Genomic DNA, 55,300 nt, shown 5'->3' on the forward strand with positions numbered 1-55,300 from the left:
GTGGTAGAACGTCAGCTTCCCAAGCTGAATGTCGTCGGTTCGATCCCGATCGCCCGCTCCAAACACGCCCTTGCAGCTCAGCTTGTCACGACGGCCTGCCGTTGCTCGCTCCCCGCTGGCCGCGTTCCAGAGGCGGCAGGTCCGGTCGGTAGCGCGCGATCGACACCCGCTCTCGTTGCTGCCTTCCGGACCGGAATTTGACGCGGGATTTCATCGCGTCCGGCGCCCGATGCATAACCTTGGCGACAATCAGCTCGCGCGAGCCGTTTCCGCCAGCGCATCCGCGATGAGATCGAGCAGCATAAGCCCGTCCTCGGGGTCGCCGGCCAAGCCGAGCGCGCCGAGGCGTTCCTGCTGGGTCACCGTGCCCTCGGTTACGGCCGGGTCGATGCCGAGTTCCCGCAGCGTGGCCGCGACCTCGCGCATCTCGGCGGCGCGCCGGGTGCCGTGCTGCAGCATCCGGCTGACATTGTAGGGAACGAGCTTCGGCCAATCGAGCCCGGGATAGCTGCCCTTGAGCGAGTCGAGGATCACCGCATCGACGCCGGCGGCGCGCGCCGCCATGAAGCATTCATAGCTCAGCGCCTCCAGGCCCTTCACCATCACGCTGCGGACCATCTTGATGATCGTCGCCGAGCCGATCTCGGGACCGGCCTGCTTGAGCGCCATGCCGAAGGGCGCGAACATTTCGATGAAGGCCGCGGCCTGGTCGCCGGCGGCCAGGCAGGGGGTGGCGTGGCCGCGCGGATGGACCGGCGCCATGATCGCGAGATCGAGATAGCGCCCGTTCGAGCCGAGCGCGGCCGCGGCCTCGTGCTTGCGGCCGGGCGAGACCGAGTTGACGTCGACGAAGATCTGTCCGGGCGCCAGATGGGGCGCCGCGGCGCGTGCCGCATCGAGGCTGGAGGCGGCCGTGACCGCGCAGAACACGACATCGGCCCCCGACAGCGCCGAAGGCAGGTCGGCGGCGAGCCTGACGCCCAGCTTCCGGGCGGGCCCGGCGACCCGCACCGGATCGGGCGCGATGTCGAAGGCCGAAATCTCTGTGATGCCGGCTTTGAGAAAGCCGCCGGCGAAGGCCTGCCCGGCCTCGCCGAAGCCGATGAAGCACAGCCTCGGCGGATTGCTCCGCCCGCCTGTCTGCATGTCCATAAGCGTCTCCTTGCTGGGCTTCCATCGCCTGGACTCGTTTAGAGAATCTGGCAGGCCTGTCGCAGTCGGAGCGGGCACAGCCCTGTGGGAGCACCAGTCCCAAGGCGTTGATCCGGGCCGGCATCGCGATCGGCTCGTGACAGATCATCTCGTGCATCGATTCTCGATCTCATGAGGGAGCCCATCTTGCCGACAACCTTCCGGAGCACCCGAGCATAGGCCGACCGACGAGGGAAGCGCGAGGGTCCTGTCGTCCGCAAAGGACGCGTCGGCCAAGGTCACGGTTGCGGAAGCCAGTCCTTGCGTCTGATGTGAGGCGGTAACTTCCTGCCTCGTCGTGTCGCCGAAGGCGATACCGGCGGGTTAGTCGCGGCCGCTGTGGGGAAGCATCATGAGAATCGACGTCCTCGGCTTGCAGGCCTTCGTGAGCATCGCCGAACGCGGCAGCTTCCACGCCGCCGCCTCGCATCTCAACCTCTCGCAGACCGCGCTGAGCCACCGCATCCGCAAGCTCGAGGAGGCGCTGGCGACGCCGCTCCTGCTGCGGACGACGCGCAAGGTTTCGCTGACGCCGGCCGGCGTCGCGCTCTTGCCGCGCGCCAAGCGGACCTTCGACGATCTCGGCAGCGCGCTGGAGGAGTTACGCATCGGCGCGAGCGACGCCAATGAGCGTGTCGTGGTCGGCTGCCTGCCTACCATCGCGATCCGCTGCATGCCGGCGGTGATCTCCGAATTCGTCCGCCGCCATCCCGGCGTCCAGGTGAAGATCCATGACAACTCCGCCTCCGAAATCGCCGACAAGGTGCAGTCCGGCGAGGCCGAGTTCGGGGTCACCATCGTCTCCGCCAACCGCTGGGATCTCGAACTCCAGCCCGTGGTGAAGGAGAGCTTCGTGCTCGTCTGCCCGCGCGAATGGCCGCTGGCGGCAGCGACATCGCTGACCTGGTCGCAGTTGCAGGACCTGCCGCTCGTGCGCATCAGCGCCGAGACCGGCAACCGCATCCTGATCGACGATGCGCTCGGCTCGCGGCGCGAGATGCTGAACTGGCGTTACGAGGTCCAGCGCGTCATCACCGCCGTCAGCTTTGTGCGCGCGGGAATCGCCTGCACCATCGTGCCGCAGCTCGCGCTCGATCTCATCTCGGCCAACGATCTCGTGGCGATTCCGCTGCGCTCGCCGACGGTTTCACGCACCATCGGCATCATCACCCGCAAGGGGTTGCCGCTGCGGCCGGCGGCCCGCGAAATGCTCGATCTCGTGATCCGCTCGCTCAAGGGGCAGGATCTCGAAGCCTGATCCAATCCTGCACGATTCTCATCAATCGCTGCAATATGCTCATTTGATTACACAATCATTCATCGCCATCGTCCCCACCAATGGCGACGCGTTCCTCGCCACGGGGTGCGGGAGGCGTTTCGCTTGCTCGGCGAGTCGCAGAAGGGACGTTACGATGATGAGCAGACGCAAGTCGGCGGGAGGCTGACGACCGATGCAGACCGCCATTCGTTGCATGCTGATCCGGGGCGGCACCTCCAAGGGAGCCTACTTCCTCAGGGACGACCTGCCGGCCGATCCGGCCGCGCGCGACGCCTTCCTGCTCGCGGTGATGGGTTCGCCCGACAAGCGCCAGATCGACGGGCTGGGCGGCGCGCATCCGCTGACCAGCAAGGTCGCTATCGTCTCCCGCTCGACCGAGCCGGGTTGCGATATCGACTTCCTGTTCGCACAGGTCGGCATCGAGACGGGAACGGTCGATACGACGCCGAACTGCGGCAATATCCTCGCCGGTATCGGCCCCTTCGCTCTGGCGCGCGGCCTCGTCGCGGCGTCCGGCCCCTGCACGATCGTGCGGGTGCGGACGCTCAACACCGGCACGGTCGCCGATCTCGTCATGGAGACCGGGGACGGGCAGGCCGCCGTCGATGGCGAGGCCCGCATCGACGGCGTGCCGGGAACCTCCGCGCCGATCGCGATCAGCTTCGTGGGCACCGAGGGCTCGGTCTGCGGCGCGCTGCTGCCGACCGGCAACGCTGTGGACATGGTCGATGGCATCGCCTGCACGCTGATCGACAACGGCATGCCGGTCATCGTGCTGCGCGCCGCCGATGTCGGCCGCACCGGCTACGAGCCGCGCGAGGTGCTCGACAAGGACACCGAACTCAAGGCCCGGATCGAGCGCATCCGCCTTGCGGCCGGGCCGTTGATGAATCTTGGCGACGTTACGGCCAAGGTCGTGCCCAAGATCGCGCTTGTCGCGCCGCCCATGGCTGGTGGCGCGCTCGCGACGCGCAGCTTCATCCCGCATGAATGCCATGCCTCGATCGGCGTCTTCGCCGCCGTCACGGTCGCGACCGCGGCCGCGCTGCCCGGTTCGCCGGCGGCCTCCGTCGTCGCCATGCCTGAAGGCCGCGAACGCACGATCTCGGTCGAGCATCCGACCGGCGAGTTCACCGTCGCCCTGACGATGGGCGGCACGGCCGAGCGCCCGGTCGTCGAGCGCGCCGGACTGCTGCGCACCGCCCGCATCCTGATGGACGGGCAGGCCTTCGTGCCGGCCCGCGTGCTCGCCGCTGGCCAGCTTCGCGCCGCGCAATGAGTTTCAGCGAGAGAGGATCTTGAGCCCATGCCGAGCCTGCCGAAGACAGCTCTGGTGATCACGGCCCATCCGGGCGATTTCGTCTGGCGGGCCGGCGGCGCCATAGCGCTCCATGCCAGGCGCGGCTTCCGCGTGAAGATCCTGTGCCTGTCCTATGGCGAGCGCGGGGAGAGCCAGTTCGCCTGGAAGAAGGCGGGCGTTCGCATGGAGGACGTCAAGGCCCAGCGGCGGGATGAGGCGGAGCGCGCCGCAGCGGTGCTCGGCGCCGAGATCGAATTCATGAATGCCGGCGACTATCCGCTGCGCACGACCGAGGCCATGCTCGATCGCGCCATCGACATCTTCCACGAGCTGAGCCCCAGCTTCGTGCTGACCCATGCGCTCGAAGATCCCTACAATGTCGACCATCCCGAGGCGACGCGCTTCGCCCAGGAGGCGCGCATCATCGCCCAGGCCGCCGGCCACAAGCCCGATCCGGAACGCGCCTATGCCGCGCCGCCGCTGTTCCTGTTCGAGCCGCACCAGCCCGAGCAGTGCAACTTCAAGCCGAACGTGATCCTCAACATCGACGAGGTCTGGGATCAGAAGCGCCGGGCTTTCGAGGTCCTCGCCGCCCAGAAGCATCTCTGGGAGTACTACACCCGCGTCGGGTTGAACCGTGGCATGCAGGGTGGCCGCAACTCCGGCAAGGCCATGACCTATGGCGAAGCCTATCAGCGGCTCTTCCCGGAAGCGCTGGAGGTGCTGGCATGAACCCCGTCGTCATCCGCACACGCAAGCGCGCAGCGCAATCCGACATCGCGACCCTGGCCGAGGTCGGCGTCTCGACGAGTCACGAGGCAATGGGCCGCACCGGACTGTTGAAGCCCTATATGCGGCCGATCTATGCGGGCGCGCAGATCGCAGGCAGCGCCGTCACCGTGCTCGCCCAGCCCGGCGACAACTGGATGATCCATGTTGCGATCGAGCAGGTGAAGCCCGGCGACATCCTCGTCGTCGCCTGCACCACGGACAACACCGACGGCATGTTCGGCGATCTCCTCGCCACCTCGCTCAAGGCGCGCGGCGGCATCGGCCTCGTCATCGACGCCGGCGTGCGCGACGTGCGCGTGCTCACGCAGGTGGGCTTTCCGGTCTGGTCGCGCGCGATCTCGGCCAAGGGCACGGTCAAGGCGACTCTGGGGAGCGTGAACGTGCCGGTCGTCTGCGCCGGGGCGCTCGTCCATCCCGGCGACGTGATCGTCGCCGATGACGACGGTGTCGTGGTCGTGCCCCGCCTCGAAGCCGCAGCCGTGGCCGCCGCCGCGCTCAAGCGCGAGGCGAACGAGGAGGACAAGCGCAGGCGTCTCGCCTCTGGCGAACTTGGGCTGGATATGTACGCTATGCGCGAAGGCCTCGCCAAAGCGGGCCTCGTCTATCGCGACGACGAAGACGAATAACCAAAGCAAAGCCCCGCCAAGGGGATCGGATCAAGGTTCTCGGGAGGAACAACGACATGACGCATCGCAGGACGGTTCTGGGTGGAATTCTCGGCCTCACGCTGGCGGCCACGGCCGGCGGCGCGGCGCTGGCGCAAGAGGCGGTGAAGGTCGGGCTGATCCTGCCGATGACGGGGCCCTTCGCCTCGACCGGCCGGCAGATCGACGCGGCCGTGAAACTGTTCCTGGCGCAGGAGGGCGCGGTCCATGGCGGACGCAAGCTCGAAGTCATCCTCAAGGACGATGCCGGCAACGCCGATGCGACCCGCCGCCTCGCCCAGGAGCTCGTCGTCAACGACAAGGTCGCGGTGCTCGCCGGCTTCGGCCTGACGCCTCTGGCGATGGCGACGGCGCCGATCGCGACGCAGGCGAAGGTGCCGCAGGTGGTGATGGCGGCGGCGACCGCCACGATCACCGAGGCCTCGCCCTTTATCGCGCGCACCTCCTTCACCCTGCCGCAGGCCTCCGAGCCGATGGCCGACTGGGCCTGGGCGAACGGCGTCAAGAAGGTCTTTACGGTCGTCACCGACTACGGGCCGGGCATCGACGCCGAGACCTCCTTCGCCAACAAGTTCAAGGCGGCCGGCGGCACGGTCGAGAGCGTGCGCGTGCCGCTGCGCAATCCCGATTTCGCGCCCTTCCTCCAGCGCGTCTCCGAAGCCAAGCCGGATGCTCTCTTCGTCTTCGTGCCCTCGGGCGTCGGGGCGCAGTTCATGAAGCAGTTCGTCGAGCGCGGCCTCGACAAGGCCGGCGTCAAGCTGATCGGCCCCGGCGACGTGGTTGATGACGACATCCTCGACGGCATCGGCGACGTCGCGCTCGGCGCCATCACCACGCATCACTACTCCGCCCGTCACGACAGCCCGCAGAACAAGACCTTCGTTGAAGCCTTCCAGAAGGCCAATCCGGGCATGCGGCCGAACTTCATGGCGGTCGGCGGCTATGACGGCATGCGCCTCATCGCCAAGGCGCTCGAGGCGACCAAGGGCGATGCCAGCGGCGAGAAGCTGATCGCGGCGATGAAGGGCGCTTCCTGGGAAAGCCCGCGCGGGCCGGTCAGCATCGATCCCGACACGCGCGACATCGTCCAGAACATCTATGTCCGCAAGACCGAGAAGGTCGGTTCGGCTCTCTACAACATCGAGTTCGCGACGATTCCGAACGTCAAGGATCCGGTGAAGGCCCGCAAGTGAGGCGGCGGCCAGAAAGCGGCCACCGACCGGAACGAAGCACATGCTGACCATCCTGTTCGACGGCATCGCCTATGGGATGGTGCTCTTCGTCCTCGGCTGCGGGCTCTCGGTGACGATGGGGTTGATGAACTTCGTCAACCTCGCCCACGGCGCCTTTGCGATGCTCGGCGGCTATGTCGCCGTGGCGGCGATGCAGCGGCTCGGCCTGCCCTTCCTGGCAAGCCTGCCGCTGGCCTTCCTTTCGGCAGCGCTGGTCGGGATCGTGCTGGAGCGGCTGATCTACCGGCCGATGTACGCCAAGAGCCATCTCGATCAGGTGATGTTCTCGATCGGGCTGGTCTTCATGGCGGTGGCCGGCACCGACTGGCTGATGGGCTCGACCCAGCAGTTCATCCGCCTGCCGGCCTGGCTGCAGGGCCGCTTCGAACTCGCCGGCATCGGCATCGGGCGCTACCGGCTCTTCGTCATTGCGATCTGCGGGCTGCTCGCGGTCTGCCTGCAATGGGGCTTCACCCGCACCCGCTTCGGCAGCCGGCTCCGGGCGGCGGTCGACGACGCGCGGGTGGCGCGCGGCCTCGGCATCCCGGTCAACCGGCTCTTCGCGCTCACCTTCGCGCTGGGCTCGGGACTGGCCGGGCTCGGCGGCGCGCTCGGCATCGAACTCATGGGCCTCGACCCGACCTTCCCGCTGAAATTCATGATCTACTTCCTCATCGTCGTGACGGTCGGCGGCACCTCCAGCATCACCGGCCCCTTCTTCGCCGCCATGCTGCTCGGCGTCGCCGACGTGGTCGGCAAGTACCTCGTGCCTGAGATCGGCGCTTTCATCATCTACGCGCTGATGGTCGTCCTCCTGATCACCCGCCCGAACGGGCTCTTCGCGAGGGCGCGGGCATGAGGGCCGAGAGCTTCGAAAGTCAGGTGCGGCAGGCGCTTTTCGCGTCGCGTCGCACCCACCCGGCCGAGATCGTCTTCTGGCTCGCGGCATTCGCGGCGTTCCTGCTGTTTCCGCGCCATATGCTTCTGCTCAACGAGATCGCGATCCTCGCGCTCTTTGCCCTCTCGCTCGACCTGATCCTCGGCTATGCCGGCATCGTCTCGCTGGGACACGCCGCCTTCCTCGGCATGGGCGCCTATGCCGCCGGGCTGCTCGCCAAGCACGTCACCGCCGATCCGTTCGCGGGGCTCGGCATGGGCATGGCGGCGGCCGGGTTGCTCGGCCTCGTCACCAGCCCGCTCGTACTGCGCGGCAGCGATCTCACCCGGCTCATGGTCACGCTCGGCGTCGCGCTGATCCTCTATGAGCTGGCCAACTCCTTCGGCTCGCTGACCGGCGGCGCGGACGGGCTGCAAGGCATCATGATGGCGCCGGTTCTCGGCCTGTTCGACTTCGATATCTTCGGCCGCACGGCTTATCTCTATTCGCTCAGCGTGCTGTTCCTGCTGTTCCTGATCGCAAGGCGGGTGACGAACTCGCCCTTCGGATTGTCGCTGCGGGCCATCCGCGACAACTCGCTGCGCGCTTCGGCTTCCGGCGTTCCGAACGGCCGGCGTCTGGCAGCCGCCTACACGCTCGCCGCTGCCTATGCGGGCGCGGCCGGCGCGCTGCTCGCCCAGACCACGCAGTTCGTCTCGCTCGACGTGCTCGACTTTCACCGCTCTGCCGATCTGATGCTGGTGCTGATCATCGGTGGCGCCGGCTATCTCTATGGCGGGCTGATCGGCGCCATCGCCTTCAAGCTGCTGCAGGACGCGATCGCGACGCTCACGCCGCAATACTGGATGTTCTGGATCGGGCTCTTCCTCGTCCTCTTCGTCCTCGGCGGGCGCGAGCTGATTCATGGCGGCGTCAAGGCTGTGGCCGGGCGCTTCGCCCGCTTCGGCAAGGGGGCGGCGCGATGAGCGTGGCGCTCCAGACCTTCGAACTGTCCAAGCGCTTCGGCGGCATCGTCGCGACGGACCATGTCGACTTCACGCTTGAGCGCGGCGCCCGCCACGCCCTGATCGGGCCGAACGGCGCCGGCAAGACGACCTTCGTCAACCAGCTGACCGGCGTGCTCAAGCCCAGTTCGGGCCGCATAGAGCTGATGGGCGAGGACATCACCGGGATGGCTCGCGAGGCGCGGGTCAAGCGCGGGCTGGCTCGCACCTTCCAGATCAACCAGCTCTTTGCGACGATGACGCCGCTGGAGATGATCGCGCTCGTCACCTCCGAACGGCTCGGCCGAGGCGCCCACCCCTTCGCTGCGCTTGATCGCGACGCGGAACTGGTCGCGCAGACGGCCGAGATCCTCGCGCGTTTCCGGCTCGACGACATCATGGACCGGACGATCGCGACCCTGCCCTATGGCAAGCAGCGCCAGATCGAGATCGCAGCCGCCTTCGCGGCGAAGCCATCCGTGCTGCTGCTCGACGAGCCAGCGGCCGGCGTGCCGGAGGCCGAACGCCGCGAACTGATGGACATGGTCGCTTCGCTGCCGGAGGATGTCTCCGTGCTGCTGATCGAGCACGACATGGACCTCGTCTTCCGCTTCGCGACGCGGATCACCGTGCTGGTCAACGGCCGCGTGCTGGCCGAGGGCGCGCCGGAGGAGATGGCGCGCGACCCGGCGGTCCGCTCGGCCTATCTCGGTGAGGCCGCCCATGTCTGAAGCAAGCAAGACCGATCTGCTGACGATCGAGAAGCTGAGCGCCGGCTATGGCGAGGCGCAGGTGTTGTTCGATATCGACCTGTCCCTGGCGGAGGGGCGCTCGCTCGCTTTGCTCGGCCGCAACGGCGTCGGTAAGACGACGCTGGTCAACAGCATCATCGGCGTCACACGTCGCCGCGGCGGGCGCATCGTGCTGGGGGGGCGCGATCTCACCGTGGTCTCGCCGGAGCAGCGGGCTCATGCCGGCATCGGCTGGGTGCCGCAGGAGCGCAATATCTTCAAGTCGCTCACGGTGCTTGAGAATTTGACGGCGGTGGCGCGGCCCGGCCCCTGGGACGCCGCCCGCGTCTTCGGCATGTTTCCGCGCCTGGCCGAGCGCAAGGGCAACCTCGGCAACCAGCTTTCGGGCGGCGAGCAACAGATGCTGGCGATCGGCCGGGCGCTGATGCTCAATCCGAAACTCCTGCTGCTCGACGAGCCGACCGAGGGGCTGGCCCCGATCATCGTCGAGGAACTGCTGAAGGCGCTAAAGGCGCTGTTCCGCGACGAGGGGCTTTCGGCCATCGTCATCGAGCAGCATGCCCGCAAGATCCTCGAACTGACGGATGACGCCATCGTGCTCGAACGCGGCCGCGTGGTGCTGGCCGAGCGCAGTGAGACGCTGCTGGCCAAACCGCAACGGCTCGAACATCACCTCGGCCTCGCCGCCGCAGCCTGAAAACCAGAAAACGGGAGGACATCGCATGACCACGAGACAGAAACCGCCGTTCCGCGGCGATATGGTTGGCAGCCTGCTGCGCAGCGCGCCGGTCAAGGACGCCCGCGCCAAGGTCGCGGCCGGCGAGATGAGCCAAGCTGAGCTGGCGAAGATCGAGGACGAGGAGATCACGAAACTCGTCAAGAAGCAGGAGGAGATCGGCCTGCAGGCGGTGACCGACGGCGAGTATCGCCGCGCCTTCTGGCATTTCGACTTCCTCGACGGTCTGGACGGCGTCACGACCTACGAGACCGATGCAGGGATCCAGTTCAAGGGCGTCGCCACCAAGGGGCATGGCATCCGCGTCACCGGCAAGCTCGACTTCCCGGCCGATCATCCGCATCTCCAGCATTTCAAGTTCCTCGCCTCGGTGACGAGCCGCGTGCCGAAGATGACGATCCCGAGCCCCTCCATGCTGCATTATCGCGGCGGGCGGAAAGCCATCGACGCCAGCGCCTATTATCGCATCGAGGACTATTACGAGGATCTCGGGAAGGCCTATGCGAAGGCGATCAAGGCCTTCTACGACGCCGGCTGCCGCTATCTGCAGCTCGACGACACCAGCCTGTCCTATTTCTGCGATCCCGATCAGCGGAACATGCTGACGGAGCGCGGCGACGATCCCGATAAGCTGATCTTCATCTATCGCGACGTGCTGAACGCCGCGCTCAAGGCGAAGCCGGCCGATATGGCGATCACCACCCACACCTGCCGCGGCAACTTCAAGTCGACCTTCATCGCGTCCGGAGGCTACGAGCCGGTCGCGGACATGGTCTTCAACCAGATCGACGTCGACGGCTATTTCATGGAGTGGGACGACGACCGCTCCGGCGGCTTCGAGCCGCTGCGCTTCCTGCCCAAGGGCGACAAGCAGGTCGTGCTCGGGCTCGTCACCTCGAAGTTCGGCGCCATCGAGAGCAAGGACAACCTCAAGCGCCGGATCGAGGAAGCCGCGAAATTCGCTCCGCTCGAACAGCTCTGCCTCTCGCCGCAATGCGGCTTCGCCTCGACCGAGGAGGGCAACGTCCTGGCCGAGGAGGAGCAATGGGCGAAGCTTTCGCGCATCGTCGAGGTCGCCAAAGAGGTCTGGGGATGAGCAGCGAACCCTGCTTCGACATCGGCCATCTCGCCCATGTCGAGTTGCTGACAGACAAGCCGCAGGAGAGCCTCGACTTCTTCGTGAACGTCTATGGGCTGACCGAGAGCGGGCGCGAAGGCAACAGCGTCTATCTGCGCGCCTGGGACGACTATGAGTTCCACACGCTCAAGCTCACCAGCGCCGGGACGACCGGCATCGGTCATGTCGCCTATCGCGCCACCAGCGAGGCGGCGCTTCTGCGCCGCGTCGCCGCGATCGAGGCGCTGGGCGCCGGCATCGGCTGGGTCGAGGGCGATCTCGGCCATGGCCGGGCCTATCGCTTCCGCGACCCGGACGACCACGTCTTCGAGATCTATTTCGACACCAACAAATATGTCGCCCCGCCGCATGAGAGGCCGGCGCTGAAGAACCAGCCGCAGCGCAACCATTCCCGCGGCTGCGCCGTGCGCCGGCTCGACCATCTCAACCTGCTGGCGCGCGATGTCGGCGTGATCCGCGAGTTCATCCCGAAGGCGCTGGGCAGCCGCGTGACCGAGCAGATCGTGCTCGATTCAGGCGAGGTCGGCGGCTGCTGGTTCACCGTCAACAACAAGAGCTACGACATCGCCTATACGCGCGACTACACCGGCAGCAGCGGGCGCTTCCACCATGTCACCTATGCGGTCGACCAGCGCGAACATGTGCTGGAGGCGGCCGACATCTTCCTCGAAAACGGCGTCCACATCGAAACCGGCCCGCACAAGCACGCGGTGCAGCAGACCTTCTTCCTCTATGTCTACGAGCCCGCCGGAAACCGCGTCGAAATCGCCAATGCGGGCGCGCGCCTGATCCTCGATCCCGACTGGCAGACGGTGACCTGGACGGAGACCGAGCGGAAGAAGGGGCAGGCCTGGGGCCTCAAGACGATCGAGAGCTTCCACACGCATGGCACGCCGCCGATCGCGGCGAAGCCGGCCTGAGGGATCGCGCGGACAAAAAGCCTCCGGGGCGGACCCCGGAGGCTGCTTTGCGCGTCGCCGCCTGCCTTAGACCAGCGGCACCTTGTACGGGTCGGCCCTCTCGTCGAAGCGCGTCCAGCCTTCCCGGCGATACTCGGCCGTGCGCGTATCGCGATCGATCGGCGAGGCGCCGTCCATGATCGCCTCGGCAGTGGCGGCGTGGGCATCGGGCACCTTCACCGAGACGACGGTGCCGCCGCGGCGGACGGTTTCGGCATGGTAGTGCGCTTCGTCCTCGTCGACTCCGGCGCTGGTGAACGAACCCACGAGACCGCCCGCGGCGGCGCCGGCGACGGCGCCCGCGGCCGTCGAGGCGAGCCAGCCGGCCGCAACGACCGGACCGATGCCCGGGATCGCCAGCATGCCGAGGCCGGCGAGCAGGCCGGCCGCACCGCCGACGCCGGCGCCGATACCGGCGCCTTCGGCGGCATTGCTGTCCTTGGCGCGCTCGTCGCGGCCGACGACGCTGATGTCGGACGAGGAGATGCCGGCGGCCTCCAGATTCTCGACGACGGCCGCCGCGGTTTCGTAATTGTCATAGGAACGGGTGATGGTACGGGTCATTTCGGACCTCCGGAATGCGAGTGGACGGACAAAATGGACTCAGTTGCGGGTGATGTTGCCGCGATAGTCGACCGAGACGTTGACCTTGGCGCCGGCGTTCATGGCCGAACCCTTCCACACCCCGTTCTCGTCCTTCTTCAGGCCCGTGACGTTGGAATACCCGTTGGCTTCGAGCCGGCTCTTGGCCTGGCCTTCGGTGAAGCTGTTGGCGCCGGGCAGGGGCGCATTCTTGTCGGCCTCGGCCTTGGGCGCCGGCATGGGCGAGGTCGTCGCGGTCTGCGCCAAGGCGCCGAACGACGTCGCCGAGGCGATCATCGTTGCGAGAAGCAGCTTCTTCATGGTCGTTCTCCAAAGACTGGCGGCGATGGCCGCTGTTGCCCAAGGAAACGGCACCCGGCTCGGATCGGTTCCGGAAATAAAAGTTCAGGAGACCGTGGAACTTCCGAGAGCGATCTCGATTTCGCCTGCGTCACGAACGCCGCTTCCGAGGACCCCGCCGCGTCGTTATGCTGAGGTCATGACACAGGCTCAGCACAGCCAGCCCGAGAACAGCCCTGAGGCCGTTGCGTCGGCGCCGTCGCGCCTCGGCATCGCGCTTCTGGCGGGCGGGGGGCTGACGCTCGTGCTGGCGGGGCTGCTGCTCTGGTGGCGCGAGGGCGATCGTCTCTTCACCGACGGCCTCATCGCCGCCATCGTCGCCTGCTTCTGAAGCCGCCAGCCGTTCCGGGACGTTCCGGACCGTAACCAGGATACTTCCGTGAACCGCCGTCTCGTCCTGCCCCTCGTCGTCTTCCTCGCCGGCGCGCTGGCGCTCGCCGCCGCCGCGATCCTGACCTTCTCGCCCAGCCGTCAGGGTCAGTCGGGCACGGCGAGCGTTGGCGGGCCGTTCACGCTGACGACGCAAGAGGGCAAGACGCTGACGGACAAGGATCTGCGCGGCGCGCCGTTCCTGGTGTTCTTCGGCTTCACCCATTGCCCCGACATCTGCCCGACCAAGCTCTTCGAGATTTCGGAGGTGCTGCGGGCCGCGGGCGGCAAGGGCGAGAAGCTGCGGGCGCTCTTCGTCACCGTCGATCCCGAGCGCGACACGCCCGAGGTGATGAAGAGCTATCTCGGCTCCTTCGACCCGCGCATCCTCGGCCTGAGCGGCGACCGGCCGGCGATCGACGCCATGATCAAGGCCTATCGCGCCTATGCCCGCAAGGTGCCGACCAAGGACGACTACACCATGGACCATACCGCCCTGGTCTACCTGATGGCCAAGGACGGCAGCTTCGTCGGCGCTTTCAATATCGAGCAGCCTCCGGCTCAGGCGGCGCAGGAATGGCTACGCCATCTGTAAGGGGCGCGACGGCGACCGGCGCGCGCCGGCGCGCCACGCCATGCGCCGTCTTGTTCCAGGCGAAGCGGCGCGCCCTGTATTCGTGCAGCGCCATCCAGGCGGCGATGCAGACGAGACCGTAATAGAACGGCAGAAGCGGCAGTAGCAGCAGCAATCGCGGCGCGCCTCGCCTGAGTGCCCCGATCGCCGGCGGCAGGAAGAGCGCGATCGTTCCGAATATCCAGACGGTCAGCGCCAGCGTCGAGGTCAGGCCGCCGAAAGCGTCGCTCGGTGAAAAGAGCGAGCCCTCGCGAAACGCCAGGAAGGCCGCAATGGCGAAGGCCGGATAGGCCAGCGCGGTCACGACCGTGCCGAGGCAAAGCGACATGAACGCGAACGTGGCTGGCAGCCCGGCCTCCCGCAAAAGCCGGATGGGTGCCCGCGAATGCGTCACGAGCGTCTGCATATAGCCCTTGATCCAGCGCGAGCGCTGCTTCAGCCAGGCAAGAAGCGTCAGCGGCGCCTCCTCGCGCGTGTCGGAAGGCAGGTCGCCCATGCGGTACCCCGCCCGGACGAGCCGTAACCCGAGATCGGCGTCTTCCGTAACATTCCAGGCATCCCAGCCGCCGATCGCCCGCAGCGCCCGCGTCCGGAAATGGTTGGAGGTGCCGCCCAGCATGATCGGCAAGCCGGAGCGCAGGAGGCCAGGGTTCAGCACCCCGAAAAGGCCGGCATATTCGAGTGCGAACAGCGCCGGCAGCAGCCCTTCATCTGCGTGGTCGATCACGAGCCTTGCCTGCAGGCAGGCGAGGTCCTCCGGCGCACGCAGGAAACGAGCCGCGGCCATGCGCAATTGCTGCGGATCTGGAATGTCCTCGGCGTCGAAAATCGTGAACAGCGCGCCCCGCGCCTCCAGCAAGGCGAGATTGAGGGCACGCGGCTTGGTGCGGGGCGGGCCGGCCGGTACGACGGTGACGCTGAGATGGGACGGCAGGGTGATGCGGGCGAGCGCCGCCTGCATGCCGGTGTCGTCGGCTTCGATCAGCAGGCGGATGTCGAGCTTGGCTGCGGGATAATCGCGACATTAGGTAGCAAACGCACCCGCTGAGAATCCCAGCAATCTCAGTGGATGGGTGAGAACATACACAGAAAATTGGATCTCAGAGAATTTGGCGCTTCACAGAGAAGGCGCGGTGACGTAGGTAAGGTGCCATGAGCACAGACCTCACATTGATTCGCCGCCGACGCGCTGAGATCGAAGGCGAGATAACTCGCCTGCAAACTCGCATTCAAGAGCTGCAAGGCGACTTCCGCGATCTAGTCATCGCCGAGCGAGTCATCGCAAAACTGACCGGCGACGCCGGCGGGACGCCTAGCGCGAGCGTCGAACAACCTTCGGCGCGCGCTAGCGGCGGCAAGCCGGACGGCACGCCAAAAGTCACCGATATGATCGTTTCTGTCCTCGAAGACGCTCGTAAGGAAGGGTTTCGTGGATTGGAGCCGAAGGACATGGCGACCCGGATAGCGCAGCGTTGGTGGCCGGATGTGCGGCCGGACGATGTGAACGGGATTGCTTGGAGAATGTGGAAGCGAGACCATCTCGTTAAAGACGAGGCGGTCTACATGCTTCCCAAAAAGGAGGAAGCCGCTGACGCCAACCTTGCAGGGGGAACGTCAACGGCTTCCGATAACAGCGACCTTCTCGGTTGAGGGGCCGCGCATGAGAAAGGTGCAGCAGATGCCGCCGCCTTAGAGTTCGCGGGTCGTTCGGGGAACCGAGCGGCCCGCGCCTACGGGGGTAGATGGTCGGGCTGACGGCTTCCCACCTACAGGCCCAGGGGTTCGTGTCCCCTTACCTCCACCAACGCCCCTGCGTCTCTAACGAGGCGCGGGGGCACCGTTTATATAGCAAACCACGTCGAATCCGTCCAGTTACCCTTCAAGGGTAACGCGAGGCTCATAAGCGATTCCATTGATAGGGAAATTGATCCCGGCGGCTTCTAGGGCGCGCCTCATCGCGTTCAAATTGTTGGCGATGGGAACGCGGCGCCCCTTTTCGTAATCGCGCACGGTCGAGAGCGAGACGCTTGCGGCGCTCGCTAACTGATCCTGCGTCCAATCCAACCACCCGCGCGCGGCGCGGCTCTGTTCTGGCGACATACATGATGACTAGTGATAAAAGGTTTTTCAGTCAACGCCAACGATATCCGTTGACATCGCTGATTTCCATGGATACCACTGATGTCAACGATAATCGTTGGCGTGGGCATGGCACAGCATTTCCTCCTTTCAGCAGCGGCCCGCACCCTATCCTTGGTGACGGTTGCCCGCATGTCGGACGAGGAAGCCCATAGCGCCTTCCGTCAGATCCGTTGGTGCGACACCGGCGGTGAGCCCGTATGCCCGCGCTGCAACTGCGGTGCGGTCTACACGTTCAAGACCCGCAAGCTCTACAAGTGCAAGGCTTGCACGCATCAGTTCTCGGTCACGTCGGGGACGATCTTCGCCAGCCGCAAGCTGGCCATCCGCGACTACCTCCTGGCCATCGCGATCTTCGTCAACGGAGCAAAGGGCCATTCGGCCTTGCAACTCTCCCGCGACATCAACGTCCAGTACAAGACGGCCTTCGTTCTGACGCACAAGCTGCGCGAGGCGATGGCCGCTGAGATGGCCGACATGACCGTCTCTGGTCAGGTCGAGATCGACGGCGCCTATTTCGGCGGCCACGTTCGCCCGGCCAACTTCAAAGAGAACCGCGTCGATCGCCGGCTCACCAAGAACCAGAACGGCAAGCGCCGCGTCGTGGTCATCATGCGCGAGCGCGACGGCCGCACGCTGCCGTTCGTGTTCAAGTCAGAGGGCGCCTCGCTGCCGACCATCGGCCAGCGTGTGCATGCGTCTGCAATAATTCATGCCGACGAAGCCCTGCATTGGGACGAGCTGCACACGTTGTACCTGACGAAGCGCATCAACCACAGTGAGGCCTACTCGGACGGCCAGTCCTGCACCAACATGGCGGAAAGCTTCTTCTCTCGCCTGCGTCGCGCTGAGATCGGCACGCACCATCACATCGCCGGCCCGTACCTCAACGCCTATTCCTCGGAAATGGCGTGGCGCGAGGATCATCGCCGTGTGAGCAATGGCGAGCAATATCTGATGGTGACAAGCGCAGCGCTATCGCATCCGGTAAGCCGCATTTGGAAAGGCTATTGGCAGCGCAGCGTTGCATCGTTAAAAGCGTGAACGTTCACGAATGATGCAGCGAATTTGTCGGCGCATGAAAATTTCATGCGGAACAAAAATGCGGCATTGCGCTTTATCAGAAAATTGACAAATATCATTCACGCATGTATGCGGCGCGCCGCGTCATAAGCGTAATGTAATTTTGTTTTTCAGGAGCCCGACATGCGAGAGAATGCAAGAGGCGTCGTTGACGATAGCCGTGCTGCGCTTCCGCGTGACACATCGCGGTTTTTACGTTTGCACCCTAATGGGCGCGCTGTCATTCGTCCCAACCCAACCACGTCGCTTGCTTTTGCAACGTCGGCCGAATTGGTGCACGTAGCGGTTGCTCAACGCTAAGAACATTTATATTTAGTTTCGGAAAAGGCGGTAGAAATTCTACCGCCTTTTTTTATGTTTGGCCGCCGAGTCCCAACCCACAATGATCGATTTTAACGAAAACAAGCTTGACGAATGGCTGGAGCGCTTCGAGTCGTTTAATTACGATTTCAAGGGTTTTTGCTTTGGAAACTTTCGGGTTTTTGGGGTCCATGCCGACTTCATTCCCAACGCTTTGCGGCAAATTTATCAGCAATGGAAGTCGGACTGTGAGAGATGGCTTTCAGAAGAGGCATCCGAAAGTACAGTCAAATTATCGCATGTTAAAATTTTATCATTGCTCCTTCATAATTTAGTTTCATCCCCTTTCCTGGGAAATATGTATGACCACGAATATACGGATGAATCGAAATATAATTTTTCAGGTTCTAACGACCAGCTGATCGCGGCCAGGAAAGATCTGGTTGACGGGCGCGAGGCGCTCCTTTCCTTAGATTTTACCTTGAATTGTATAGATTGGTTCGAGTTCAATAGGATCGACAGAGCGGAAACGTATGTTCAGCCTGTAACTGATGACATGAGGCACGACTTGCTAAACTACATCATCTCGGGCGAGAGCGAGCGAAAAGCTCTGTATCTTATTCTCAAGGCAATTTATTTGCGTCATGGCAGAGGCTCCGCGAATTAACTCAGGTCCACAGCCGCACGCCATCACGCTTGCCCGGAGAGGCAACCAGCCCGCGCTTCAACCTCATGCTCAACGCCTGCACGACGCGATGAGCGACGGTACTGCGTAGCACCTTGTCGCTCTCATCCATCCCCTTCGCCCGCATCACACGCAGCGCCAGTTCTCGTGTGTCCAGAGGCGATTCAATCGCCAGCGCCTCATGGCAGAGCTTTCCGATCTCTCGGGGCCTGAATAATCGCCCTATGTCCATATAGACCGGGAATTGAAGCGGCTCGTCTCCGATCTCGAAGAGCCGGATCGTCGCGGCGATATGCGCCAGGTCGCGGCGTGCCGTCTCCAGCTTGTCTTCATAGGCCTTGATCGCGGCGTTGATGGCGTCGCGACGGCGGCGAAGGGTGAGGAGAACATTGGGGTCATGCATCAGAAAACACTACCCCAACGACTCCCGTTGAGATAAGTTGATTTAGGTGAGATTGCTACCTAATGCCGGATAATCGAGCGCCGTCAAGGCTGCCAGCATCTGCTGCAGCACGGCCTCTTCGCGGTAGAGCGGCACCGCGACGGTATAGACCGGCAGCCGGCTGTCATCGACGCGCCAGCGATGACGTTGCCAGAGGTCGGGCGCCGGGCGCTCGATCGCGGCAGCCAGCCGCAGCAGGATGAGGCCGAGGAAAACCGGCCCGAGCAGCAGCGCGACGGCAAAGAAGGTCTGCAGCGGCGCGAAGATTCCGCCGGCTGCGGCGCTCGCCACGCAGATCGCCGTCGCGATGCGCTGCCCGCGACTGGCGCCGGTACGCGCACTGTCGCGGGCCATTCCGGCCTCGTCTAGGTTGGCGGCGCGGCGGGCGAGCGTGGCGGCGTTGGCTTGCCGCAAGGCCTCTCCGAAGCGGGTTGGCGTGACCACGGCGACGTCGCCGCGCTCCCGCGGCCCCGCTTCGAGCATCCGGCGCAGCGCCGGTCCCTCGGGCGCCAGCACGAAACGGAAGCGTCGCGACGCCTCGCCGATGACGGGCGCGATACCTCCGCGCAGGATCGCGCCATGCTCGCCGCCGGGCGTCAGCGCGAAGTCGCCCGAATGGAAGGGCAGGCCGAGCTCGGCGGCGACGGCGCGGTAGAAGCCGTCCTCGTCGATCAGCCCGAGCGCGAGGACCTCCCGCGCGGGCTCGGTGCCGTTGCGGCTGGCGTACCGCGCAGCGAGAGCGAGATCGGACGGCGTCACGCCATGGCGCGAGAGAAAAGCGATCTCGGCCGGAACGCCGGTGACGGCATCCGCGCACTCGTCAGAACGCCTCTCGTGACCGCTGCCCCCCAATGGCCCGGTTCCGCCCCCACGCAACACGGCCCCGGCTCAGTCGAGCCGGGACAACCCATGGTTGCCGCTTTCGGGCCACGAGTCGAGAGGGTCGAGGTCAGACTTTCGCGGGAAATTCTGGCGTGGCGATCACATTCCGCCGAGGATTTCGGCGACCTGCGGAATGTCCTTGTCGCCGCGACCTGACAGATTGACCACCATCAGATGATCCTGCGGCTTCTGGGGCGCGAGATCGGCAACGCGGGCGAGCGCATGGGCGGATTCCAGAGCCGGAATGATGCCTTCGAGCCTGGAGATCAGCTGGAAGGCTTCCAGGGCCTCGTCGTCCGTCGCCGAGAGATAGGTGGCGCGGCCGGTCTCGTGCAGCCAGGAATGCTCCGGCCCGATGCCGGGATAGTCGAGCCCGGCCGAGATCGAATGCGCATCCTTGATCTGGCCGTCCTCGTCCATCAGCAGATAGGTGCGGTTGCCGTGCAGGACGCCCGGCTTGCCGCCGGTCAGCGAGGCCGCATGCAGGCCGGACGGAATGCCGTGGCCGGCCGCCTCGACGCCGTAGATCTCGACGGACGGGTCGTCGAGGAAGGGATGGAACAGGCCCATCGCATTCGAACCGCCGCCGATGCAGGCGACGAGCGAATCCGGCAGGCGCCCTTCCAGCTCCTGCATCTGCTCGCGGGTCTCGTTGCCGATGACCGACTGAAAATCGCGCACCATCGCCGGATAGGGGTGCGGGCCGGCGACCGTGCCGATGCAGTAGAAGGTCGTCGCGACATTGGTGACCCAGTCGCGCAGGGCCTCGTTCATCGCGTCCTTCAGCGTCTTGGTGCCGGACTCGACGGGAATCACCGTCGCGCCGAGCATCTTCATGCGGAAGACGTTGGGTGCCTGCCGGGCGACGTCCACGGCACCCATATAGACGATGCATTCCAGCCCGTAGCGGGCGCAGAGCGTCGCGGTCGCGACGCCGTGCTGGCCGGCGCCGGTCTCGGCGATGATGCGCTTCTTGCCCATGCGCCGCGCCAGCAGGATCTGGCCGAGCACATTGTTCACCTTGTGCGACCCGGTGTGGTTCAGCTCCTCGCGCTTCAGATAGATCTTGGCGCCGCCGAAATGCTCGGTCAGCCGCTCCGCGAAATAGAGCGGCGAGGGGCGGCCGACATAGTGCTTCAGCCCATAGGCCGTCTCGGCATGGTAGGCCGGGTCGGCCTTCGCCGCCTCATAGGCCTGTTCCAACTCGAGGATCAGCGGCATCAGCGTCTCGGCGACGAAGCGTCCGCCGAACATGCCGAAACGGCCGTTCTCGTCGGGGCCGTTGCGATAGCTGTTGGGGTTCTGCGGCGCGTTCATGTCCCGACTGCCTCTGCTTTCATTGCGGCTGCGGCGGCCCGCGCCGCTGCGACAAAATCCCTGATCCGGCCAATGTCCTTGACGCCGGGAGCACTCTCGACCCCGGAGGACACGTCGACGCCCCATGGCCGCGCGACCATGACCGCCCGGCCGACATTCGCCGGATCGAGCCCGCCCGATAGCATGAAGCCCAAAGCGGGGTCGAGCGCGGTCAGCAGGGTCCAGTCGAAGACCTTGCCGTGGCCGCCCGGATAGGCCGCGTCCCTCGGTGGCTTGGCATCGAGCAGGATACGATCGGCGATGCCCCTGTGGATCTCCACCGCGGCGAGATCCTCCGCGCCACCGATGCCCAGCGCCTTCATCACGCGCAGCCCGGTCGCCGCCTTGATGGCCAGGATCTGCTCCGGGGTCTCGCGGCCATGAAGCTGCAGCCAGTCGGGCTTGAGCGCCTCGGCAATCTCATGCGCCTCGCTTACGTCGCGATCGACGATCAACGCCACGATCTCGGCACGCCCGCGCGCCATCGCAGCGAGCCCGGCCGCTTGGCTGGCTGTGACGAAACGAGGGCTCTTCGGATGGAAGACGAGGCCGATCATATCGGCGCCCGCATCGAGCGCGGCGCGCAGCGTCTCCGGCGTCGACAGGCCGCAGATCTTGATCGCGAGGGAAGAGTTCGATCCTGACATGGTCTCGCCTTAGCACGCAGCAGGGCGTTTTGGCACGAAGCTGATCGGCGCCGCACTTGCGACATGATGGCGGACGAAGCAATGCTGATCGCGTCGAGGCGACGGGCCAGAGCGACGGCAGAACGGGCGGACCAGATTGTTCGGCAGGGGGCGACGCGGGTTTACGGTGCTGGCGGCTCTGCTGGCGATGTCCGGCATCACCGCGGGCGTCTTCTATGCCTTGAGCCAACCCAGGACGCTGCGTCTTGCCGTCGGACCGCTCGGTTCCGAGGATGCCCGCATGGCCGCGGGTTTCGTGCAGGGCCTGAACCGCGAGAAGTCGCAGATCCGGCTGCGGCTCATTCTCACCGAGGGTTCGGAGGAAAGCGCCCGGAAGGTCGACGGCGGCGACGCCGAACTCGCGATCGTCCGTCCCGACATCGCGCTGCCGGCCAATGCCGACACGGCCTTGATCACGCGCCGCTCCTTCCCCTTCCTGATCACCGACAAGGAGAGCGCGATCGGCCGCATTGCCGATCTGCGCGGCCGCAAGGTCGGCGTCGTACGCAATCCCGCCGGCAATATCGCGCTGCTGAAGCTGGTGCTGGCGCAGTACGAGGTCAATCCCGATGACGTGACGATCGTTGGCCTGACGCCGGACGAGATCGTCCCGGCTGCGAAGGAGCGGCGGATCGACGCCTTCTTCTCGATCACCGCCGTCGGTGCCCGCGCCAGCGGCGACGGCTCCGGCCGCCTGCGTTCGGCCTGGGGCGAGGATCCCGTGCTGATCCCGATCCGCGAGGCCGATGCCCTTTCGGCACGGGTCCGGGCCATCGAGACCGGCGAGATCGTCAGGGGCGCGCTCGGGGGCGATCCACCCCGCCCCGCCGAGAACCTGCCGACGATCGCGATCACCTCCCGGCTCGTGGCTTCGCAGGATCTTGACGAGGACGTCGTCGCCAACCTGGTGAGCTCCCTGCTCGGGTTGCGCGTGACGCTCGCGGCGGAACTGCCGCAGATTCAGGGGCTGGAGGCGCCGGCGACCGACAAGGATGCGCCGTTGCCCGTTCATGCGGGCGCCGCCGCCTTCATCGACGGCGAGCAGAAGACCTTCTTCGAGCGCTATGGCGACTGGTTCTATCTGGGCGTGATGGCGGTTTCGCTGCTGGGCACGGGCGCCGCCGGCCTGCTCGGCCGCGAGAGCGCCGCGCGGCGCAAGCGGGCGATGATGGGGCTCGACCGCCTGCTCGCGCTCCTGCCCAGGATCCGCAGCACGTCGGATATCGAGACGCTTGATCTCTACCGGGCCGAGGCCGACGCGATCCTGCTGGAGGTGCTCGGCGATTTCGGCCAGGGCGATCTCGATTCTTCCGCCATCGCCGCCTACCGCCTGGTCTTCGATCAGGTCAGCCGCGCCGTCGTCGAAGCGAAGATCAGGGCCACGACGGCGCAGATCTGACGGCATCGGCCGGACTTCGGCGGGGTAGCGCGCCAGCTGCCCTTTTCCGGTGCCCGTCCTGGCCGGTCGGCCGCACCGCGGCCGGAGCAGCCCGTTCACCCTGCGGCAGGCAAAATCGACCGTCATGGTTGCCGAAACGGTCGCCAGGGTTTATGTGCGGCGCAGCGAAATCCAGATTCTCGAAACTAGGGCTGCGCCGACGGGGCTTCGATCCTCGCCGGCTTGTGGCCATGAAAAAGGCCCTGCCCGCATGTCCATGCGCAATATCGCCATCATCGCCCACGTCGACCACGGCAAGACCACGCTCGTCGACAAGCTGCTGCAGCAGTCGGGCACCTATCGCGACAACCAGCGCGTCATCGAGCGCGTGATGGACTCCAACGACCTCGAGAAGGAGCGCGGCATCACCATCCTGGCCAAGGCGACCTCGGTCGTCTGGAAGGACACCCGCATCAACATCGTCGACACCCCCGGCCACGCCGATTTCGGCGGCGAGGTCGAGCGCATCCTCAACATGGTGGACTCGGCCATCGTGCTGGTCGACGCGGCTGAAGGCCCGATGCCGCAGACCAAGTTCGTGGTCTCCAAGGCGCTGAAGCTCGGCCTCAAGCCGATCGTGGCGATCAACAAGGTCGACAAGCCCGACGCCCGCGTCCAGGAGGTGATCAACGAGGTCTTCGACCTCTTCGCCGCCCTCGACGCGACCGACGAGCAGCTCGATTTCCCGATCCTCTACGGTTCGGGCAAGCAGGGTTGGATGGCGCATGACCCGGCCGGTCCGCAGGATCAGGGCCTGGCGCCGATGTACGACCTCATCCTCTCCCACGTGCCGGAGCCGAAGGTCGAGGAAGGCCCGTTCCGCATGATCGGGACGCTGCTCGAGGCCAACCCCTATCTCGGCCGCATCATCACCGGTCGCGTCACCTCGGGCTCGGCCAAGCCGAATCAGACCATCAAGGTGCTTTCGGGCGACGGCTCGACGGTCGAGACCGGCCGTATCACCAAGATCCTCGCCTTCCGCGGCCTCGAGCGCCAGCCGATCGAGGAAGCCGTCGCCGGCGATATCGTCTCGATCGCGGGCCTCGTGAAGGGGTCCGTCGCCGACACCTTCTGCGACCCCGTCGTCACCGATCCGATCGAGGCTCAGCCGATCGATCCGCCGACGGTGTCGATGACCTTCATGGTCAATGATTCGCCGCTCGCCGGCACCGAGGGCGACAAGGTCACGACCCGCGTCATCCGCGACCGCCTGTTCAAGGAGGCCGAGGGCAATGTCGCGCTGAAGATCGAGGAAGCCTCCGACAAGGACAGCTACATCGTCTCCGGCCGCGGCGAATTGCAGCTCGCCATCCTGATCGAGACGATGCGCCGCGAGGGCTTCGAACTCGGCGTCTCGCGGCCGCGCGTCGTGCTGAAGCGCGACGAGTCGGGCCAGCTCCTGGAGCCGATCGAGGAGGTCATCATCGACGTCGACGAGGAGCATTCCGGCGTCGTCGTGCAGAAGATGTCCGAGCGCAAGGCCGACATGCTGGAGATGCGTCCTTCCGGCGGCAACCGCCTGCGCCTGATGTTCCATGCGCCGACGCGTGGCCTGATCGGCTATCAGGGTGAGCTCCTGACCGACACGCGCGGCACCGCGATCATGAACCGGCTGTTCCATGACTACCTGCCCTACAAGGGCGAGATCGGCGGCCGCCGCAACGGCGTGCTGATCGCGATGGAGACCGGCGAGGCTGTCGCCTACGCGCTCTGGAACCTCGAGGATCGCGGCCCGATGATGATCGAGCCCGGCTGGAAGGTCTATCAGGGCATGATCGTCGGCGAGCATACCCGCGAGAACGATCTCGAGGTGAACGTGCTCAAGGGCAAGAAGCTCACCAACATCCGCACGACGTCGAAGGACGAGGCGGTGCGCCTGACCCCGCCGATCCGCATGACGCTGGAGCGTTCGCTGGCCTGGATCGACGACGACGAGCTCGTCGAGGTCACCCCGAAGTCGATCCGCCTACGCAAGGCCGTGCTCGATCCCAACGAGCGCAAGCGCTCGCAGAAGATGAAGCAGGAAGTGGCCTGATCGGGCTCTTCCGGCAGGATCGGGAAAGGGCGAGCCGCGAGGCTCGCCCTTTTCGTTTGCGCCCGGGCTCCCGTCAGTGGCTCATCAGGGTCGGTAGCGTGCAGTCCTTGAGCAGCGACTGCGTCACGCCGCCGAGCAACCATTCGCGCAGGCGCGAATGCTTGTAGGCGCCGCAGACGACGAGATCCGCACCGAAGGCCTTCGCGGCCTGCCCGATCTCGCTGGCGACATCCGGCTGCGTGAGCGCGACATTACGGACCGTGACCTTGATGCCGTGCCGGGCGAGATGTGGCGCGAGGTCCGCGCCCGCGATCGTCGTCGACAGGTCCTTCTCGCCGCTGACGGAGAGGATCTCGACCTCGGCGGCCTCGGCCAGGAAGGGCATGGCGTCGCCCACAGCCCGAGCTGCGGAGGCACCGCCGTCCCAGGCGATCAGGATCCGCTTCGCCGAGAAAGTCTCGCAGCCCGGCGGGACGATCAGTACCGGACGGCCGCTCTCGAACAGCGCGGCCTCGATCAGCCCGCGATCACGCTGCACGGCGTCCTTCTCCATGTCGAGGATGCTGAGATCGTGGACACGCGCATAGGCCAGCAGCCGATCGCAGAGATTGGCGTAGACGAGCGTCGGGGTCTCGACCGTGCAGGTGACGCCGGCGAGATCGGCCCGGTCCTTCGCCGTCTCGGCGAAGGCCTCGGCGAGGGCCTGGATTCGGCGGTTCTCGGTGCTGACGAGTTCAGCCCCGAACGCGCCGACCAGCGAGGCCGGAATGGCATAGCGCATCGAGGCGGCCTGCAGCGTCAGGTGCGCCTTGGCCTGCTGCGACAATGACAGCGCATAGGCGAGCGCGGAACTCTTCTCGCCGCGGCCCTCCTCGGTGAAGGCGATGAGAACGCTCTTGATTGATTTGAGCATGGCGCAACTCCCGGTGTAAATTCTGCGTCCCGAGTGTGCCCGAAGACGCCGCCGCCATCTTGCGCTGGATCAATCTGTCTGTCGCGGATCGGTGGAAGAATGTGTCCAAGGACGTTGTTCAGGAGGGAGCCTACATGCTCCAGCGCATTTCACTGCATCTCGGCCGCACCGCTTCGCATCCTGAAGGCAGCAGCCAGGACGGTTACGAAATCACCGCGCCGCTCGATGCCGAGGGCCGCCTCGTCGCTGGCGAATGGCATGAGGAGCGCGAGAAATGCCGGGTCCGGCGCTTCCGACCTGGCGAGCCCGATCGCCATGGCTGGCTCCTGCACCGGGCCGGCGGCGATGGCGGGGCAAGCTGGGGTATCGACTATGACGAGGCGTCCTTCGACGATGACGAGGTCGGCTACAAGCTGGACCGCCACCGCTTCACCGTCGGCGAATATGTCTCCATTCGCGAGCAGGACGGCGATTTCCAGCCCTACAAGGTCGTCGCCATCCGCCCGGCCGGCAAATCCCAGCCGGCCGGCGCCCGTTGAGCCGCTCGCAGCCGCCCATCGCCTGACGGAGACAATGCCATGCCGATCACCCGTTCTGCCGAGACACTGCGCTATGGCGGCCTCCTGGTCCCGGTTCATCTCGGCGCGGGGGCGGAGGCGACGATCCGCTTTGCCGCCCGCCTGGCCCGGGACCTGTCCTGCCGCCTGATAGGCACCGGCGGCGACCAGATCGAACTACCCTATTTCGGCGATGGGGCGGGCATCGTCGACGCCGTCCTTGTCGAGAATGCGCGCGGCGTCGTTCTCGAGGATCTCGCCAAGGCCGAGGCCCTCTTCCGCCGGGTTGCGGACGGAGTGGACGCGGATTGGCGCTGCGCCATCGAGCAGCCGCGCAGCCTCGCGCTGACGCAGGCACGCGCCGCCGATCTGGTCGTTGTCTCCCGGCAGGGTCCGGATGACGAAGCTCTGGGCCGGATGGGCGTCGCTCCAGGCGACGTGGTCATGGAACTCGGCCGGCCGATCCTCGTGGTCCCACCCGGGGTTGAGAGGCTGGCGGCGAAGAGCGTCGTCGTAGCCTGGAAGGATACGCGCGAGGCCCGTCGCGCCGTCCGGGACGCGCTGCCCTTCCTGGTCCGCGCCGAGATGGTCAGCGTGCTGACCGTCGGGGCCGATGCGGCCGACCATGCGGCGCCTGAGGTCTGCGGCTATCTCGCGCAGCACGGCATTGCCGCCCGCGCCGTCGAGCGGCCCGACCGCGGCGAATATGTCGTCGACGAAATCACGGAGCAGGTGCGGCAGCAGAGCGCGGACCTGATCGTGGCCGGCGCCTATGGCCATAGCCGCATGCGCGAATGGATATTCGGCGGCGTGACCCAGGATCTGATCGAGACCACGCCGGTCTGCTGCCTGCTCTCGCACTGAAAGCCGGCACGCCCTGCACGGGGCGCAAGCTTGGCCCGCCGGTGCCGCAGTTGCGGCACCGGCTCGCCTCTGATCCTTTGTGGCCCTTCCGAACAAGGACCACCTCCATGCAGTTCCGCAATCTCGGCCGCTCGGGCCTGCGTGTTTCGCTCGTCGGTCTCGGCTGCAACAATTTCGGGGGTCGCATCGACGACGAGGCAGCCGCCAAGGTCATCGACGCCGCGATTGAGAACGGCATCACCCTGTTCGACACCGCCGACATCTATGGGGAGAAGGCCGGGTCCGAGATAGCGCTCGGCCGGTTTCTCGGAGCGCGCCGGAAGGACATTGTGCTCGCCTCGAAGTTCGGCATGAGGATGTTCCATGGCGGCGAGGGCGGCTCGCGCCGCTACATCATGAGCGCGGTCGAGGAATCGCTGACGCGGCTGAAGACCGACTGGATCGACCTCTACCAGTTCCACAAGCCCGACCCGCTGACCCCGATCGACGAGACCTTGCGCGCGCTCGAGGATCTCGTCCGGCAGGGCAAGGTCCGCTATATCGGCTGCTCCAACATGCCCGGCTGGCAGATCGCCGATGCGCAATGGACGGCGCGCGATCTCGGGATCGGTGGCTTCGCCTCGGCGCAGGACGAATACAGCCTGCTCAAGCGTGGCGCCGAGGCGGACCTGATCCCCGCGATCAGCCATTTCGGCATGGGATTGCTGCCCTATTTCCCGCTCGCCAACGGCGCGCTGACAGGAAAATACAAGCGCAACGCCCCGATGCCGGATGGTGCCCGCCTGACCAAGCTGCCGGAGCGCGCCGGCCAGATCTTCAGCGACGAGAACTGGACGAAGATCGAGAGGCTCACGGCCTTCGTCGAGGCGCGCGGGAAGACGCTGGTCGAGCTCGCCTTCTCGTGGCTGGCGGCCCAGCCGGTGGTGTCGAGCGTGATCGCTGGCGCCACCAAACCCGAGCAGATCGCGGCCAACGTCAAGGCGGCCGAATGGGCGCTGACGGCCGAGGAACTGGCCGAAATCGACGCGATCACGAAGTAATCCAAACTACTGGCATTGCCGTCATGGTCGGGCCTGTCCCGACCATCCACGCCTTCCTTTGGCGAGAACCGCGTTCAGGACGCGGATGCTCGCTACAAGGGCGAGCAGGTCGACGCGATTCAAGCCGGCGCCCGCCACTCCTGACAGCTTCTTGCGAATCACAGGCTTGACCCGATGGACCGCCTTGCGCGGCCCGCTTATGGTCCGCGCCATGAGCGAGACAGCCCGGACGACCACCGCACCCGACCTGAAGCCTGGCGACCATCTCTTCCTGGTCGACGGCTCGAACTTCATCTTCCGGGCCTATTTCCAGTCGATCAACCAGGACCGGAAATACAATGCCCGCTCGGACGGTTTGCCCTCGGGCGCGGTCCGGCTGTTCGCGACGAAGCTGTTCCAGTTCGTGCGCGAGGGCGTGCTCGGCGTCAGGCCGACCCATCTGGCCATCGTCTTCGACAAGTCGGAGAACTCGTTCCGCAAGGCGATCTACCCGGCCTACAAGGGCAACCGCTCCGATCCGCCGCCGGATTTGATCCCGCAATTCCCCCTGATGCGCGAGGCGGTGCGCGCCTTCGGGCTGCTGCCGGTGGAGCAGGATGTCTATGAGGCCGACGACCTGATCGCGACCTATGCCAGGCAGGCGCGCGAGGCGGGTGCAGACGTGCTGATCGTCTCCGCCGACAAGGATCTGATGCAGCTCGTCCGACCGGGCGTGGCGATGTACGATCCGGCCTCCGGCGACCAAAAGAAGGGCGCCGGCTTCCGCGCCGAGCGCCGCATCGGCGAGCCAGAAGTGGTCGAGTATTTCGGCGTAATGCCGGACAAGGTCACCGATGTGCAGGCGCTGGCCGGCGACGCCACCGACAACGTGCCCGGAGCCCCCGGCATCGGCATCAAGACGGCGGCCCAGCTCATCGGCGAGTATGGCGATCTCGAAACACTGCTGGCCCGCGCGGGCGAGATCAAACAGCCGAAGCGCAGGGAGACGCTGACCAATCCGGACGTGGTCGAGAAGGTCCGCATCTCCCACAAGCTCGTCACGCTGGTCGACGACGTGAAGGTCGAGACGCCGCTGGCGGACCTCACGCTCGGTCAGCCCGATCCGGTCAGGCTCGTCGCCTTCCTCAAGGCGATGGAGTTCACCACCATCACCAAGCGCGTCGGCGAAGCTTATGAGGCCGATGTCGCGGCGATCGATGCCGACGCGGCGCTGGCGCCGGGCGGCAGCCGCGCCGCCGAGCTCAAGGCGCTCTATGCCGGCGTTGAGGCAGGCGAAGCGCAGCCCTCGCTGTCGGAAGCGGCGAGTGCGCCGGTCACGCAGCCTGCGGCGGCGCCCAGTGCCGATGGCTGGCTGAAGCCAGCCGATCTCGCGGCCGCCCGCAAGAATGCGGCACTCGGCCAGAAGATCGATCTCACGTCCTATGAATGCGTCCGCGACCTCGATGCGCTGAAGCGCTGGATCGCTTCAGCCTATGAGGCCGGCCAGCTTGCGATCGACACCGAGACCAGCGCCATCGACCCGATGCAGGCCGATCTCGTCGGCATCTCGCTGGCGGTCGCGCCGGGCAAAGCCTGCTACATCCCGTTGCAGCATCGTGGCGGCAGCGATCTCTTCGGTGGCGGCATGGTCGAGGGCCAGATTCTCCTGGCCGAGGCGCTGGCGGCGCTGAAGCCCCTGCTCGCCGACCCCGGCGTGCTGAAGATCGGCCAGAACCTCAAATACGATCTCGTCCTGCTGAAGCGCTACGGCATCGAGGTCACGCCGATCGACGACACGATGCTGATCTCCTATGCGCTCGATGCCGGCAACAACAGCCATGGCATGGACAAGCTCTCCGAGCTGCATCTCGGCCACGAGACGATCACCTTCGGGCAGGTCGCGGGCACCGGCAAGGCGCAGGTGAGCTTCGACAAGGTCGCGCTCGACAAGGCGACGGATTACGCCGCCGAGGATGCCGACGTGACCTTGCGGCTCTGGCAGGTGCTCAGGCCGCGCCTGGCCGCCGAGGGCAGGACGACGGTCTACGAGACGCTGGAGCGTCCGCTGGTCGGCGTGCTCGCCCGCATGGAGGCGCGCGGCATTGCCATCGACCGGCAGATCCTGTCACGGCTCTCCGGCGAGTTCGCCCAGTCGCTGGCCCGGCTGGAGGACGAGATCTACGAGGTCGCCGGCGAGAAGTTCACGATCGGCAGCCCCAAGCAGCTCGGCGACATCCTGTTCGGCAAGATGGGTCTCGAAGGCGCCAAGAAGACCGCGACCGGGCAATGGGCGACCGGGGCCGGCGTGCTCGAGGATCTGGCCGAGAAGGGCCATCCGCTGCCTTCGAAGATCCTGGACTGGCGCCAGCTCGCCAAGCTGAAATCGACCTATACCGACTCGCTGCCGGCCTATGTGAACCCCGAGACCAACCGCGTTCACACTTCCTATGCTCTGGCGGCCACCACGACGGGGCGACTCTCCTCCTCCGAGCCGAACCTGCAGAACATCCCGATCCGTACGGAGGCCGGCCGCAAGATCAGGACGGCCTTCATCCCGGAGAAGGGCTACAAGCTGGTCTCGGCCGATTACAGCCAGATCGAACTGCGCCTGCTCGCCCATATCGCCGAGATCCCGCAGCTCCGGCAGGCCTTCGCCGATGGCGTCGACATCCATGCGATGACCGCGTCCGAGATGTTCGGCGTGCCGGTCGCGGGTATGCCGAGCGAGGTCCGCCGCCGTGCCAAGGCGATCAATTTCGGGATTATCTACGGCATCTCCGCCTTCGGGCTTGCGAACCAGCTCGGCATCGGCCGCGAGGAGGCCAGCGCCTATATCCGCAAATATTTCGAGCGCTTCCCCGGCATCCGCGACTACATGGACCAGACCAAGACCTTCGTGCGCGCCAACGGCCATGTCGAGACGATCTTCGGGCGCATCTGCCATTTCCCGGCGGTCGCCTCGAAGAACCCGTCCGAACGCGCCTTCGTCGAGCGCCAGGCGATCAACGCGCCGATCCAGGGCTCGGCCGCCGACATCATCCGCCGCGCCATGATCCGCATGGAGGACGCGCTGGCGGCGGCCAGGCTCGACGTCCGCATGCTCCTGCAGGTCCATGACGAACTGGTCTTCGAGGTGCCGGACGACCAGGTCGAGGCCGCGCTGCCTGTGATCGAGAAGGTCATGGTCGAGGCGCCGCACCCGGCCGTCCAGCTCCGGGTTCCGCTGGCGGTGGAAGCGCGCGCCGCCGGGAACTGGGACGAGGCCCATTGAGGGGAAGTCGGCCCGGGCGGAACCTTCGCCGATAGCCCAACGTTGTCCTGGCAGACGCGCCGGGGGGCGCGGTTCGCGCGCGTTGGAACCGAAGCCATGCTCAATTCATCCGCCTGGAAGCCCTTTCCGCGCTACATGGCGGAACCGGAGGTCGAGGAACTCGACGCCGACGTCACGCCCTACGAGCATGACCTCATCCTGCGCTACGCGATCGTCGGCATCTTCGTCATCCTCGCGACGGCGACGCTCTACCTGACCAAGGTCATCGCGTTGCCGATCACGGCCGGGATCATCTTCGGGCTCGTTCTCGGACCGGCGGTGGATTGGCTGGTTCGCCGCAACGTGCCGCAGCATCTCGCGGCGGCGATGATCGTCCTGCTGTTCCTTGCCCTCATCCTGACAGCGGTCACGGTCCTGGCGGTTCCGATGGCCGGCTGGATCGATCAGGCGCCGGGGATGATGGCGGCGGCCAAGGCCAAGCTGGCGGGCGTTTTCGTCGCTATGGACGAGGCCAAGAAGGCGATCGGCGCGATGATGGGCAAGAACGGCGCCGAGCTCAGCGTCTCGCAGGGCAACCCGCTCGTCGACATCGCGATGACCTCCTCGACCGCCGCCGGAGGCCTGCTGATCTTCGTCGCCACGGTCTATTTCTGGCTGGCGACGCGGCGCCATATGAAGGCTCGCGCCTTGCGCCTGTGCCTCGGCCGCGGCGCGCGAAAATCGGCTGGTTCGTTCTTCCAGGAGATCGAGACGCGTGTCGCGCGCTATTTCGGGCTGGTGACGCTGATCAATCTCGGCATGGGCTTGCTGACCATGGCGATCGCCTGGCTAGCCGGGCTGCCCTTCCCGATCTTCTGGGGCGCGCTCGCCTTCCTCCTCAACTACCTCGCCTTCATCGGGCCGATCATCGTCACTGCGATGCTTTTCATCGCGGCGCTCATCGACGCCCCCTTCCTCGTCACGGCTCTCTGGCCGGCGGCCGCCTATTTCGTGCTGCATCTGATCGAGGGTAATGCGGTCACGCCGGTCTTCGTCGGCAGCAAGCTCACGGTCTCGCCCTTCCTCGTCTTCATCGGCTTCATCTTCTGGCTCTGGCTCTGGGGTCCGGTCGGCGCGGTCCTCTCGACTCCGATCCTGCTGGTCGCCATGGTGGCTCAGGAGGAATTCGCCCGCTATCGCGCGGCGCAGGCCGAGGAGCAGAGTGACGAACAGACTCAGGCGAAGGCCGCCTGAGCAGCGGCAAGGAACCCGCACGGCCCGCATGCGTTGCCCTTTAAGCCCGCCCGGACCGCTGTCGGGCGCGGGCAAAGATTTCTCAGAAGTCCGTTCAACCGATTTCGATCCACGCAAGGGATGGGACAAGCGACATGGCTACCACCACCACTTCCGCGAAGCGTCAGGCCGCGGCTTCCGTCAAGCGCGCCAAGGATGAGGCCGTCGCCGGCGGCGAGACCATCGCCGCCGAGGCCCGCCGGACCGCCGCCTCGGTCAAGCGCGAAGCCGGCGCGATCGAAGACAGCCTGACGAGGGGCGCCGAGGATCTGGTGGCGACCGTCAGCGAGCGTCTGCGCTCGGTCGGTGTCGATACGGACCGCATGGTCGATGTCGCCAAGGAGCAGGCAACCGACCTCCAGCGCCTGATCGAGGAGGAAATCCGCGAGCGGCCTTTGCGGGCGCTGGGCCTAGCGGCCGCTGTCGGCCTGTTCGTCGGCTTCCTGTCGGCGCGCTGAGCCGATGCTGGGGGGAATCGGAGCCTTCCTCGCATCGGAGATCTCCGGTGCAGTCAGGCGAAACGTCGTCGTCTATGCCTTGTTCGGGCTCGCAACGCTGCTGGTGCTCTGTGCCGGCGGCTACGCGCTGAGCGCGCTGCACACGGTCCTGGCGTTACGCTACGGCACGGCGGAGGCGAGCCTGTTTGTTGCCGGCGGGCTGCTGGTCGCCGCGCTGCTGGCATTTGGCACGGGGCTTTACGTCAAGAATCGCCGCCGCCCGGCCAGGCCCCTCGCAGCCACCGCGCTCGTGGCCGCGCCCATCGCCGCCAAGCTGGTGGGCGCAGGCCTCGGGTCGCGCAAGGGCTGGAAGATCGCCGCGCTCGGCGGTGTCGTCGTGCTCGGTGCATTGCTCGGCCGGCAGTTCTTCACGGGCGGGGAGGCCGACGACGACGAGAGCGACGCATGAGCGGGTTCCGACACATGCCGGCCGCCAACGCGCTTCACCTGTCTTTTCACATAGGGATTATGGCTGCCGTCCTGTAACACGGTGTCCATGTCTGTTCAGGTGAGGCCTCGCTCCCGCTTTCTGATTCCGATGATTCCGGCCCTCCGGGCGCGCCTTCGCTCGGCGACGGTCACGATCATCGCGATCGGCGTCGTCGCGGTGGCCGTGCTGCTGGCGGCCTGGATCAATCTGCAGGCGCAGAAGGCCGCCGAGCGCGTCTCCCGCGCCGTCGCCATCCGCGAGAGCGCCGAGCGTTTCCTCGGCCATCTGCGCGACGCCGAGACGGGGCAGCGCGGCTACATGCTGACCGGGACCGCGAGCTATCTCGTGCCCTTCACGAACGGCCGCAGCGCTGCTGTTCCGGCGCTGGAGGCGCTCGAGCGGCTCGTCGAGAACGATCCGTTGCAGAAGCAGCGTGTTGCCGGCCTGCGGGAGCATGTCGAGCGCAAGCTCGAGGAACTCGACGCGACGGTCGGCCTCGCGCGCGACGGCCGCCAGGGCGCGGCGCTCGCCGTGATGCGCGAGGGCAAGGGCATCGGCGCCATGGATGCCCTGCGCGACGGCGTCCAGCAGATCCAACTGGCCGAGAACATTCGATTGGTCTCGCTCAACCGCAACGAGGAGCGGCGGCGCCTGTGGGCGAGCGTCGGCATCGTCGTGGCTTTGGCGGGCCTCGCCTTCGCCGCGCGGCAGCAATTGCGCACCCGCCAGCGCCGCAGCATCTCGCTTGCGGAAAGCAATGCCGAGCTCGAGCAGATCGTCGGCGAACGGACGCAGGAACTCGAGAATGAGCGCCTGCGCATCGAAGCTTTGCTTCGCGACGTCAATCACCGGGTCGGCAACAACCTCGCCATGGTTTCCGCGCTGCTCAACGTGCAGAGCCGCCAGAGCCGCGAGCCTGCCGTGCGAGCTGCGCTCCAGCAGGCCCAATCGCGCATCCAGGCGATCGCCGCCGGCCAGCGCCGTCTGCGCCTCGACCTCGACACCGACGAGATCGACGCCAGACCCTATATGGAGGATCTGCTGGCCGAGATCGGCAAGGCCGCCGAGGGCCGGCCGATCGAGGTCGCGCTGGCCATGGATGCGATCCGGCTGCCCGGCCGCGACGCCGTCTCCTATGTCGTCATCGTCAACGAGCTGGTGACGAACGCCATCAAGCACGCCTTTCCCGATGGGATGGCGGGCAAGATCGTCATCCGTTTCGCCGAGACGACGCAGGACGGCGAGCCGGCATTGGCGCTCTCAGTCGAGGATGACGGAGTGGGAATGCCCGAGACGGTCGAGGCCAAGGGCCTCGGGCAGACGGTGATCGCGAGTCTGCTCAGGAGCATGCAGGCGACGATGATATCGGCCCCGCTCGATCCGTCATCGAGCCGCCCCGGCACTTGCGCGACGCTGATCTTCCCCAAGCGGGATTGAATGCGAACATGACGGCCAAAGACAAAGACCCAGTCGGAGACCGGGCCTTTTTCTTATCCGATCATCGGCTCTTGAAGCCGGTTTCAGAGCCCTTCGAAGAGGGCGCTTGAGATGTAGCGCTCGGCGAAGGAGGGGATGATCACAACGATCGTCTTGCCGGCATTCTCCGGCCGCGCCCCGACTTCCAGCGCCGCCGCGATCGCCGCGCCCGACGAGATGCCGGCGGGAATGCCTTCCTTCTTCGCCAGCGCCCGCGAGGTCTCGAAGGAGGTCTGGTTGCCGACGGTGACGACCTCGTCGATCACCGTGCGGTCGAGGATGCCCGGCACGAAGCCGGCGCCGATGCCCTGGATCTTGTGGGGGCCGGGCGCACCGCCCGACAGCACTGGCGAATCCTCCGGCTCGACCGCGATGATCTTCACGCCGGGTTTCCTGGCCTTCAGGACCTGGCCGACGCCGGTGATCGTGCCGCCGGTGCCGACGCCGGAGATGAAGATGTCGACCTTGCCGTCGGTATCGTTCCAGATTTCCTCAGCGGTGGTCTTGCGGTGGATCTCGGGATTGTGCGGGTTTTCGAACTGCTGCGGGATGATCGCGCCGGCGATCTCGTTCTTCAGCTCCTCGGCCTTGGCGACGGCGCCGCGCATGCCGCCGGGGCCCGGCGTCAGCACGAGTTCGGCGCCGAGCAGCGCCAGCATCTTGCGGCGCTCCAGCGACATCGTCTCCGGCATGACCAGGATCAGCCGATAGCCGCGCGCGGCCGCCACGAAAGCCAGTGCGATGCCGGTATTGCCCGAGGTCGGCTCGATCAGCGTGCCGCCGGGCTTCAGGGCGCCCGAGGCCTCCAGCGCGTCGATCATGTTGACGCCGATACGGTCCTTGACGCTGGAGATCGGGTTGAAGAATTCGAGCTTGGCCAGGATCGTCGCCTTGACGCCGCGCTCGGCGGGCAGGCGGTGAAGCTTGACCAGCGGCGTATCGCCGATGGTGTCGGTGATCGATTCGTAGATCCGGCCGCGCCCGGGCGCCTTCGCCGGTGCGGTTTCGAGATTGCGCGCTGCCTCGGTCATGGAATGCTCCTTGATGCGTCGGTTCGAACCGTCGGTTGGGAGAGCAGGCTAGTTCAATTCACATCTCGTGTCGATAAATTCGAATAAATCACATCCTATATCGTGAAATCAACGTCGGCATTGGGCGCCCCAAAGACGGCCTCGTCCTGCGCGCGGCGGCAGAGTTCCTCGACGGTGATCTCGTCCAGCGCCGCGAGGAACGCTTGCGAGGCGCGCATCACCTCCGGCCCGATCACATCATCGATGAGGCGCGAATGCGGCGTCGGACCGAGTGCCTCGTCCCCGGCCTCCTGCATCGCGGCACGTGCGATGTCGCCGGCAGTGATCCGGCGGCGCTCCCGGGCCAGCTCGTAACCGCCCCTGGGACCGCGCACGCCCTTGAGGATGCCGACCCTGACCAGCGCCTGCAGCAGGGTCTCGAGATGACGCGGCGGCAGGTCGTGTCGCGCCGCCAGAAGCTTGGCCGCGACCGGCGACGGGCGGGCATGCAGGGCGATGTCGACCACCGCTGCGATGGCGAGCTGACTGCGGCGGGACAGTAGGATCATGGCAAGCCGTCCTTGCCGAGGGCCACGCCGCCACTGACCCCGGTAGAGCCGAAAGCTCCCGCGCCGCGCGCGGTTTCGTCGAGAAGGTCGACCTCTTGCAGCAGGGCCTGCGCCACAGGGGCAATCACCAATTGTGCGATGCGGTCGCCACCTGCGATCGTAAATGGCTCCTGGCCCAGATTAATCAGGATGACAGTGATCTCGCCGCGGAAGTCGCTGTCTACGGTCCCCGGCGAATTGAGCACCGTAATGCCGTGTCTGAACGCAAGCCCTGAACGCGGCCGCACCTGTGCCTCGAACCCGGCCGGCAGCTGCACCGTCAGCCCTGTGGGGACGGCGATGCGTTCACCGGGCGCGACGATCAGCGCGCCGTGCTTTGGCAGCGCCGCACGCAGATCCAGGCCTGCGGCGCCTCTTGTCTCATAGGCCGGCAAGGGCAGATCGACGCCATGCCCGACGCGACATACGGGAACCGTCACCATGCGTTCACGCCCCGACCCGGCCGGCGACGAGCCGCGCGATATGGGTTATGAGACGGGTCGCGACCTCTTGCTTGGCGAGCGTAGGCCAGCTTTCCACGCCCTCGGGCGTCACCAGATGCACCGTGTTGGCATCGCCGCCCATCACCCCTGTGCCGCCGACATCATTGGCGACGATCAGGTCGCAGCCCTTTTTGGCGAGCTTCGCCTGCGCATAGGCGACGACGTTCTCGGTTTCGGCGGCGAAGCCCACGACGAGATCGGGCCGGCCGCTCTGCCGATGCGCGATGGTGGCGAGGATATCGGGGTTCTCGACGAGGGCGAGCGGCGGCAGGGCTCCTCCATCCTTCTTCATCTTCTCGGGCGCCTCATCCGCGACGCGCCAGTCGGCGACGGCGGCGGCGAAGATCGCGATCGTGGCCGGCAGAGCGGTTTCGACGGCCGCCAGCATCTCGCGTGCGGATTCGACATGGATCGTTTCGACGCCGGCGGGATCGGGCAGGGCGACCGGGCCCGAGACCAGCGTCACCCGCGCTCCGGCCGCCGCGGCGGCGGCGGCGATGGCGTGACCCTGCTTGCCGGAGGAGCGGTTGGCGATGTAGCGGACGGGGTCGATCGCCTCATGCGTCGGGCCCGAGGTCACCAGCACATGCCGGCCAGCGAGCGGGCCGGGCGCACTTGCGGCTCCGCCTGGAAGGCGGCCGAGGAAGCCGATGGCGCGCTGCTGCGGCGTCACCTCGCCGGCCAAGGCGAGCTCGATCGCCGCCAGGATCTCCGCCGGCTCAGCCATGCGGCCTGGCCCGTTCTCGCCGCGCTCGGCCATGGCGCCGGAATTGGGGCCGACCACGAGCACGCCGTCCTTCTCGAGCTGCGCCATGTTCCGTCGCGTCGCCGGATGCTGCCACATCCGCGGGTTCATCGCAGGCGCGATCAGGATGCGCTTGTCGGTGGCGAGCAGCGCAGTCGAGGCGAGGTCGTTGGCGAGGCCGGTCGCCATCTTCGCGATCAGGTCCGCGGTGGCAGGCGCCACGACGAGCAGGTCGGTCGAGCGCGACAGTGCGATATGGCCGATATCGGCCTCATCGGTCAGCGAGAACAGATCGGTGAAGCAGCGTTCGCCGCACAGCGTCCCGACCGAAAGCGGGGTGACGAATTCCTCGCCGGCCTTGGTCAGGATCGCCCGCGTGACGATCCCGCGATCCTTGAGCCGGCGGATCAGCTCCAGGCACTTATAGGCGGCGATGCCGCCGCCGATGATCAGGAGGATAGAGCGCGAGGCTGACAAGGCGGGGATTCCTGAGCCGGAGACGCCTGTTACCTAGCATCGCGCAGGAGGGGCTGTCATGGGGGCGATGGCCGTCACCGGAACGGCGGTTCGTCAAAGCTCCGCAGCTTGCGCGAATGGATCGTCGAGCCCGCTTCCTTGAGCTTCTCCAGCGCCGCGAGCCCGATCTTGAGATGTTCGCCGACAGCGCGCTCGTAGAAGGCGTTCGCCGCGCCGGGCAGCTTGATTTCGCCATGGAGAGGCTTGTCGGAGACGCAGAGCAGCGTGCCATAGGGCACACGCAGCCTGTATCCCTGCGCCGCGATGGTGCCGGATTCCATGTCGACCGCGATGGCGCGCGACAGGTTGATCCGGCGGCGCTCCTTGGTCCAGCGCAGTTCCCAGTTGCGGTCGTCCTGCGTCACCACCGTGCCGGTCCGCAGTCGGTTCTTCAGCCGCTCGCCCTTCTCGCCCGTGACGTCGGCGGCGGCCTGCTGGAGCGCGACCTGCACCTCCGCCAGCGCCGGAATCGGGACATCGGGCGGCACTACGTCGTCGAGGATGCCGTCCTGCCGGAGATAGGCATGGGCGAGCACATAGTCGCCGATGATCTGGGTCTGCCGCAGCCCGCCGCAATGGCCGACCATCAGCCAGCAATTCGGCCTGAGCACCGCGAGATGGTCGGTGATATTCTTGGCGTTGGAAGGCCCGACGCCGATATTGACCAGCGTCACGCCCTCGCCCTGCGCGCGGATCAGGTGATAGGCCGGCATCTGGAAGCGGTGCCAGGGCGCCGACATCACGCGCTCGGCGGCGCTGACGTCGATGCCGTCGCGTTCGATCCTGACCCCGCCCGGCGTCACCAGCGCCAGCGCCGTGCCGGCCTCGATCTCGGCCAGCGCCAGGCGCACGAACTGGTCGACATAGCGGTGGTAGTTGGTCAGCAGCACCCAGGGCTGCACGGCGCGCCAGTCCGTGCCGGTATAGTGGACCAGCCGGCGCAGCGAATAATCGACGCGCACCGCGTCGAAGAGCGAGAGCGGGCGCGGCTCGCCCTCGACGATGTCGAAGGTGCCGTCGGCGATCTCGTCGCCGACCAGGGACAATAGCGGCGTCGGGAAATGCCGCGCCAGTTCGGAGGCGGTGACCTTGCCGCGTCCGAGTTCGTCGCCGCCGTCGAGCGCATAGGGATAAGGGATCTCCTGCGGACTGATCCCGGTCTCGATCGTCGCGCCGTACTCCTCGACCAGCGGCTGGAGCTGGTCGAGCAGATAGCTTCGGAACTCGGCGGGCTGCGTCACCGTCGTCGAATAGATTCCGGGAGTCGCGAATTTGGCATAGCCGCGCCGCGTCGCCGCCGGCAGCTTCGAGGGCTCATAGGTCACGCGCAGCAGTGGGTAGCGGTAATGCGTCCGCTCCTCCGCGCTCGGCGCCTGCCCCGTCTCGAAGAAGCGCTGCAGATCTTCGCGCAGCGCCTTGCGTGCTTGCGCATAGAGCGTCTCGAGCCGGTCGACGGCGGCGGCGGGGGTGGCGGCGGTCTCGAACGTCATGGGCGAATGCGTCCTTTCGTTCGGTCGAGCTTTAGCCGCCGGGCCTATCGCGTGACAACTGCCAGTCTCTGACACCGCCACCGGGTTGACTCCGGGCAGGCTCCCTTTTACTAAACCGATAAGTTAAGTAATGCATGAGGCTGACAGTGCTCCTGCGCGGAGCGGGTAAGGGAAACGCACATGCTGAAGACGGTTCTGCTGAGTCTTGCCGCGCTCGTCGTCGTGGCCATTGCGGTCGTATTGATCCTGGCTGCCATGAAGCCGGACAGCTTCCAGGTCCAGCGCTCGATCGCCATCAACGCGCCGCCCGAGCGCATCCAACCGCTGATCGCCGATTTCAAGGCCTGGGGCGCCTGGTCGCCCTGGGAGAAGAAGGACCCGGCCATGAAGCGCAGCTTCAGCGGCGCGGAAAGCGGGGTCGGGGCGCGCTACGCCTGGGACGGAGACAAGAATGTGGGCCGCGGCAGCATGGAGATCGTCGAGGCGGCGCCGTCCAAGGTCGCGCTGAAGCTCGATTTCATCGCGCCCTTCGAGGCTCACAATGACGTCGCTTTCATCCTGCAGCCTCGAGGACAGGCGACCAACGTAGTCTGGACCATGACCGGCCCGACGCCGTTCTTCGGCAAGATCATCCACGTCTTCATGGACATGGACCGGATGGTAGGGGGCGATTTCGAAGCCGGCCTCGCGGCAATGAAGGCGGCAGCCGAGCGTCGCGTCTGAAGAAACCCAAGAAACGACCAAAAACGGAGAGGAAAGCCCATGTTCGCAAAGCCGCAGAAGGAACACGACTGGCTGCAGCAGTTGGTCGGCGAATGGACCTCGGAAATGGACTGCTCGATGGGCCCCGACCAGCCCCGCCAGAAGTCGAAGGGCAAGGAGAGCGTACGCTCGCTCGGCGGTCTCTGGACACTCGGTGAAGGCGAGGGCGAAATGCCGGATGGCACGACGGGCAAGACGCTGATCACGCTCGGTTTCGACCCGGCCAAGGGGCGCTTCGTCGGCAGCTTCGTCGGCTCGATGATGACGCATCAATGGATCTATGATGGGTCGCTGGACGAGAGCGGCAAGATCCTGACGCTCGACACAGAGGGACCCAACATGGCGGGCGACGGAGCGATGATGCCCTATCGCGACGTCGTGACGATCGCCGCGCCCGGCCACCGCATCCTGTCCTCCTATACGCCCGACGGGAATGGCGGGTGGATCGAGTTCATGACCGCCCATTACCGCCGCAACGCGTGACGGTTGTCGGAAAGCAGAGGGATGACGATGAAGCTCTCCACCTATCTGATGTTCGACGGCAATTGCCGCGACGCCTTCACGCTCTATCAGGCCGTGCTCGGCGGCAAGCTGACCGCGATGATGGACCATAGAGGCACGCCGGCCGAGGAGCACGTGCCGGAGGCCTGGAAGGACAAGATCCTCCATGCCTGCCTGGAGATCGAAGGCCAGCTGCTCATGGCCTCCGACGCACCGCCCGATCGCAGCGACGGCCCGATGCGCAGCGTCTCGGTTTCGGTCAACGTGCCGGAAATCGCCGAGGCCGAACGCATCTTCGCGGGTCTGTCGGAAGGTGCGACGGTGCAGATGCCGATGGCCGAGACCTTCTGGTCGCCGCGCTTCGGCATGCTGCGGGACCGCTTCGGCACGAACTGGATGGTCGGTGCCGACATGCCGGCCGACAAGGCGGACTGCGGATAGCGTTCTTTGTGCGTCATGGTCGGGCTTGTCCCGACCATCCACGTCTTTGCCGGTCGAGCGCGGTGTTCAAGACGTGGATGCTCGGCACAAGGCCGAGCATGACGGCGTAGCACGCCTTACGCGAACACCGCCCAAGCGATCAGCGCCGCGATCACCCAGAGCGCCCAGTTGCCCCAGCGGTTGCGCTGGGCTTCGGCACGCCCGATCGCCGCCACGCTCCGCTCGTCCAGCGAAAAGCCCTGGCGCGAGGCGTCCTCGAGCTGGCCGAGCACGCGCTCGGCCCGGCTGAGCGTTTCCGGCAGCTTGCCCAGGCTACCGAGCAGCGACTGCGCCCCGCGCCCCGCCTCCTGCAGCCGTCCGAGAGGCCCGAGATTCTGCGTGATCCAGTCGCGCACGACCGGCTCGGCCGTCGACCACATGTCGAGATGGGGATCGAGCGTCCGGGCGACGCCTTCGACGACGACCATCGTCTTCTGCAGCATGACGAGCTCGGTGCGGGTCGCCATGTCGAACATGCCGGTGATTTCGAAGAGCAGCGTCAGCACCTTCGCCATCGAGATCTGGTCGGCGCTCTTGTCGTGGATCGGCTCGCCGACAGCCCGGATCGCCTGGGCGAAATCCTCGACCGCGTGGTGGCCCGGCACATAGCCGGCTTCGAAATGCACCTCCGCGACGCGCCGATAATCGCGGGTGATGAAGCCGAGCAGGATTTCGGCGAGGAAGCGCCGCTCCTTCAGGCCGAGGCGGCCCATGATGCCGCCATCGACGGCGACGAGGCGCCCCTGCGCATCGACGAAAAGGTTCCCGGGATGCATGTCGGCATGGAAGAAGCCGTCGCGGATCGCATGCTTCAGGAAGGACTGGATGACGTTGCGCCCGAGCGCGGGCAGGTCGTGGCCGGCGGCGCGCAGGCCCTCGATGTCCGAAAGGCGCACGCCGTCGATCCATTCGTCGACCAGCATCTCGCGCGCGGTCAGCTGCCAGTCGGGTTCCGGCACGCGGAAATCGGCATCCTCTTTCGTGTTCTCGGCGAATTCGGAGAGCGCGGCGGCCTCGAGCCGCAGATCCATCTCCATCGTCACGGAGCGCGCCAGGGTCTCGACCACGCCGGTGAAGCGCAGCCGGCGCGCTTCCGCCGAGCGGCTCTCGGCCAGTTCCGCGCCGAAGCGCATCGCGCCGAGATCGCGATGGAAGCGGTCGCGGATGCCGGGCCGGAGGATCTTGACCGCGACCTCGCTTCCATCCTTGAGCCGGGCGCGATGCACCTGGGCGATCGAGGCGGCTGCGACCGGCTCGCTGAATTCGGAGAACATCGTCTCGAGCGGCTGGCCATGCGCCGCCTCGATCGTGGCGCGCGCCTGCGCCATCGCGAAGGGCGGCATCCGGTCCTGCAGAGCCGAGAGATCGGACGCGATCCGCATGCCGACGACGTCCGGCCGCGTCGCGAGGAATTGCCCGAACTTCACATAGGACGGGCCGAGCCGCGTCAGCGCGGCTGCGAGCCGCGTCGCCGAGGTTCCGGCGCCGCGCCGCTCGATCAGCCGCCCGAGCCGGATCATCCCGCGCGCCACCGGCGGCAGCACGGAAGGATCGACGAGCGCGAGCGCGCCCTCGCGCGCCAGCACGAAGCCGGTGCGGGCGGTGCGTGTGAGGTGGAAAAGCGCCGAGATCATGCGGGGTGAACCGTGATGGTCGGGCTTGATCCGACCATCTCGGGCCGATGGCCCTCTGGTTCTCGAGATGGTCGGGTCGAGCCCGACCATGACGCAAACGGTATCCTCACAGCTTCCAGCCCGAATGCAACGCCACGACACCGCCGGTCATCGCTGTGAACTTTGCCCGGCGGAAGCCCGCGACCTCGATCATCCCCGCGAAGGCCTGCGGCTTCGGGAATTTGCGGATCGACTCGACCAGATACTGGTAGGGCTCGGCCTCGCCGGTCACTATCCGCCCCATCGGCGGGATGATGTTGAAGGAATAGGCCTCGTAGACCTTGTCGAGCAGCGGCACGTCGACATGGCTGAATTCGAGGCAGAGGAACCGGCCGCCGCGCTTGAGCACGCGATGGGCCTCGGCCAGCGCCTTGTCGATGCGCGGCACGTTCCGGATGCCGAAGGCGATCGTGTAGCAGTCGAAATGGTTGTCGGGCAGGCCGAGTTCCTCGGCATTGCCCTGGACGAAGCGGATGCGATCATCCTCGGGGAAGCGCTTGCGAGCCCGGTCGCTACCGACGCTCAACATCTCGGCGTTGATGTCGAGCACGGTGACGTCGGTCTGCGCTCCGCCGGCCTCCAGCACGGAGAAGGCGACGTCGCCTGTGCCGCCGGCCACGTCGAGATGGTGGAAGGGGCGGTCCTTCGCCGGGTTGATCGCGGTGAGGAGCGCGCTCTTCCAGGCCCGGTGAAGACCCGCCGACATCAGATCGTTCATCAGGTCGTAGCGGCCCGCGACCTTGTGGAAGACGTCGTCGACCTTGGCCTGCTTCTCGGCCAGCTTCACGGTCTCGAAGCCGAAATGGGTGGTGTCGGAGGCTGCTGTCACGATCGGGCCGGCCTTGTGCAAATCTGTCTTGTCTTCAGCTGTGGCGATGAATAGCCAAACGAGCGGAGCTTGTCGCGGCCCGTCTCGACGCAGGCCTTACAGAAGAGTCCGACGATGCCAGAGCTACCCGAGGTCGAAACCGTCAGGCGCGGCCTGGAGCCCGCCATGCTGGGCGAGACCTTCGCGCGCATCGAGCAGAACCGTCCCGATCTGCGCTTTCCCCTGCCCGGGCGCTTCGTCGAACGCCTGACCGGGCGGCGCGTCGAAGCCCTGTCGCGCCGCGCGAAATACCTGATCGCCGATCTCGACGACGGCCTGGCGCTGGTCATGCATCTGGGCATGAGCGGGCGTTTCGTGGTCGAGGCGCCCGGCACGCCGCCGGTCGAGCCGGGCGCCTATTACAATGAGATCGGCCGCCACCTGATCCACGACCATGTCGTCTTCCATCTCGGTTCGGGCGCCCGCGTCACCTACAACGACGTGCGCCGCTTCGGTTTCATGGATCTCGTCGCGCGGTCGGAGCTTGCCAGCTCCAGGCATTTCGCTGGCATGGGCATCGAGCCGCTCGGCAACGAACTCTCCGGGGAGACGCTGGCGAAGCTCTTTGCGGGCAAGTTCGCACCGCTGAAGGCGGCGTTGCTCGACCAGCGGCTCGTCGCGGGGCTGGGCAACATCTATGTCTGCGAGGCGCTGTTCCGGGCCGGGCTTCATCCGGAGGCCGAGGCCGGCTCGATCGCGACGCCGACCGGCCGCCCGCGCCCGGTCGCGCATGAGCTGGCGCGGATCATCCGCGAGGTGCTGGAGGAGGCGATCCTGTCGGGCGGCTCGACGCTGCGCGACTTCGCCCATGCCGACGGCTCGCTCGGCTATTTCCAGCATCGCTTCAAGGTCTATGACCGCGAGGGGGAGGCTTGCGTCACCCCGGGTTGCGGCAGGCTGGTGAAGCGGCTCGTCCAGTCGGGGCGATCGACCTTCTATTGCGAGAGCTGCCAGCCGAAGCGGTAATCGCATTCGGGGTTGCACCGCCGCGCATGGACCGCCTCGCCGGACCTCGCTAAACCTGCCGCAGCGAAGCGATCCGGGAGGCCGCCATGGCTTATGAGACCATCCTCGTCGAAACCAAGGGCAAGGTCGGCGTCATCACGCTGAACCGGCCGCAGGCGCTGAACGCGCTGAACGGCCAGCTCATCGCCGAGATCAATACAGCTCTCGACGGCTTCGAGAAGGACGCAAGCATCGGCTGCATCGTCCTGGCCGGCTCGGAGAAGGCCTTCGCTGCAGGAGCCGACATCAAGGAGATGCAGTCGCGGACCTATCCTGAGACCTATCTCGACGACAAATTCGCCGATTGGGACCGTATCGGCGCGCGCCGCAAGCCGATCATCGCCGCGGTGGCCGGCTTCGCGCTTGGCGGCGGCTGCGAGCTCGCCATGATGTGCGACTTCATCATCGCCGCCGACAATGCGCGCTTCGGCCAGCCCGAAATCAATCTCGGCGTCATTCCAGGGGCCGGCGGCACGCAGCGCCTGACCCGGGCCATCGGCAAGGCCAAGGCGATGGATCTCTGCCTGACCGGGCGGATGATGGATGTGAACGAGGCCGAACGCTCGGGCCTGGTTGCGCGCATCGTGCCGCTCGCCGATCTGATGACGGAGGTGATGAAGGCTGCAGATGCGATCGCCGAGAAATCGCTGGCCTCGGTTCTGATGGCCAAGGAGACGGTCAACCGCGCCTTCGAGGTCACGTTGGCCGAGGGCGTGCGCTTCGAGCGCCGCCTGTTCTCCTCGCTCTTCGCGACGCAGGACCAGAAGGAAGGCATGGCCGCCTTCGCCGCGAAGCGGAAGCCCGATTTCAAGAACGTCTGACGCGAGCCGCCTTTAGTAGAGAGCTACCATGAGCATGACCATCAAGGGCCCCGAGGGGCTCAAACTGCCTGCTTACGCCGATGTCGAGACGGCCGCGGAACGCATCAGGGGCGTCGCGCATCACACCCCGGCGCTGACCTCGCGCACGGCGAACGCCCGCACCGGCGCCAATCTCGTGTTCAAGCCCGAGAACCTGCAGCGAATGGGCGCCTTCAAGTTCCGCGGCGGCTACAATGCGATCGCCGCTCTCTCGCCCGAACAGAAGAAGGCCGGCGTCGTCACCTACTCCTCCGGCAACCATGCCCAGGCGATCGCCTATGCGGGCAAGCTGCTCGGCGTGCCCACGACGATCATCATGCCGCTCGACGCTCCGGCCGCAAAGGTTGCGGCGACGCGCGGCTACGGCGCCGAGATCATCACCTATGATCGCTACACCCAGGATCGGCTCGCCATCGGCGCCGAGCTCGCCCGCTCTCGCGGCCTCTCGCTGATCCCGCCTTACGACCACCCGGACGTGATCGCCGGCCAGGGCACGGCGGCTAAGGAGCTGATCGAGGACGCGGGCCCGCTCGACATCCTCTTGGTCTGCCTCGGCGGCGGCGGCCTGCTCGCCGGCTGTGCGCTGGCGGCCAAGGCGCTGAACCCGACCTGCCGGGTCTTCGGCGTCGAGCCGGAAGCCGGCAATGACGGCCAGCAATCACTGCGCTCGGGCAAGATCGTCAAGATCCCGGTGCCCAAGACCATTGCCGACGGCGCCCAGACGCCGTTTCTCGGCGACTACACCTTCCCGATCATCCAGGCCCTGGTCGAGGATATCGTCACCGTCAGCGACGAGGCGCTGATCTCGGCGATGCGTTTCTTTGCCGAGCGGATGAAGCTCGTCGTGGAGCCGACGGGCTGCCTGGCCGCCGCTGCCGCCTTCACAGGCGCGGTGCCGGTCGAGGGCCGGCGCGTCGGCGTCATCATCAGCGGGGGCAATGTCGATCTGGCGAGCTATGCCCGCTTCCTCACCCCCGCTGGCTGAAAAGCGCAAGGGCGGTCGCGATTTCGCGTTGACGCCGGCTTAGGTTGAGACTATACGCCTCCCACTCGCGACGGCCCGCGAAAGCACCGGCCGTCGCTCACGCATTTCCACTACGGTAGCGGTCGGTGCCCGCCAGGCAAAATGCCAGGCGTCCGGACGCGATGAAGACGAGGACGTATCCGATGGCCAATACGACGTCGGCCAAGAAGGCGACGCGCAAGATCGAGCGCCGCACCGAGGTCAACAAGGCGCGCCGCTCGCGGATGCGCACCTTCCTGCGCAAGGTCGAGGAGGCGATCGCCTCCGGCGACAAGGGCGCCGCTTCCGAGGCCCTGAAGGCTGCCCAGCCGGAAATCATGCGCGCTGCTCAGAAGGGCATCGTGCACAAGAACACCGCCTCGCGGAAAGTCTCGCGCCTCGCGCATCGGATCGGCGCTCTCGCCTCCTGATTGCAGTCCGCGACCTTTCGTACGACAATAAAAAAGCCCGGCCTCGTGCCGGGCTTTTTTATTGTCTTCGAGCCGGCTTGTTGCTGATTTGCAACGGCGTCGAGAGGATCAAATTTCAGCGCTCGATTGGTTGATTCCGCAATCTTTCCGAGGCTTTACGGGGTTGACTCCGGGCGGTGTTTCAGGGCCGGGGATCGACCGATCCAGCCCGTTGGGCCGCGCAGGGAAAGCGCATATTTTTCATGATCTTAGTGGGCAAAGCATTTCTCTTTGGGGAATCGTGGCGACTCTTGGGCGCCCCGCCGAGGGGCTCGAAAAAAAAGATTCGGGACGTCCGCTGCCCCGGCTTCATGAAGAAAATCTTAAGTTCCCCAACCAATTGCGAGCCGGCTGCCGGTAGGTCATTGGGCCCCTTGCGGGGGGTGACTCTCCGGCACCGTGCGAGGGGGATATTGCAGCCCGTCGAGAGCGCCCTGTAAGGTCTTTTTCAACGCCGGTCGGACAGCGATGGCCGCCCGGCATTTCCACAAGATTATCGAGTTTTGGCTCGCGACCGGGGAGGTTGGAGGATGCGGCTCTTTGTCTTTTTGAGTTGAGATGAAGTGCGGCGCCGCCTTCCGGCGAGCCTTTCAAGCGTAATCGATCAGACCGGACCGGGGAACCGGCGAGCGCTCGCGTTCGTGGGAACCCTCGTCCTTTGACCGGACAGAACAGCGCCGGTCGGGCGGACACAACCCGTGTCCGCCACGGCTAGGTGCGTGCATTTTCGATGAAATGGGGCAGACGATGTTCGAACGGCGACAGGTGAACGAGGCAGTGGAGGTTGCGTCGGCGTCGATGGTGGCGGAGTTGGTGGAGCCGGTTCGGCCGGCCGAGGAGGGCGCGGTGCACGCTATGGCGATTCAAGCTTCGCCGGCCGAAGCCTGGGACCGTGTGCGCCGCCGCCTGCGGGCGGAACTCGGCGAGGACGTCTTTTCGAGCTGGTTCGCCCGTGTCGAGCTTGGCAGCATCGTTGACGGTGTCGCCTATCTCACCGTGCCGACCCGCTTCCTGAAGAGCTGGCTCGAGGCGCATTACGCCGAGCGGCTGCGGGTCAACTGCATGGCCGAATTGCCGGACCTCAACGGCATCATGCTCTCGGTGCGCCAGGTCGCTTCGCGCGATGCCGCGCAGCCTGCCGCGGAGATCGTGCCCTTGCGCAGTCGGCCGGCGCAAGCCGCGCCCGTCGAGACCAAGCCTGCCCCGGCTGGCGTCGTCGCCGTCGAGCCCGGCGAACGCGATCTGGTCGATGCCTGCGGCACGCTGCTCGATCGCCGGATGAGCTTCCAGGCCTTCATCGTCGGCAAGTCGAACCAGCTCGCTTTTGCCGCTGCCGAGCGCATCGCGGCGGCGCCCGCCGGCACCGCGCCCTATAACCCGCTCTACATCCATGCCGGCGTCGGCCTCGGCAAGACGCATCTGCTCCAGGCGATCGCCCAGGAGGCCCGTGCCCAGGGCAAGCGCGTCGCCTATTTCACCGCCGACCGCTTCATGTACGGCTTCGTCGCCGCGCTGAAATCGCAGACCGCGCTCGCCTTCAAGGAGAAGCTGCGCGGCATCGACCTGCTGATTGTCGACGACGTCCAGTTCATCCAGGGCAAGTCGATCCAGCAGGAGTTCGGCCACACGATCAATGCCCTGATCGACGCCGGAAAGCAGATCGTTGTCGCCGGCGATCGGCTGGCCAATGACCTCGAGGCGCTGGACGAGCGCATCCGTTCGCGTCTTGGTGGCGGGCTTGTCGTCGAGGTGGGCGATCTCGACGAAGCGCTGCGCGCGAAGATCCTGGCCGGCCGGCTTGAGGTCCTGCATGCCGCTCACCCGAACTTCCAGGTCAATCCCGACGTCGTGTCCTATGTCTCCCGCGTCGTCGCCACCAATGGCCGCGACCTCGATGGTGCCGCCAACCGGCTGCTCGCCCACGCGACCTTGTCCGGCCAGCCGGTGACGCTGGAGACGGCCGAAGCTGCCATCCGCGATCTCGTCCGCACCCGCGAGCCGCGCCGCGTCAAGATCGAGGACATCCAGAAGCTGGTCGCGACCCGCTATAATGTCAGCCGCGCCGATATCCTTTCGGAGCGTCGTACGGCGGCGGTGGTGAAGCCGCGCCAGATCGCGATGTATCTCTCCAAGGCGCTGACGCCGCGCTCTTTGCCGGAGATCGGGCGGCGCTTCGGCGGTCGCGATCACACCACGGTGCTGCACGCTGTGCGCAAGATCGAGAAGGCGATCACGGAGGATCGCTCGCTGCATGACGAGGTCGATCTCCTCAAGCGCATGCTGCAGGAGTAGGGGCGGCGCTGCCCCGAATCGGCGGGCGGCCCTTTGGCTGTGATTTCAGGCGGCCGCCGCCCTTGCGCCGACCGCTGGGCTCCGGCAATGTCGCGGGCCATTCCGCTGCCCGCGCATTCGCCGTGGGCGCCAGCACGCCAGAAGACTTAATGATATGAAGGTCACTGTCGAACGTTCCACGCTGCTCAAGTCGCTGGGCCATGTGCATCGCGTCGTCGAGCGTCGCAATACGATCCCGATCCTGTCGAACCTGCTGCTCAGCGGCACGGAAGGCGGCTTGAAGCTGAAGGCGACGGATCTCGACATCGAGGTGGTCGAGACGGTTGCGGCCGATGTTCCCGAGCCCGGCGCCACGACCGTCCCGGCCCATACTCTCTACGACATCGTGCGCAAGCTGCCCGACGGCGCCCAGGTCTCGCTCGAGACCACCGGCGAGACCGGGCTCGTTTTGCGCTCGGGCCGCTCGCGCTTCCAGCTCCAGACCCTGCCGGAAAGCGACTTCCCGGACATCACCGCCGGCGAGATGGCGCATCGCTTCTCGCTGCCGGCAGGCGAGTTCAAGCGCCTGATCGACAAGACCCAGTTCGCGATCTCGACCGAGGAGACGCGCTACTACCTCAACGGCATCTATCTCCACACCATCGACGTCGACGGTCGCCCGGTGCTGCGCGCGGTCGCGACCGACGGCCACCGGCTCGCCCGCGTCGATACGGCGGCGCCCCAGGGCGCGGCCGGCATGCCGGGCGTGATCGTGCCGCGCAAGGCCGTGTCCGAGATCCAGAAGCTGCTCGAGGATGGCGAGAGCGAGGTCACGATCGAACTCTCCGCCACCAAGATCCGCGTCGCGACCGCCGATGTCGTGCTGACCTCGAAGCTGATCGACGGCACCTTCCCCGACTACCAGCGCGTCATCCCCGCCGGCAACGACAAGCGCCTGACCGTCGACAAGGGCGATTTCGCGGCTTCCGTCGACCGAGTCTCGACGATCTCGTCCGAGCGCGGCCGGGCGGTGAAGCTCTCCATGGCCGATGGCCGGATGACGCTCTCGGTCACCAACCCGGATTCAGGCTCGGCGACCGAGGAGATCGAGGTCGATTACGATGCGAGCCCGCTCGATATCGGCTTCAACGCCCGCTATCTGATGGATATCGCGGCCCAGCTCGATGGCGACACGGCCCTGCTCAAGCTCGCCGACCCCGGCTCGCCGACCGTGATCCAGGATCGCGAGGGGGCGTCGGCGCTCTACGTGCTGATGCCGATGCGCGTCTAGGCACGCCGATCATCGTGGCCGCCGTCGCGCGCCTGATCCTCCAGGATTTCCGTTCCTACGAGGCCCTCGATCTGACGATCGAGGGCCAAATCGTTGCGCTCGTCGGCGAGAATGGAGCGGGCAAGACCAATATCCTGGAGGCGCTTTCGCTGTTCTCACCGGGGCGCGGCCTGCGCCGGGCCGATCTGGCGGATATGGCCCGTCTTGATGGCGATGGCTCCTTCGCGGCCTCGATCACGCTTGGCGACGATGGTCCCCGGCTGGGCATCGGGCTAGGCACGGCCGATTCCGAAGGCAAGCGGGCGCGGCTTGCCCGGATCGATGGCGTCCCGGTGGGCTCCGCGCTCGCCTTCAGCGAGCATCTGCGCGTCGTCTGGCTGACGCCGGATCTCGACGGCCTGTTCCGGGGCGCGGCCGGCGATCGCCGCCGCTTTCTCGACCGTTTGGTGCTCGCGGTCGATCCCGTCCACGGCACGCGTTCCAACGCACTCGAAAAGGCGCTGCGCTCGCGCAACCGCATTCTCGAGGAGAATCCGGGCCAGACCCAATGGCTCGACGCGATCGAGCGCGAGATCGCCGAACTCGGCGTCGCGGTCGCGGCCGCCCGCGCCGAGACGGTGGCGCGGCTCTCCGCCATCATCGCCGAGACGCGCGACGACAATTCGCCCTTTCCCCATGCCGGTATCGCGCTATCGGGTGAGATCGACCTCCTGATCGCGCGGGGCGCCGCGCTCGACGCCGAGGACGGCTATCGCGCCCTGCTGCGCCAGGGCCGGGCCCGAGACCGCGCTGCGGGCCGGACGCTGACCGGCCCGCAGGCCTCGGACCTCGAAGTCATTCACGGTCCCAAGGGCATTCCGGCCGGGCAGGGCTCGACCGGCGAGCAGAAGGCGCTGCTGATCGGGCTGGTTCTGGCCCATGCCAGGCTGGTCGCGGCGATGAGCGGGTTGAGCCCGCTGGTCCTGTTCGACGAGATCGCCGCCCATCTCGATCCGCGCCGGCGCGCGGCGCTCTATGAAGGGCTGACCGGGCTCGGCTGCCAGGTCTGGATGACCGGCGCCGACGCGGCGCTGTTCTCGGAGCTTCCGTCGGGGTCGCAGAGGCTCGCGGTCAGCCCGGGCAAGGTCGAGATCCTGGACTGAGCCGCTCCCTTTGGTCTGTACCGCAGGGTCATGGTTGATGGGCGGTTAACCATTTCATGTCAGTGGTGGAGCCTATGCAGCCCTCCCCGAACATGTTCTCGGCATCGGAGAAAGAGATCGCGAGCCGCCTGCTCGCGTTGCTCTCGCCGCATTTCGACGCTTCGATCGAAAAGCTCTACAGCTCGACCTTCGGCCGCGACAAGCTCAATCGCGACCGCCAGCTCCATCGCGACGAGCAGGCCAAGTACCGGATGCTGTTCTCGCTACAGTTCGATGCCGACTACGTCGCCGCTAAGCGGCGTATCGTCGGCCGGGCCAACCAGCATGACATCCTGCTGGCTGATTACCCGCTGTTCTTCCTCGAGGATTTCTCGAATTTCCTGTCGGTCATCGTGTCCGGATGGAAGCGGCGCTGGGGCTCGATCGACGAGGCGCTGCGCGTCTTCTGCAAGCTGATGCTGACCGATATCGCCTATTCGATCGCCCGCTTCGACGAGGCGATCGACCAGCATACGACCGAGCGCATCAGGCAGGTCGAACAGGCCTTCCAGAACGGCATCGCCGAGCGCATCTCGGCGATCGAAGTCAGCATGGGCGACATTTCCGGCTATTCGAGCGAGCTGTCGGCCAAGGCCGGCGAAACGCTGTGTGCGGTCGCCGGCACCCAGCGCAGGCCGGAACAGGTCGCGGCGTCCGTTGCCGAGATCGTCGCCGCCACCCGTGACTTCGGCGCTTCCTGTGCCGAGATCACGGTCGAGACCGCCCGTTCCAGCCGGGCGGCGGACGAGGCGAGTGCCGGCTGCGAGGGCATCGCCAGCAATGTCGCCATGCTCCGGCAGGCCAATGGCCGCATCGGCAACGTTGTCGAGCTGATCCGCAGCCTCGCGGCGCAGACCAATCTGCTCGCCCTCAACGCCACCATCGAGGCGGCCCGCGCCGGTGAGGCCGGGCGCGGTTTCGCCGTGGTGGCCGCCGAGGTCAAATCGCTGGCGACGGCGACGAACAGCGCGACCGAAACCATCCGCCAGGGCATCGACGAGGTGGTCGGTGCAAGCCTCGCCATCGACGACGCTGTGAGGCAGCTCGGCAGTACCATGCTGGCCATGCAGGCGAGCGCACGCCTGGTCGCTGCTTCTGCCGCCGACCAGAATGGCCGGATCGAGGCGGTGGCGGCGCAGGCGGAAAGCTCTTCGCTCGGCGTCGATGCGATCGCGCGTCATGCCGCGCTGGTCGAGGGACTGGCCGGGGAGGCTGCCGAACTCGCCCGGCAGACCGATGAGCGTATCAAGGCGACGTCCCGGCTAGCGCAGGAGCTGGAAGGTTCGATCGCCGTTTTTCTCGGCGAGGTCGCGCAGGCGCGCGCCGACAGGCACGGCTCGGTCATCCGCGACGCGAGCTGAGCCCGCGCCCGAGGGGTCCGGGACTGGCAATTCGCCGCGGCCTCGGGCACACCCTTGCGCCATGCCGCAGCCCTTCGAATCAGACGCCCGCGCGATCCTCAAATCCGTCTTCGGCTACGACGATTTCCGCCCGGGCCAATGGGAGGTGATCGAGGCTGCGCTCGCCGGCCGCGATGTCTTCGCGGTGATGCCGACCGGCTCTGGCAAGTCGATGTGCTATCAGCTCCCGGCGCTCGTCGCCGGCGGTTTGACGCTCGTCGTCTCGCCCCTGATCGCCTTGATGCGCGATCAGGTCGGGCAACTGACGCGGGCGGGCGTCGCTGCCGCTTCGCTCAATTCGATGAACAGCGAAAGCGAGGCCACCGAAGCCTGGGACAAGCTGAATGCCGGCGATCTTCGCCTGCTCTTCGTTTCGCCCGAGCGGCTCGCCGGCGACGGGCTGGTCAACAGGCTGCGGCGGCTGGGCGTGACACGGCTCGCCATCGACGAGGCGCATTGTGTTTCGCAATGGGGTCACGACTTCCGGCCCGAATACCGCCTGCTCGCCAAGACGCGCGAGGCGCTCGGCGGCGTGCCGGTGACGGCCCTGACCGCGACTGCAGATCGGCAGACGCGCGACGACATCGCGAGCCAACTCTTCCCGAAGCCGCCGCATCTGGTGGTGCATTCCTTCGATCGGCCGAACCTGAAGCTTGCCTTCGCGCCCAAGGACCAGCCTCGCCGCCAGATCGACGAGTTCCTGCGCAGCCATCGCGACGGCTCGGGCATCGTCTATTGCTCCTCGCGCGGTCGCACTGAAAAACTCGCCGAGGGCTTGCGCGAGAAGGGCTGGAACGCGCTGGCCTATCATGCCGGCCTGGATCAGGGGCTGCGCAACCGCAACCAGGACATCTTCCTGCAGGAGGACGGCGTCGTCGTCTGTGCCACCATCGCCTTCGGCATGGGCATCAACAAGCCCGATGTCCGCTTCGTCGTCCATGCCGACATGCCCGGCTCGATCGAGAGCTACTATCAGGAGATCGGCCGCGCCGGCCGCGACGGGCTGTCGGCCGACACGCTGACGCTCTACGGCATCGACGACATGGCGTTGCGTCGCCGCCAGATCGACGAGAAGCCGATCGACGACGAGCGCCGCCGGATCGAGCACAAGCGCCTGAACGCCATGATCGATCTCTGCGAATCGGCGCTCTGCCGCCGCAGCGCGCTGCTCGCCTATTTCGGTGAGGAGACACCGAGTTGCCGACACGGGAATGTCCCGATCCGCTGCGATCTCTGCGGGGTGGACGCGCCTGAACTCAGCGATGCGACCCTCGACGCCCGCAAGCTGCTCTCGGCCGTGGCGCGCTCGGGCCAGCGTTTCGGCGCGGCCCATCTCGCCGACATCCTGACGGGAACCGCGACCGAGGCGATCCGCCGCCAGAACCATGACGGGCTGAAGACCTTCGGCGTCGGCCAGGACAAGCCCAAGAGCGCCTGGACCGCCCTGA

55 protein-coding genes and 1 tRNA gene (2 of these 56 cut by a window edge) are annotated in these 55,300 nt (G+C 66.3%); 39 read left to right on the forward strand and 17 right to left on the reverse strand.

Annotation, left to right across the window (positions count from 1 at the left end; genetic code table 11):
• Window positions 1-61, forward strand: a tRNA-Gly gene (locus tag AC1RMY_RS23280); it begins 14 nt to the left of the window's first position.
• Window positions 62-249: 188 nt separating this feature from the next.
• On the opposite strand, the gene AC1RMY_RS23285 is transcribed toward AC1RMY_RS23280, so the two are convergent.
• Window positions 250-1,152 (reverse strand): NAD(P)-dependent oxidoreductase, encoded by a 903-nt coding sequence (locus tag AC1RMY_RS23285; RefSeq protein ID WP_492868625.1) that lies wholly within the window; start codon window positions 1,150-1,152, stop codon window positions 250-252.
• Between the two features lie 391 nt (window positions 1,153-1,543).
• Here AC1RMY_RS23285 and AC1RMY_RS23290 point away from each other — a divergent pair, with 391 nt between their 5' ends.
• The 11 genes from AC1RMY_RS23290 (at window position 1,544) to AC1RMY_RS23340 (ending at window position 11,886) form a co-directional block, all read left to right on the forward strand.
• The gene (locus tag AC1RMY_RS23290) at window positions 1,544-2,449 is read left to right on the forward strand and encodes a LysR family transcriptional regulator (RefSeq protein WP_492868627.1); all 906 of its coding nucleotides are present in this window, start codon (window positions 1,544-1,546) and stop codon (window positions 2,447-2,449) included.
• A gap of 193 nt (window positions 2,450-2,642) precedes the next feature.
• Window positions 2,643-3,749: a 4-oxalomesaconate tautomerase gene (locus AC1RMY_RS23295; protein ID WP_492868629.1), complete on the forward strand. Its 1,107-nt coding sequence runs from the start codon at window positions 2,643-2,645 to the stop codon at window positions 3,747-3,749.
• Between the two features lie 27 nt (window positions 3,750-3,776).
• Window positions 3,777-4,502 (forward strand): PIG-L deacetylase family protein, encoded by a 726-nt coding sequence (locus tag AC1RMY_RS23300; RefSeq protein ID WP_492868631.1) that lies wholly within the window; start codon window positions 3,777-3,779, stop codon window positions 4,500-4,502.
• Window positions 4,499-5,188: a 4-carboxy-4-hydroxy-2-oxoadipate aldolase/oxaloacetate decarboxylase gene (locus AC1RMY_RS23305; protein WP_492868633.1), complete on the forward strand. Its 690-nt coding sequence runs from the start codon at window positions 4,499-4,501 to the stop codon at window positions 5,186-5,188. The genes AC1RMY_RS23300 and AC1RMY_RS23305 overlap by 4 nt, the downstream gene beginning before the upstream one ends.
• A gap of 56 nt (window positions 5,189-5,244) precedes the next feature.
• Window positions 5,245-6,420 carry an ABC transporter substrate-binding protein gene (locus AC1RMY_RS23310; RefSeq protein WP_492868635.1) on the forward strand — a complete coding sequence of 392 codons (1,176 nt, stop codon included), beginning with the start codon at window positions 5,245-5,247 and terminating at the stop codon, window positions 6,418-6,420.
• 40 nt (window positions 6,421-6,460) lie between these two features.
• Complete coding sequence (locus AC1RMY_RS23315) at window positions 6,461-7,318, forward strand: branched-chain amino acid ABC transporter permease (RefSeq protein WP_492868637.1); 858 nt, start codon at window positions 6,461-6,463, stop codon at window positions 7,316-7,318.
• Window positions 7,315-8,322, forward strand: a complete 1,008-nt coding sequence (locus AC1RMY_RS23320; protein ID WP_492868639.1) for a branched-chain amino acid ABC transporter permease — start codon at window positions 7,315-7,317, stop codon at window positions 8,320-8,322. Before AC1RMY_RS23315 ends, AC1RMY_RS23320 begins: the two co-directional genes overlap by 4 nt.
• A complete protein-coding gene (locus AC1RMY_RS23325; RefSeq protein WP_492868640.1) occupies window positions 8,319-9,071 on the forward strand; it encodes an ABC transporter ATP-binding protein in 753 nt (250 codons plus the stop codon). The genes AC1RMY_RS23320 and AC1RMY_RS23325 overlap by 4 nt, the downstream gene beginning before the upstream one ends.
• Window positions 9,064-9,789, forward strand: a complete 726-nt coding sequence (locus AC1RMY_RS23330) for an ABC transporter ATP-binding protein (protein WP_492868642.1) — start codon at window positions 9,064-9,066, stop codon at window positions 9,787-9,789. Before AC1RMY_RS23325 ends, AC1RMY_RS23330 begins: the two co-directional genes overlap by 8 nt.
• A 25-nt stretch (window positions 9,790-9,814) precedes the next feature.
• Window positions 9,815-10,924, forward strand: a complete 1,110-nt coding sequence (locus tag AC1RMY_RS23335; protein ID WP_492868643.1) for a 5-methyltetrahydropteroyltriglutamate--homocysteine S-methyltransferase — start codon at window positions 9,815-9,817, stop codon at window positions 10,922-10,924.
• Window positions 10,921-11,886, forward strand: coding sequence for a VOC family protein (locus tag AC1RMY_RS23340; RefSeq protein WP_492868645.1), 966 nt, complete (start codon window positions 10,921-10,923; stop codon window positions 11,884-11,886). Before AC1RMY_RS23335 ends, AC1RMY_RS23340 begins: the two co-directional genes overlap by 4 nt.
• Window positions 11,887-11,952: 66 nt before the next feature.
• Here AC1RMY_RS23340 and AC1RMY_RS23345 read toward each other — a convergent pair whose 3' ends face one another.
• Both AC1RMY_RS23345 and AC1RMY_RS23350 read right to left on the reverse strand, forming a co-directional pair.
• Window positions 11,953-12,489 (reverse strand): general stress protein, encoded by a 537-nt coding sequence (locus AC1RMY_RS23345; RefSeq protein WP_492868647.1) that lies wholly within the window; start codon window positions 12,487-12,489, stop codon window positions 11,953-11,955.
• 39 nt (window positions 12,490-12,528) lie between these two features.
• Entirely contained in the window at window positions 12,529-12,828 is a 300-nt protein-coding gene (locus AC1RMY_RS23350) for a PepSY domain-containing protein (RefSeq protein WP_492868649.1), read from the reverse strand.
• A 178-nt stretch (window positions 12,829-13,006) separates the two neighbouring features.
• Here AC1RMY_RS23350 and AC1RMY_RS23355 point away from each other — a divergent pair, with 178 nt between their 5' ends.
• Window positions 13,007-13,198, forward strand: a complete 192-nt coding sequence (locus AC1RMY_RS23355; RefSeq protein WP_492868651.1) for a hypothetical protein — start codon at window positions 13,007-13,009, stop codon at window positions 13,196-13,198.
• Between the two features lie 48 nt (window positions 13,199-13,246).
• Window positions 13,247-13,831, forward strand: coding sequence for an SCO family protein (locus AC1RMY_RS23360; protein WP_492868653.1), 585 nt, complete (start codon window positions 13,247-13,249; stop codon window positions 13,829-13,831).
• On the opposite strand, the gene AC1RMY_RS23365 is transcribed toward AC1RMY_RS23360, so the two are convergent.
• A complete protein-coding gene (locus tag AC1RMY_RS23365; protein ID WP_492868733.1) occupies window positions 13,776-14,864 on the reverse strand; it encodes a glycosyltransferase family 2 protein in 1,089 nt (362 codons plus the stop codon). The two genes, AC1RMY_RS23360 and AC1RMY_RS23365, sit on opposite strands and share 56 nt — an antisense overlap.
• Before the next feature lie 158 nt (window positions 14,865-15,022).
• Here AC1RMY_RS23365 and AC1RMY_RS23370 point away from each other — a divergent pair, with 158 nt between their 5' ends.
• On the forward strand, window positions 15,023-15,520 hold the full coding sequence (locus tag AC1RMY_RS23370; RefSeq protein ID WP_492868654.1) for a hypothetical protein: 498 nt from the start codon (window positions 15,023-15,025) through the stop codon (window positions 15,518-15,520).
• Window positions 15,521-15,742: 222 nt separating this feature from the next.
• Here AC1RMY_RS23370 and AC1RMY_RS23375 read toward each other — a convergent pair whose 3' ends face one another.
• Window positions 15,743-15,970 carry a helix-turn-helix domain-containing protein gene (locus AC1RMY_RS23375; RefSeq protein ID WP_492868656.1) on the reverse strand — a complete coding sequence of 76 codons (228 nt, stop codon included), beginning with the start codon at window positions 15,968-15,970 and terminating at the stop codon, window positions 15,743-15,745.
• Window positions 15,971-16,078: 108 nt separating this feature from the next.
• Here AC1RMY_RS23375 and AC1RMY_RS23380 point away from each other — a divergent pair, with 108 nt between their 5' ends.
• Both AC1RMY_RS23380 and AC1RMY_RS23385 read left to right on the forward strand, forming a co-directional pair.
• Window positions 16,079-17,053 (forward strand): IS1595 family transposase, encoded by a 975-nt coding sequence (locus tag AC1RMY_RS23380; protein ID WP_492868735.1) that lies wholly within the window; start codon window positions 16,079-16,081, stop codon window positions 17,051-17,053.
• A 421-nt stretch (window positions 17,054-17,474) separates the two neighbouring features.
• Window positions 17,475-18,059, forward strand: coding sequence for a hypothetical protein (locus tag AC1RMY_RS23385; RefSeq protein WP_492868658.1), 585 nt, complete (start codon window positions 17,475-17,477; stop codon window positions 18,057-18,059).
• 1 nt (window position 18,060) lies between these two features.
• On the opposite strand, the gene AC1RMY_RS23390 is transcribed toward AC1RMY_RS23385, so the two are convergent.
• The 4 genes from AC1RMY_RS23390 to AC1RMY_RS23405 form a co-directional block, all read right to left on the reverse strand.
• Window positions 18,061-18,480, reverse strand: a complete 420-nt coding sequence (locus tag AC1RMY_RS23390; RefSeq protein ID WP_492868660.1) for a hypothetical protein — start codon at window positions 18,478-18,480, stop codon at window positions 18,061-18,063.
• A 42-nt stretch (window positions 18,481-18,522) separates the two neighbouring features.
• Window positions 18,523-19,371: a hypothetical protein gene (locus AC1RMY_RS23395; RefSeq protein ID WP_492868662.1), complete on the reverse strand. Its 849-nt coding sequence runs from the start codon at window positions 19,369-19,371 to the stop codon at window positions 18,523-18,525.
• Between the two features lie 129 nt (window positions 19,372-19,500).
• On the reverse strand, window positions 19,501-20,718 hold the full coding sequence (gene trpB, locus AC1RMY_RS23400) for a tryptophan synthase subunit beta (RefSeq protein WP_492868663.1): 1,218 nt from the start codon (window positions 20,716-20,718) through the stop codon (window positions 19,501-19,503).
• Window positions 20,715-21,404 (reverse strand): phosphoribosylanthranilate isomerase, encoded by a 690-nt coding sequence (locus AC1RMY_RS23405; RefSeq protein ID WP_492868665.1) that lies wholly within the window; start codon window positions 21,402-21,404, stop codon window positions 20,715-20,717. Before AC1RMY_RS23405 ends, trpB begins: the two co-directional genes overlap by 4 nt.
• A 166-nt stretch (window positions 21,405-21,570) precedes the next feature.
• Between AC1RMY_RS23405 and AC1RMY_RS23410 the strand changes: the two genes are divergently transcribed.
• Window positions 21,571-22,842 carry a TAXI family TRAP transporter solute-binding subunit gene (locus AC1RMY_RS23410; protein ID WP_492868667.1) on the forward strand — a complete coding sequence of 424 codons (1,272 nt, stop codon included), beginning with the start codon at window positions 21,571-21,573 and terminating at the stop codon, window positions 22,840-22,842.
• A gap of 250 nt (window positions 22,843-23,092) precedes the next feature.
• Window positions 23,093-24,916 (forward strand): translational GTPase TypA, encoded by a 1,824-nt coding sequence (gene typA, locus AC1RMY_RS23415; protein WP_492868669.1) that lies wholly within the window; start codon window positions 23,093-23,095, stop codon window positions 24,914-24,916.
• A 73-nt stretch (window positions 24,917-24,989) separates the two neighbouring features.
• Here typA and AC1RMY_RS23420 read toward each other — a convergent pair whose 3' ends face one another.
• The gene (locus AC1RMY_RS23420; RefSeq protein WP_492868671.1) at window positions 24,990-25,829 is read right to left on the reverse strand and encodes a universal stress protein; all 840 of its coding nucleotides are present in this window, start codon (window positions 25,827-25,829) and stop codon (window positions 24,990-24,992) included.
• Between the two features lie 134 nt (window positions 25,830-25,963).
• Here AC1RMY_RS23420 and AC1RMY_RS23425 point away from each other — a divergent pair, with 134 nt between their 5' ends.
• From AC1RMY_RS23425 to AC1RMY_RS23460, 8 genes are all read left to right on the forward strand, one after another.
• On the forward strand, window positions 25,964-26,368 hold the full coding sequence (locus AC1RMY_RS23425; protein ID WP_492868673.1) for a hypothetical protein: 405 nt from the start codon (window positions 25,964-25,966) through the stop codon (window positions 26,366-26,368).
• A 39-nt stretch (window positions 26,369-26,407) separates the two neighbouring features.
• Window positions 26,408-27,250: a universal stress protein gene (locus AC1RMY_RS23430; protein ID WP_492868675.1), complete on the forward strand. Its 843-nt coding sequence runs from the start codon at window positions 26,408-26,410 to the stop codon at window positions 27,248-27,250.
• A gap of 107 nt (window positions 27,251-27,357) precedes the next feature.
• Window positions 27,358-28,290, forward strand: coding sequence for an aldo/keto reductase (locus AC1RMY_RS23435; protein ID WP_492868677.1), 933 nt, complete (start codon window positions 27,358-27,360; stop codon window positions 28,288-28,290).
• 211 nt (window positions 28,291-28,501) lie between these two features.
• Window positions 28,502-31,540 (forward strand): DNA polymerase I, encoded by a 3,039-nt coding sequence (polA, locus tag AC1RMY_RS23440; protein ID WP_492868678.1) that lies wholly within the window; start codon window positions 28,502-28,504, stop codon window positions 31,538-31,540.
• Window positions 31,541-31,636: 96 nt separating this feature from the next.
• Window positions 31,637-32,773, forward strand: coding sequence for an AI-2E family transporter (locus AC1RMY_RS23445; protein WP_492868680.1), 1,137 nt, complete (start codon window positions 31,637-31,639; stop codon window positions 32,771-32,773).
• A 134-nt stretch (window positions 32,774-32,907) separates the two neighbouring features.
• Window positions 32,908-33,270, forward strand: coding sequence for a glycine zipper domain-containing protein (locus tag AC1RMY_RS23450; RefSeq protein WP_492868682.1), 363 nt, complete (start codon window positions 32,908-32,910; stop codon window positions 33,268-33,270).
• 4 nt (window positions 33,271-33,274) lie between these two features.
• Window positions 33,275-33,718, forward strand: coding sequence for a hypothetical protein (locus AC1RMY_RS23455; RefSeq protein ID WP_492868684.1), 444 nt, complete (start codon window positions 33,275-33,277; stop codon window positions 33,716-33,718).
• Window positions 33,719-33,847: 129 nt separating this feature from the next.
• The gene (locus AC1RMY_RS23460; RefSeq protein ID WP_492868686.1) at window positions 33,848-35,176 is read left to right on the forward strand and encodes a sensor histidine kinase; all 1,329 of its coding nucleotides are present in this window, start codon (window positions 33,848-33,850) and stop codon (window positions 35,174-35,176) included.
• 83 nt (window positions 35,177-35,259) lie between these two features.
• Here AC1RMY_RS23460 and cysK read toward each other — a convergent pair whose 3' ends face one another.
• The 5 genes from cysK to AC1RMY_RS23485 all read right to left on the reverse strand — a co-directional run bounded on the left by cysK (window position 35,260) and on the right by AC1RMY_RS23485 (window position 40,087).
• Window positions 35,260-36,246 carry a cysteine synthase A gene (gene cysK, locus AC1RMY_RS23465; RefSeq protein WP_492868688.1) on the reverse strand — a complete coding sequence of 329 codons (987 nt, stop codon included), beginning with the start codon at window positions 36,244-36,246 and terminating at the stop codon, window positions 35,260-35,262.
• 95 nt (window positions 36,247-36,341) lie between these two features.
• On the reverse strand, window positions 36,342-36,794 hold the full coding sequence (locus tag AC1RMY_RS23470; protein WP_492868689.1) for an RrF2 family transcriptional regulator: 453 nt from the start codon (window positions 36,792-36,794) through the stop codon (window positions 36,342-36,344).
• Window positions 36,791-37,276 (reverse strand): dUTP diphosphatase, encoded by a 486-nt coding sequence (gene dut, locus AC1RMY_RS23475; protein WP_492868691.1) that lies wholly within the window; start codon window positions 37,274-37,276, stop codon window positions 36,791-36,793. Before dut ends, AC1RMY_RS23470 begins: the two co-directional genes overlap by 4 nt.
• 4 nt (window positions 37,277-37,280) lie before the next feature.
• On the reverse strand, window positions 37,281-38,558 hold the full coding sequence (locus AC1RMY_RS23480; RefSeq protein WP_492868693.1) for a phosphopantothenoylcysteine decarboxylase domain-containing protein: 1,278 nt from the start codon (window positions 38,556-38,558) through the stop codon (window positions 37,281-37,283).
• Window positions 38,559-38,632: 74 nt separating this feature from the next.
• Window positions 38,633-40,087 (reverse strand): AMP nucleosidase, encoded by a 1,455-nt coding sequence (locus AC1RMY_RS23485; protein ID WP_492868695.1) that lies wholly within the window; start codon window positions 40,085-40,087, stop codon window positions 38,633-38,635.
• A 180-nt stretch (window positions 40,088-40,267) separates the two neighbouring features.
• Between AC1RMY_RS23485 and AC1RMY_RS23490 the strand changes: the two genes are divergently transcribed.
• Genes AC1RMY_RS23490 through AC1RMY_RS23500 form a run of 3 tightly spaced genes read left to right on the forward strand, consistent with a single transcriptional unit; the run spans window position 40,268 to window position 41,791 of the window.
• Entirely contained in the window at window positions 40,268-40,810 is a 543-nt protein-coding gene (locus AC1RMY_RS23490) for an SRPBCC family protein (protein WP_492868697.1), read from the forward strand.
• Between the two features lie 39 nt (window positions 40,811-40,849).
• Window positions 40,850-41,332 (forward strand): DUF1579 domain-containing protein, encoded by a 483-nt coding sequence (locus tag AC1RMY_RS23495; protein ID WP_492868699.1) that lies wholly within the window; start codon window positions 40,850-40,852, stop codon window positions 41,330-41,332.
• 21 nt (window positions 41,333-41,353) lie between these two features.
• Window positions 41,354-41,791, forward strand: a complete 438-nt coding sequence (locus AC1RMY_RS23500) for a VOC family protein (RefSeq protein WP_492868701.1) — start codon at window positions 41,354-41,356, stop codon at window positions 41,789-41,791.
• A 116-nt stretch (window positions 41,792-41,907) separates the two neighbouring features.
• Here the strand turns inward: AC1RMY_RS23500 and ubiB are convergent, their stop codons facing one another.
• Both ubiB and ubiE read right to left on the reverse strand, forming a co-directional pair.
• Window positions 41,908-43,464 carry a 2-polyprenylphenol 6-hydroxylase gene (gene ubiB, locus AC1RMY_RS23505; RefSeq protein WP_492868703.1) on the reverse strand — a complete coding sequence of 519 codons (1,557 nt, stop codon included), beginning with the start codon at window positions 43,462-43,464 and terminating at the stop codon, window positions 41,908-41,910.
• A 106-nt stretch (window positions 43,465-43,570) separates the two neighbouring features.
• The gene (ubiE, locus tag AC1RMY_RS23510) at window positions 43,571-44,332 is read right to left on the reverse strand and encodes a bifunctional demethylmenaquinone methyltransferase/2-methoxy-6-polyprenyl-1,4-benzoquinol methylase UbiE (RefSeq protein ID WP_492868705.1); all 762 of its coding nucleotides are present in this window, start codon (window positions 44,330-44,332) and stop codon (window positions 43,571-43,573) included.
• 114 nt (window positions 44,333-44,446) lie between these two features.
• Between ubiE and mutM the strand changes: the two genes are divergently transcribed.
• From mutM to recQ, 9 genes are all read left to right on the forward strand, one after another.
• Window positions 44,447-45,337 (forward strand): bifunctional DNA-formamidopyrimidine glycosylase/DNA-(apurinic or apyrimidinic site) lyase, encoded by an 891-nt coding sequence (gene mutM, locus AC1RMY_RS23515; protein ID WP_492868707.1) that lies wholly within the window; start codon window positions 44,447-44,449, stop codon window positions 45,335-45,337.
• Window positions 45,338-45,423: 86 nt separating this feature from the next.
• Complete coding sequence (locus tag AC1RMY_RS23520; protein ID WP_492868709.1) at window positions 45,424-46,197, forward strand: enoyl-CoA hydratase; 774 nt, start codon at window positions 45,424-45,426, stop codon at window positions 46,195-46,197.
• A gap of 34 nt (window positions 46,198-46,231) precedes the next feature.
• The gene (locus AC1RMY_RS23525) at window positions 46,232-47,221 is read left to right on the forward strand and encodes a threo-3-hydroxy-L-aspartate ammonia-lyase (protein WP_492868736.1); all 990 of its coding nucleotides are present in this window, start codon (window positions 46,232-46,234) and stop codon (window positions 47,219-47,221) included.
• Window positions 47,222-47,403: 182 nt separating this feature from the next.
• A complete protein-coding gene (rpsT, locus tag AC1RMY_RS23530) occupies window positions 47,404-47,670 on the forward strand; it encodes a 30S ribosomal protein S20 (protein WP_108051406.1) in 267 nt (88 codons plus the stop codon).
• Window positions 47,671-48,564: 894 nt separating this feature from the next.
• Window positions 48,565-50,001 (forward strand): chromosomal replication initiator protein DnaA, encoded by a 1,437-nt coding sequence (dnaA, locus tag AC1RMY_RS23535; protein WP_492868738.1) that lies wholly within the window; start codon window positions 48,565-48,567, stop codon window positions 49,999-50,001.
• Window positions 50,002-50,155: 154 nt separating this feature from the next.
• Window positions 50,156-51,271: a DNA polymerase III subunit beta gene (dnaN, locus tag AC1RMY_RS23540; protein ID WP_492868712.1), complete on the forward strand. Its 1,116-nt coding sequence runs from the start codon at window positions 50,156-50,158 to the stop codon at window positions 51,269-51,271.
• Between the two features lie 14 nt (window positions 51,272-51,285).
• The gene (recF, locus tag AC1RMY_RS23545) at window positions 51,286-52,413 is read left to right on the forward strand and encodes a DNA replication/repair protein RecF (protein WP_492868714.1); all 1,128 of its coding nucleotides are present in this window, start codon (window positions 51,286-51,288) and stop codon (window positions 52,411-52,413) included.
• A 74-nt stretch (window positions 52,414-52,487) separates the two neighbouring features.
• A complete protein-coding gene (locus tag AC1RMY_RS23550) occupies window positions 52,488-53,813 on the forward strand; it encodes a methyl-accepting chemotaxis protein (protein WP_492868715.1) in 1,326 nt (441 codons plus the stop codon).
• 61 nt (window positions 53,814-53,874) lie between these two features.
• Window positions 53,875-55,300, forward strand: partial view of a DNA helicase RecQ gene (recQ, locus tag AC1RMY_RS23555; protein ID WP_492868717.1) — the 5' portion only. It continues 413 nt past the right edge of the window; only the first 1,426 of its 1,839 coding nucleotides appear in the window; it begins with the start codon at window positions 53,875-53,877; its stop codon lies beyond the right edge, outside the window.

The sequence above is a fragment of the Allobosea sp. GW822-FHT03F07 genome (genome assembly GCF_058801345.1).

Bases quoted from the DNA above. Each gene is read 5' to 3' on its own strand.
- AC1RMY_RS23520 (WP_492868709.1), top strand. From the start codon at position 45,424: ATGGCTTATGAGACCATCCTCGTCGAAACCAAGGGCAAGGTCGGCGTC.
- AC1RMY_RS23370 (WP_492868654.1), top strand. From the start codon at position 15,023: ATGAGCACAGACCTCACATTGATTCGCCGCCGACGCGCTGAGATCGAA.
- rpsT (WP_108051406.1), top strand. From the start codon at position 47,404: ATGGCCAATACGACGTCGGCCAAGAAGGCGACGCGCAAGATCGAGCGC.
- AC1RMY_RS23285 (WP_492868625.1), bottom strand. From the start codon at position 1,152: ATGGACATGCAGACAGGCGGGCGGAGCAATCCGCCGAGGCTGTGCTTC.
- AC1RMY_RS23460 (WP_492868686.1), top strand. From the start codon at position 33,848: ATGATTCCGGCCCTCCGGGCGCGCCTTCGCTCGGCGACGGTCACGATC.
- AC1RMY_RS23305 (WP_492868633.1), top strand. From the start codon at position 4,499: ATGAACCCCGTCGTCATCCGCACACGCAAGCGCGCAGCGCAATCCGAC.
- dnaA (WP_492868738.1), top strand. From the start codon at position 48,565: ATGGCGATTCAAGCTTCGCCGGCCGAAGCCTGGGACCGTGTGCGCCGC.
- trpB (WP_492868663.1), bottom strand. From the start codon at position 20,718: ATGAACGCGCCGCAGAACCCCAACAGCTATCGCAACGGCCCCGACGAG.
- AC1RMY_RS23385 (WP_492868658.1), top strand. From the start codon at position 17,475: ATGATCGATTTTAACGAAAACAAGCTTGACGAATGGCTGGAGCGCTTC.
- cysK (WP_492868688.1), bottom strand. From the start codon at position 36,246: ATGACCGAGGCAGCGCGCAATCTCGAAACCGCACCGGCGAAGGCGCCC.
- AC1RMY_RS23445 (WP_492868680.1), top strand. From the start codon at position 31,637: ATGCTCAATTCATCCGCCTGGAAGCCCTTTCCGCGCTACATGGCGGAA.
- AC1RMY_RS23315 (WP_492868637.1), top strand. From the start codon at position 6,461: ATGCTGACCATCCTGTTCGACGGCATCGCCTATGGGATGGTGCTCTTC.
- mutM (WP_492868707.1), top strand. From the start codon at position 44,447: ATGCCAGAGCTACCCGAGGTCGAAACCGTCAGGCGCGGCCTGGAGCCC.
- AC1RMY_RS23420 (WP_492868671.1), bottom strand. From the start codon at position 25,829: ATGCTCAAATCAATCAAGAGCGTTCTCATCGCCTTCACCGAGGAGGGC.
- AC1RMY_RS23390 (WP_492868660.1), bottom strand. From the start codon at position 18,480: ATGCATGACCCCAATGTTCTCCTCACCCTTCGCCGCCGTCGCGACGCC.
- AC1RMY_RS23550 (WP_492868715.1), top strand. From the start codon at position 52,488: ATGCAGCCCTCCCCGAACATGTTCTCGGCATCGGAGAAAGAGATCGCG.
- AC1RMY_RS23345 (WP_492868647.1), bottom strand. From the start codon at position 12,489: ATGACCCGTACCATCACCCGTTCCTATGACAATTACGAAACCGCGGCG.
- ubiB (WP_492868703.1), bottom strand. From the start codon at position 43,464: ATGATCTCGGCGCTTTTCCACCTCACACGCACCGCCCGCACCGGCTTC.
- AC1RMY_RS23340 (WP_492868645.1), top strand. From the start codon at position 10,921: ATGAGCAGCGAACCCTGCTTCGACATCGGCCATCTCGCCCATGTCGAG.
- AC1RMY_RS23350 (WP_492868649.1), bottom strand. From the start codon at position 12,828: ATGAAGAAGCTGCTTCTCGCAACGATGATCGCCTCGGCGACGTCGTTC.
- AC1RMY_RS23380 (WP_492868735.1), top strand. From the start codon at position 16,079: ATGGCACAGCATTTCCTCCTTTCAGCAGCGGCCCGCACCCTATCCTTG.
- AC1RMY_RS23405 (WP_492868665.1), bottom strand. From the start codon at position 21,404: ATGTCAGGATCGAACTCTTCCCTCGCGATCAAGATCTGCGGCCTGTCG.
- AC1RMY_RS23320 (WP_492868639.1), top strand. From the start codon at position 7,315: ATGAGGGCCGAGAGCTTCGAAAGTCAGGTGCGGCAGGCGCTTTTCGCG.
- AC1RMY_RS23375 (WP_492868656.1), bottom strand. From the start codon at position 15,970: ATGTCGCCAGAACAGAGCCGCGCCGCGCGCGGGTGGTTGGATTGGACG.
- dnaN (WP_492868712.1), top strand. From the start codon at position 50,156: ATGAAGGTCACTGTCGAACGTTCCACGCTGCTCAAGTCGCTGGGCCAT.
- polA (WP_492868678.1), top strand. From the start codon at position 28,502: ATGAGCGAGACAGCCCGGACGACCACCGCACCCGACCTGAAGCCTGGC.
- typA (WP_492868669.1), top strand. From the start codon at position 23,093: ATGTCCATGCGCAATATCGCCATCATCGCCCACGTCGACCACGGCAAG.
- AC1RMY_RS23335 (WP_492868643.1), top strand. From the start codon at position 9,815: ATGACCACGAGACAGAAACCGCCGTTCCGCGGCGATATGGTTGGCAGC.
- AC1RMY_RS23455 (WP_492868684.1), top strand. From the start codon at position 33,275: ATGCTGGGGGGAATCGGAGCCTTCCTCGCATCGGAGATCTCCGGTGCA.
- AC1RMY_RS23355 (WP_492868651.1), top strand. From the start codon at position 13,007: ATGACACAGGCTCAGCACAGCCAGCCCGAGAACAGCCCTGAGGCCGTT.
- AC1RMY_RS23470 (WP_492868689.1), bottom strand. From the start codon at position 36,794: ATGATCCTACTGTCCCGCCGCAGTCAGCTCGCCATCGCAGCGGTGGTC.
- AC1RMY_RS23300 (WP_492868631.1), top strand. From the start codon at position 3,777: ATGCCGAGCCTGCCGAAGACAGCTCTGGTGATCACGGCCCATCCGGGC.
- AC1RMY_RS23435 (WP_492868677.1), top strand. From the start codon at position 27,358: ATGCAGTTCCGCAATCTCGGCCGCTCGGGCCTGCGTGTTTCGCTCGTC.
- AC1RMY_RS23495 (WP_492868699.1), top strand. From the start codon at position 40,850: ATGTTCGCAAAGCCGCAGAAGGAACACGACTGGCTGCAGCAGTTGGTC.
- AC1RMY_RS23425 (WP_492868673.1), top strand. From the start codon at position 25,964: ATGCTCCAGCGCATTTCACTGCATCTCGGCCGCACCGCTTCGCATCCT.
- AC1RMY_RS23325 (WP_492868640.1), top strand. From the start codon at position 8,319: ATGAGCGTGGCGCTCCAGACCTTCGAACTGTCCAAGCGCTTCGGCGGC.
- AC1RMY_RS23310 (WP_492868635.1), top strand. From the start codon at position 5,245: ATGACGCATCGCAGGACGGTTCTGGGTGGAATTCTCGGCCTCACGCTG.
- dut (WP_492868691.1), bottom strand. From the start codon at position 37,276: ATGGTGACGGTTCCCGTATGTCGCGTCGGGCATGGCGTCGATCTGCCC.
- AC1RMY_RS23295 (WP_492868629.1), top strand. From the start codon at position 2,643: ATGCAGACCGCCATTCGTTGCATGCTGATCCGGGGCGGCACCTCCAAG.
- AC1RMY_RS23525 (WP_492868736.1), top strand. From the start codon at position 46,232: ATGACCATCAAGGGCCCCGAGGGGCTCAAACTGCCTGCTTACGCCGAT.
- AC1RMY_RS23290 (WP_492868627.1), top strand. From the start codon at position 1,544: ATGAGAATCGACGTCCTCGGCTTGCAGGCCTTCGTGAGCATCGCCGAA.
- AC1RMY_RS23490 (WP_492868697.1), top strand. From the start codon at position 40,268: ATGCTGAAGACGGTTCTGCTGAGTCTTGCCGCGCTCGTCGTCGTGGCC.
- AC1RMY_RS23430 (WP_492868675.1), top strand. From the start codon at position 26,408: ATGCCGATCACCCGTTCTGCCGAGACACTGCGCTATGGCGGCCTCCTG.
- AC1RMY_RS23485 (WP_492868695.1), bottom strand. From the start codon at position 40,087: ATGACGTTCGAGACCGCCGCCACCCCCGCCGCCGCCGTCGACCGGCTC.
- AC1RMY_RS23500 (WP_492868701.1), top strand. From the start codon at position 41,354: ATGACGATGAAGCTCTCCACCTATCTGATGTTCGACGGCAATTGCCGC.
- AC1RMY_RS23330 (WP_492868642.1), top strand. From the start codon at position 9,064: ATGTCTGAAGCAAGCAAGACCGATCTGCTGACGATCGAGAAGCTGAGC.
- AC1RMY_RS23450 (WP_492868682.1), top strand. From the start codon at position 32,908: ATGGCTACCACCACCACTTCCGCGAAGCGTCAGGCCGCGGCTTCCGTC.